Origin of the sequence: Lihuaxuella thermophila, from assembly GCF_900110165.1 — a bacterium.
GTDB classification, from domain to species: Bacteria; Bacillota; Bacilli; order Thermoactinomycetales; family Thermoactinomycetaceae; genus Lihuaxuella; species Lihuaxuella thermophila.
The window spans coordinates 1-57,671 of record NZ_FOCQ01000012.1 but is presented as its reverse complement, the minus strand read 5'-3'; the positions used below and the strand labels follow the sequence as shown (position 1 = coordinate 57,671).

Below are 57,671 nucleotides of genomic sequence, written 5' to 3'. Positions count from 1 at the left end.
ACATCCACCAGCACTTCCCCGCCCGACAAGCCGAGTGCCGTCTCGATCGAATCGGACAAACGCGTTTCGATCCCGGGTTTGATCACGAGGCGATCCACGACGACTTCAATGGTGTGTTTCTTGTTTTTCTCCAGTTTGATCTCGTCGGAAAGATCCATGATTTCCCCGTCGATCCGCACCCGCACGTAACCCTGCCGCCCGATCTCCTGCAGCAATTTCACATGCTCCCCTTTGCGTCCTTTGACAACCGGCGCCATGATCTGAATCCGCGTGCGTTCCGGCAGCTCCAGGACGCGGTCCACCATCTGCTGCACGGTTTGCGAAGTGATTTCAATCCCGTGCTCCGGGCAATAAGCGTGTCCCACTCTGGCAAACAAGAGCCGCAGATAGTCATAGATTTCCGTTACCGTGCCCACGGTGGAACGCGGGTTGCGGCTGGTCGTTTTCTGGTCGATGGAGATCGCCGGAGACAAGCCTTCAATCACATCGACATCCGGCTTATCCATCTGGCCGAGAAACTGGCGGGCATAAGCAGACAGCGACTCCACATAACGCCGCTGTCCTTCGGCATAGATCGTATCAAAGGCCAAAGACGATTTGCCCGACCCGCTTAAGCCGGTGACGACGACAAACTTGTCCCGCGGAATCGTCACATCGATATCTTTTAAGTTGTGTACGCGTGCCCCGCGAATCACTATATTTTCTTGTGCCATGAAGGTTTATGCTCCCTCCGCTTTGAGTTCGATAATCATGTCACGCAGTTCCGCCGCACGCTCAAATCTGAGTTCCTTGGCTGCCGTTTTCATTTCTTTTTCCAGCTGTTCGATCAATTTTTGCCGTTCTTTTTTGGTCAGTTTCTTCGACTCGGTCTGAATCTTGTACTCGGCGGTATCTTCTGCCACTTTGGTCGCTTCGATCACATCGTGGACCTTCTTCTTCACCGTTTGCGGAGTAATCCCGTGCTTCCGGTTATACTCCGTCTGGATCCTCCGTCTCCGCTCTGTCTCATCGATGGCTTTCCGCATCGACTCCGTGATCGTATCGGCATACATGATCACTTCGCCGTTGGCATTGCGCGCGGCCCGCCCGATGGTCTGGATCAGGGAACGTTCGGCGCGCAGGAATCCTTCTTTGTCCGCATCCAGGATGGCTACCAGTGACACTTCCGGCAAATCCAATCCTTCGCGCAAAAGGTTGATCCCGATCAGCACGTCAAATTCACCCAGGCGCAGATCGCGCAAAATTTGCATCCGTTCAATCGTCTTGATGTCCGAATGGAGATAGCGCACTTTGATTCCCAGTTCTTTCAGATAGTCGGTCAGGTCTTCGGCCATCTTCTTGGTCAGAGTGGTGACCAGGACGCGTTCGTCACGGGCGATCCGCTTGTGAATCTCGCCGATGAGGTGGTCGATCTGCCCTTCAATCGGATGAACATGGATCAACGGATCGATCAGTCCTGTCGGCCGGATAATCTGTTCGACCACATCCGGGGCTTTTTCCAGCTCATATGGCCCCGGCGTTGCCGAGACAAAGATGATCTGATTGATCTTCTCTTCAAACTCGCTGAATTTAAGCGGCCGGTTATCCTTGGCTGAAGGCAGGCGGAAACCATGTTCTACCAACACATTTTTCCTTGCCTGGTCCCCGTTATACATCCCGTGAATCTGCGGGATGGTTACATGGGACTCGTCCACGATGATCAAAAAATCATCAGGAAAATAATCCAGCAGGGTATAGGGCGGTTCTCCCGGCTTTTTGCCCACCAGATGGCGGGAATAGTTCTCGATGCCGGAACAGAATCCCATCTCCCGCATCATCTCCATATCATAACGCGTCCGTTGTTCGAGACGCTGCGCTTCCAGCAGCTTGCCCTGGCTTCTCAACTCGGCCAGCCGTTCCTCCAGCTCTGCTTCAATGCTTTTTAAGGCCCGTTCCATTACCTCCGAACGGGTGACATAGTGGGACGCCGGGAAAACGGCCACATGTTCGCGCTCGCCCAAAATCTCCCCGGTAAGCACATCAATTTCCCGGATGCGTTCAATTTCATCCCCGAAAAATTCTACCCGCACCGCTTGTTCACTGCGGGAAACAGGAAAAATCTCCAGAACATCCCCGCGGACACGAAACGTCCCGCGCGTGAAATTCATATCATTGCGCTGGTATTGGATATCTACCAGTTTGCGCAGCACTTCGTTGCGGTCGCGCTCCATCCCGACCCGCAGCGATAACACCAGGTCCCGGTATTCGACCGGCGAACCCAAACCGTAGATGCAGGAAACACTGGCAACAATAATGACATCCCTGCGCTCAAACAGGGCACTGGTTGCCGAGTGGCGCAGTTTATCGATTTCGTCATTGATCGAGGCATCTTTCTCTATATAGGTATCCGTCGAAGGGATATAGGCTTCCGGTTGATAATAGTCGTAATAGCTCACAAAATATTCTACCGCGTTATGCGGGAAAAACTCTTTCAGCTCTCCGCACAATTGCGCGGCCAAGGTCTTGTTATGAGCGATCACCAGCGTCGGCTTATTGACGCGGGCAATCGTGTGAGCCATCGTGAAGGTTTTCCCCGTACCCGTCGCCCCCAGCAAGGTTTGGCACTTTTTTCCCTGTCTGATGCCTTCTACGAGCTGTTCGATGGCACGGGGCTGGTCACCCTGTGGCTGAAATTCCGAAACCAGTTGGAATTTGCGTTCCACGGTATCACCTCGTTTCCGTCATAGGACTTATTATATCATATCGTGATTCAACAAGGGAACGTAAGTTCCTTCCTCTTCATCCGACGCCTTTCCAATAAATTCTTTAAACATCAAGTGTTCCCTTTTGCGAAAATAAAAACATGCGAGGATGAAGGTTTCGCTTTTTAGATAAAAAAGCGTGAATCCGGCCAAACAGAAAATAAATCGCAGCTGAAGCCATCTGAGTGGCCCAAATCCCGGCGAATGATGATCCAACAGCCCCGCTATCCATCAGGTGCGCACGAAAACACACAACCCGATCCCATTGATCAAAGGGATCGGGTTACTTTGATATCATTTCAGCAAGAGAATATAGTTTGTGTTTTGAATGAAAAAAACGCAACACTTATACAGTTTTTCGTCAAATCCTTCAAAAGCTGCCCGGGAACGGTTTTATCGTTAAACCAGCCGGTAAACTCTTGCTTCGTACGGTTTCAACACCATGTTTTCAATCCGCTCTTCCGGGTCTGTGTCATAATTGCTGATCAGTAATTCTTTCTTCGTATATCTTAAATTGGACGGCAGCTCAAAAACCGGGTTGCCGCTGAAGAAGTTACAAATCACCAGTAGTTTTTGCTCTCCCAGTGTTCGTGTATAGGCATAGATTTGATCATGATCTTCCAAAATCAAATCATAAGTTCCGTAAACGATGATCTCATGCTGCTTCCGCAATTGAATCAGCTTCTTATAGTAATGGAAGACAGAGTTTTTATCTTGCAGTGCTTTCTTGACATTCACTTCTTTATAATTCGGATTAACGGCGATCCATGGCGTTCCCGACGTGAAACCGGCATGCTCCGAATCATCCCACTGGACGGGCGTGCGCGCATTGTCTCTTCCTTTTTTATAAATGGAGTCCATCACTTTTTCGATCTCTTCGCCGTTTTCGAATACTTTTTCCCGATACATATTCAACGTTTCTATATCTTTGTAGTCTTCGATGGAGGGAAAGCGTACATTGGTCATGCCGATCTCTTCGCCTTGATAAATATAGGGAGTTCCTTGCAGCATATGAAGAAAGGTCGCTAACATCTTGGCGGACTCTTCCAGGTAAGTCCGATCATCACCGAACCGGGAAACCATCCGGGGCTGATCATGGTTGTTTAAATACAGGCTGTTCCAACCTTTACCCTCCAATGACTTTTGCCATTTGCTCATCACGGCTTTTAAATCTTTGAGTCTCCAGGGTTTCACGTCCCATTTTCCGCCTGGTCCGGAGTCCAGCTCCATATGTTCGAACTGAAACACCATATGGACTTCATGCCGGTCTTCACCCGTATACAGAACGGCTTCCTCGGGTGTTACCCCCGGCATCTCGCCAACCGTCATGATGTCGTATTTTGAAAAGACTTCTTTGTGCATTTCCTGCAGGAATTCATGGATCCGAGGGCCGTTCATATAATATCTGCCGCCGGGAACATATTTCCTTCCTTCCGGATTGGGGGCATCCGGCAGTCCCGGTTCCTTTGAAATAAAATTGATGACGTCCATCCGAAATCCGTCAATCCCTTTATCCAACCACCATCTCATCATATCGTATAATTCCTGCCGGAGCTTCGGGTTTTCCCAGTTCAAATCCGGTTGTTTTTTCGAGAAAAGATGAAGATAGTATTCTCCGGTTGTCTCGTCGTACTGCCAGGCTGAACCGCCAAAACAGGATTCCCAGTTATTCGGTTCTTTTCCGTTTTTCCCCGGACGCCAGATATAATAATCCCGATACGGATTATCCTTGGATTTTCGCGATTCAACAAACCAGGGGTGTTCATCGGAACTGTGATTCACAACCAGATCCATGATCAACTTCATATCCCTTTTGTGAACTTCATGCAAAAGTGCTTCCCAATCTTCCATCGTGCCAAATTCATCCATGATCGATTGATAGTCACTGATATCATACCCGTTATCGTCATTGGGCGACTCATATACAGGGGAAAGCCAAATGATATCGATCCCAAGCTCCTTCAGGTAATCCAGTTTCGAAATAATCCCCCGCAAATCCCCGATTCCGTCCCCGTTACTGTCCATAAAACTGCGCGGGTAGATTTGATACACAACGCTTTCCTTCCACCATTTCCTCTCCATTCCATTCATCTCCTGCGTATGGTCTCTCTCTTCATCAAAATCCTCTTACTTGATGGCCCCTTTTGTCACCCCGCTGATCACCCATTTCTGGGCAAACAGATACACGATGACTAAAGGTGACAGGGCTAACAAGTAGGAGGCAAAGGCTGTATTGTAATCGGTGGAAAACTGTCCCTGGAAGATATACTGCTTCAGAGGCAGCGTCGCCATTTCCGGATCGTTTAAAATGATCAACGGCAGCATAAAGTCATTCCACGCCCAAAGGCATGTGAGAATTCCGACCGTTGCATTCATTGGAGACAAGAGCGGGAAGATGACCTTCCAAAAAACTCCCCATGCGGAGGCGCCGTCCACAATGGCCGCCTCTTCCAATTCCCGCGGAATGGAACGGATGTACCCTACATAGATAAAGATGTTCAATGACAACCCGTACACGATGTACAAAACGGAAAGTCCAAACAGGTTGTTCATCCCGAGCGCTGACGTCTCCTTGACAATCGGAAGCATGATCAAAGGAAACGGAATAAACATGGCGCTGATCAAGTAGTAGTACAAGGATTTAAAGAATGTTTTGTCCATATTCCGGGCAATCGCATAGGCGACCATCGAGTTGGTCAAAATCGTGAAAACGACCGCAATAACGGTGACAAACGCACTGTTTTGAAATGCCTGGAAGAAGTTTGTCATTTCAATGGCTCTCATGAAGTTTTCCAAATGAAATTCCTTAGGAAGGCCGAGGATGGAATTTGCCAGCTCTTCCGGGCTCTTGAGTGCTACGGCAATCGCCAAATACAAAGGAAACAGAATGAGCAGGGAACCAAGTGCAATGGGAACGGTGACAGCCCAGTTGGTTTTGTTCTTCATTACATTTCCATCTCCCGTTTTTGCAGGAATTTAAGTTGAATGAACGTGAGCACGACAATGATGAACAGGAAAATCACGGCGTTCGCTGATTGATAAGCAAATTCTCCGCCTGTAAACCCTCCTTGATAAATCAATACAGCAATAGATTCTGTGGCTCTCCCCGGCCCTCCGCCTGTCATGGCGACCACATGGTCAAACACATTCATATTATTTTTCATCGCCAGTACCATATTGATGGTGAAAAACGGAGCGATCAGCGGAAATGTAATCGTCCAAAACTCTTTCCATTTCGTGGCTCCGTCCAGGCTTGCCGCTTCGTACAAATCAGATGGAATCGTCTGAAGACCGGCCAGATACAAAATGGTATTGAAGGCAACGGATTGCCAAACGGCCACGATCACAATTCCAATCCATGCCAGGTTCTCGTTTCCGAGAATATTGGATTTCAGGAATTCGATCCCCATCTTTTCTGCAACATCCGGAATCACATGCCCAAAGATATAGTTGAAAATGAAACCCACAATCAAAATGCTGAGTATATTGGGCAGGAAATAAACAGCCCGGAAAAAATTGCGGAACTTGATTTTTGCATTGAGTCCCAGAGCAATGATCAAACTCAAGGCATTTACCAGAATCGTCGTGAGAACGGCGTACTTAAAAGTAAAAATGTAGGCATTCAGCACATTTTCGTCCTTGAATATATTTACATAGTTTTTGAAACCAACGAACTCATAGGTTGGGCTGAAGCCGTTCCAGTTTGTAAGCGAATAATAGACTCCCTGGATGGCTGGAAATGTGTGAAAGGCGAAGAACAAGAGCACCGCAGGGATCGTCATTAAATAAAAGGCGGTGTTGCGTTTGCTCATTGGTTGCACTCCCCGGTTTAAAGCTTGATTGTGGTTATGGCAACGGTTGGCCGCTTCGGGAGAAATCATCTCTTATTAAGGGAGATTGGCCGGTCAGCCAATCCCCCCTCACGGTTACTTTCGTTCTTGAACTTTATTCCATTCGGTGTCCAAAGTTTTCAGGTATTCATCCATATCTTTCTTTTGCAGGAATCCTTGGACAATCTTATCCACTTTCATCGCGGACGGAATATAGTGGTCAGCAAAATCAACCAGCAACCCTTTTTGGAAGCTCTCCTTCAGGTCGGAAACACTCGGGTCATCTTGCGTGACACCTTTTACGGAAGAGAATACCTTTTGCTCATCAATGTAGAACTTTACATTTTCCGGCTTCAACAGGAAATCGATGAATTTTTTCGACTCTTCTTTATGCTGGGTGGCAGCGGACAGGGTGAGCAAGGTATCCACACCGGAGACGAGTTTGTTCTTCGCAGTGTCATTGCTTGCGGGAAATGGGAAAGTACCGATTTCTATGTTTGGATTTGCTTTTTTAATTTCCGGAATGGCCCATATTCCTTGCAGATACATCACGGACTCACCTTTGGCAAAGGCAGCGTTTCCATCGCTGTACCCTTTTCCAAAGTTGTCTTTGGTTCCGTATTCCAACAGTTTTAACTGCTTTTCAGCAACTTCCCGGTACGCCTGCCGGAATGTTGTTTTTCCTGACTCTCGGTCCTTGAAGAACTGATCCCCGGGAAGGTTGGAAGCAAGCGCATTAAACGGAATCAATGTTGTCCAGGAATCTTTATAAGTATGGTAGAACGGAATCTTTCCCGCAGCTTTGATTTTGTCCGCGACAGCGATGAATTCATCCCATGTTTTGGGAACCGTTAATCCCAGTTCCTTAAAGAGTGCCTTGTTATAAAGAACTCCGTTCGCGTTTGCGGAATATGGAATGCCGTGCACTTCCTTCAGACCCGTCAGATTTTTGATCATATCCACATAAGCGGGTTGGATGTTTTGAAGCTGGGGATCATTTGAGAAATCAGCGAAAATGCCGTTTTTAGCCAACTCCACAAAGGTGGCGTTTAAACCCGAGCCAATGACATCCGGAACGTCATTTTTCGCGATTCGCGTTTTTAAAACAGTTTCTGCATCGGGCGGGGTGGACACGACCACGTCAATCGTCGGGTTTTCCTTTTCAAATTTCTCAGCGAGCTTTTCAAAAGTTGACTTGGCTTCCGGTTTGTTTTGGAAAAATTCGATTTTTACTTTGCCCGATTCCGACGAACTGCATCCTGCCAGGAGTGATGCGGGCAGCAAAGCGGCTAACATCAGTGAAATCAGCTTTTTCATTTGAAGTCCCCTTCCTGTTTACATTTCTCTTGATTTTGATGGAGAAGTGTCAAGCTCATTTTGCTGATCTATCAAAGCAACAAGCTGTTGATAGCCTTAACGTAAACGTTTACGTTAAAACGAAAAATAAAGAGACTCAGGATAATTGCGCCACGGATTGACGTTCGATAATCGTATGGGGCATGATCCTGCTTTCCACTCTGGTACCCGTTTCAATCATGGTAAGCAGCATTTCGGCGGCCAATTTTCCCATCTCAAAAAGAGGTTGGGCAACTGTCGTGAGTGGCGGAACGGACATTTCGGCAATTTGCAGATTGTCATATCCGATGACAGATAAATGGTCCGGAACTTTGATGCCATGCTGGTAGGCGACATTGATTGCACCGGCGGCCATTTCGTCGCTGGCGGCAAAAACCGCGCTAAACTCAGCTTTAGTTTGCAATAGTTTTTCCATGGCGATCCGTCCGCTGCGGTACCCGAAATCTCCAAAGACGAGGAGGTTCTTTTGAAACGGAATTCCATAATCCCCGAGTGCTTCCCTATATCCCTCAATCCTCGGTGTACCGGCGATGGGATCCTCTTCAGTACCGCTGATCATCGCGATTTTTCGGTGACCTTTTTTTATTAAATATTCGGTTGCACTATATGCGGCCTGCTTGTCATCCACCTTTACAAATGGGAACGGATACCTGACAGATGATGTAGCGAGCAAGACAACCGGAATATTCATCATCGTTAGGGCATTGTAATACTCTTCCTTCATCACCTCACTGGTAAAAATGATTCCGTCCACCTGTTTTTCCCGTAACACCTGCAAATATTTCATTGTTCGTTTCCCATCTTCGTCCGTATTGCAGACGATTACACTGTGATCACGTTCATGGGCCGTATGCTCGATTCCGTGGAGAACTCCCGAAGAAAACATACTGGACACGCTCGGAAAAAGAACGCCAATCGTTTGCGTACGTTTGTTGATCAGCCCTCGGGCGATCGCATTGGGTTGGTATCCCATTTCCTCAATGACTTGCAATACTTTTTTCTTGGTTTTTTCTGAATAACCCGGCTGATTATTGAGCACGCGTGAAACCGTTGCCACCGATACATTTGCTTTTTTGGCTACGTCTTTGATTGTTGGACCCATCTGAATTCCTTCCCAGTTTTTAATATAACGTAAACGTTTACTATAAATATATGAATCTATGTAAACGTTGTCAATAAATTTTTCAAGGCGGAAGAATTGGCAACTATCGATCCTGTAAAACAACAAACGGTCAGACTTGTGAGAGAGAAAAAAACCTCACTCGTCTGACGCGTTATTCACCCCGCCGCTTACCGCTTATGGAAGCGGGAGACTTCTGACGCAAGGATGTTGACCGGTTCAGGAGTATGAGTTACCTGATTCAGGACCTATGGTTGTCATTGCGGTTGTGTTTCATAGATCAGCAAGAACGCGTAATCGTCTCTGGAACAGCTTGACCACTCCCCATGCCTAAAGGCAGGGGATTCTTGGGTAATCTCCCGCAACCGGGAGAAATAGACCAAGCTCAAACCGTGGGCCCCACGGCGATGAATCTTAAACTATCTAATTGAGGGAACAAAAAAAGCAAAAGATGGTCAGGCTTGCGAGAGGGGGAAAACCATCCCCTCCCTCGCCTGACGCTCGCTCTCATCCCCATAGCTGAAGCCAGGGGTTTTCTCGCTCGCAAAGATATAACGATGCCTGGTCAGCCGTCTTTCTGTCCGGTTCTTTTCCACCGAAAATCTGTTTAAGTCACTTCCCTCTGTTTTGCTTCCTGCTTACTTCTCTCCACCGGAATCGCCCCCACAATCCCCAGATGGCCGGGGTCTTCTTCGCCAAGAATCCTGTGCATCATATGGCGGTCCAATCGCTCATCCAATACTTCCAGTTTGCAGAAGGCGGCTTTGGCAGCTCTGTTTTGCAAATCTTCCATGGTGCGGATCCGAAAACCATTGAAATATTGGACAATATGTCCCGGTTTGATCCCCATCGCCGCCGCCGGAGAATCCGGGAGAACAGCCAGTACCCGCAAACCTCGTTCATCTGAAACAAAAAGAGACTCTTTTCTTCTTTCCAGCCAACGTCCCCATTGGTAGATCCATTCATGCCCGGCTACCGCAAAAAAAGCTGCCACCCACAGCACGACTTCCCGTTTTTCCGCCAGGACCATCAAACCGCACAGAAGGATGCCATAGAGAAACACAAAGGTAGAACCGAGTCTTTTTTGTTGTTTGACCGGTTTGGAGACATTCACTCTGGCAAACGAGAGGAAAACGGGAAAAAACAGCCAACTTCCATCTCCAACCGACAGCAATGGAACCGGCCAGCCCTTTTTCAGCAGAAAACCGCACACCGCTCTTCCGCTTCGATGTCTCATCTGAATCGGCAACACTCCGTGCTCCCCGTCAGCGCGGATCAAGGCCCATTCCAGCAAATGGAGCGCCCCCGCCATCCAAAGCCAATGGAGCTCGGAAAATTGGATGAGAGAGAGCCAAAGCTTGTCCCATGGTGCGGAAACAGGTATCTTTTCAAGCTGTTCCGCTGCCAAGCTTGCCAGTGAAAGAATCCCGGCTGAATAAGAGAGGCAGGCGAAGCGCAATCCCAAACACGACAAGAGCAGAGTGACCGACCAGATCCAGATCAGATCTTGACGCACCACCAGCCAATTCATCAGATCAATCACCAGCGAAAAGAGCAATCCAACCGCTGTTCCGAGTGCCCAGGTTCTCAGGACCAGTGAAGCCGGCGACTCTAAACGCTGGCCAAATCTTTTCTTTTCCATGCGGCCGAGCCAATAAGTTTGAAATAGGGGGAGAAGATAGGCGGGCACCAGCCACGGACTGAAGGCGAACGCCCATCTTTCACTTACGAAGCTGAGGGCATCGTTCCAAAACGAAAACAATCGTTTTTCCTCCCATCGAATCCGGATTTCAAGCTGAACCACTTTGTCATGCGAGGGCCTCATTTTTCTCAAACCGATTACCGGCACAATACACAAGGTATATTTTAACATTTTTGGAATATTCAATCCATATTTATTTTTGAACAGCTGACCAGCTTTGGACATAAAAAAAAAGCCCGGGCAGTACCCGGACTGTTGATGCACGCTTTTATTATTTTACGTTTTTCTTCAGCACTTGGATGGCCACTTGCAGTTGGACATCATTTTTCGGCTGTCTCAACATTTCTCCAAAGGCTTTCCGCAATTGGTCTGCGGTGGCGGTATCCAGTTGTCCGCTCGTCGGCAAATTCTTGGTTTTTTGGAACGCTTTGACCGCCAATTGGGTCTGGCTGTCAAAATATCCGTCTTTTCTTCCCGGATTAAAACCGAGGGCATCCAGAACGATTTGCATGTTTTTCACTTCAACCGAGTTGGTATCCAGTTTGAGCGGTGTTGAGGGTTGCGGCGGGATGGCATAGACATAATCCGGAAGCTTCACCGGATAGTCGGGTTTAATTCCTTTGCTTCCTCCCCGCTGGTCCACCCAATTTCCGTTGGGAGTGAGCCATTTTGCCATCGTCAGCTTGATATTGCTCCCATCCTCAAAATCTTCCGCAGACTGGACCGTTCCTTTACCAAAGGTTGTTTCCCCGACAAGAGGATATCCGGCCGCTTCTTTAAGGGCCGCGGCTAAAATCTCCGAAGCGCTGGCACTGCCTTTATCGATGAGAACCGTAATGGGGTAGGGTTTTCTTTTGTCCAGTTTGGATTGGTGCTTGGTGCGGTTCCCTTTTTTGTCTTCGGTCATCATCACCGTTTTGTTCCCCGGAACCAGCTGATCACAAATCTTTAGGACAACTGGCAGCAGTCCGCCGGGGTTGCCGCGGACATCGATGACGAGTCCTTTCATACCTTGCTGTTCGAGCTTTTTCAGCTCTTTTTCAAAGTCCTCCGCCGTATTTTCGGAGAACTGGGAGATTGTGATGCGGCCCAACTGTTCCGGCAACATTTCTGCTTCAACTGTGGCAAGTGATATTTCATCGCGAACCACGGAGATGTGAAGGATATCGCGAACCCCCGGGCGCACGATTTCCAGGTTGGCTTTGGTTCCTTTGGGGCCGCGGATCTTGCTGACCGCTTTGGTCAGATCCAATCCTTCCAGGCTTTCCCCGTTCACTTTAATCACTTGATCCTCCGGACGGAGTCCCGCTTTTTCCGCAGGGGATCCTTTGATCGGAGAGACGATGGTAAGTCTGCCGTTTTTCATCGTCACTTCCGCACCGATCCCTGTAAAAGAGGATTTCAGGTCTTCCTTGAACTGGCCGGCCTGTTTTGGATCCATGTAAGCGGAATAAGGGTCCCCGAGAGCTTCGACCATCCCCTGGATCGCGCCGTCAATCAACTGCTCGTCGCTGACGTTGTGAACGTAGTTGGATTTGATCAAACTGTAGGCTTTCTTTAATTTGCTGGCATACTGGTCAAACCCGGCTGCACCCTGGCCGGAAGTAAAATTGCCTGACTCCAGTGTTCCTTTCCCTGACAGCTGATCCAGAACGCCTCCGTCACCTACCAACAGCGCCGTTGCCAAACTGCTGAATACCATAGAGACAATCACGAAAAATGCAACTGTTCGACCGCGAAAGTTCACGTAGACACCACCTTTTGACCGACACCCGCCACACCGAATCGCGAAGATGAGACTTGTACATACCTCAATCTATGTTAAGAGTTGGAAAAATAGTCATCCATTTTGAAAATGACCGGACATCCTTACCTGAGCCAGCTTTTTGGATTGACGGCCGGAGGATTGTCCCCGTACCCGTAACGCACCTCAAAATGCAAATGAGGACCCGTGGATAAGCCGTTATTACCGATGGAGCTGATTTGCTCACCGGCATAAACCTGTTGTCCAACCCGCACTTTCACTTGATAAGGATAACTGTGCGCATAACGGGTAAACACTCTTTTACCATTTTTATTCCCATGATAGATGGTGATCAGCCATCCGTATCCGCTGGAAGACCTGCTGGAAACCACTACACCGTCTGCCGCCGCATAGATGGGGGTTCCGACCGGACCCGCATAATCGATCCCTTCATGCATTCTTCCAACGCCGGTTACCGGATGGACGCGATATCCGTACCCTGAACTTTCCCTTACCTTTGCCGGCCGGATCATCGGGCCTGTATAAGGGAAAGTCAATTTTCCGCTGCGCCACTCTTCCAGGTTGATTTCAATCAATTCATCTTCATAGTACTCTTCGGTCGCGTGGATTTTTTGCAAATTGGACTTGTCCTTCTTCATCTCTTCCATGAGTTTATTAAAAGCATCATGTGCTTTTTTGATCTCTTCCTGCTGCTTGGCGATCAATTGATCATATTTTTTCTTCTGTTCTTCAACTTCTCTCACTTTTTCCATCCGCTTTTGAAACAATGCATAATCTTGTTTGATAAAAAGACGCGCATATTCAAAGCGGGTGAGAAAATCATTGAATGAATCGGCTGCCAATACATTGGCCATATAGTTCATTTCGCCCTTTTGATAAAGAAAACGGAGCCGTTGCTTGAATACCTTATTGACTTCTTCCGCTTCATCCATTCGCTTCTTTAATTCCAATTGAACAGGCTCGACCTGTTTCTCGATCTTTTTCACTTCTTCTTGTGCTTCTCTGATCGTTTGCTCATACTTTTGCATTTCGGCATTCTTTTGGCTGATTTGGTCCAAAATATCCGCTTTCTTTTCGCGAATCTCTTTTACCTTTTCCCTGACATTCTCTGCGGATGCCCCGTGAAAAGGAAGCCCTGCAACGAGGAGAGCAGCGGCAAGGGTGCACGCGATTGCTCTGTTTTTCATGCTTGTGATGTACCCTCCCAACTTTCTCTGCCAATGACATCCATTTGAATGATCACTCTCAAGCATCTACCTACTATCCTAACATAGTGAACACAGCCTCTCCTTAAAAAAAGGCTGTTAATTCTTTCCCTTTATCATTAAAGGGAGCGGGGTTACCCATTCTGCGCCCGACTCACACAAAAGTGAGCCGATCCGGTTCCTCCAGGGGACGGCGAGCAACCAGACCGACTCTTTCGCCCAAGTCATCGTTCAAACACACTGCCTACCGGACAGAACCTACTGCAGATAAGGCATCGGGTCTACTGGATTCCCGTTTTTATGTACCTCAAAATGGAGGTGAGGACCTGTGGAACGCCCATTGTTGCCGATTGAAGCGATTCGTTGCCCTTTTCTGACCCTTTGTCCCAGACTTACCGTCACAGATGAGCGGTACATATGAGCGTAAAGGGTAGAGAGGCCGTTTCCATGGTTAATCACGATATAGTAACCATAACCGTCAGGATCCGATTTCATCAGTGAAACCGTTCCGGAGTCAGCGGCGTAAATCGGCGTACCGATATCATTGGCAATATCGATCCCTTCGTGCATGCGGCCGTTTCGCCAGCCATATGGCGAGGTCATCCGGCCATTTGCCGGCCACATCAATTCTCCTGTTCCGGTTCCGCTGTATCTCCCGCTCGCTTCTCTGACTAAGCGGTTCTTTTCTTCAATCGCTTCTCTCGTCAGTTCTTCTTGATGCTCAAGATGTTTCAGGTTTTGATTTTTCTCGCTTACACTCTTTACCAACTTCTGGTATTCGTTGCGGGCTGCTTCCAGGTAAGGCGCCTGTTTTTGCTTTTCCTTTTCAATCGCCGCTTTTTCTTTTTCGATTTTCCGTTTAATGTTTATATAGTTATCCAGGATTGCTTTTTCCTGTTTGACAATGATGCGCACGGTTTCAAACCTGGCGAGAAATTCGCTGAAAGTCTCCGCCTCCAGCAGTCTTACCGTATAATCCATCTGTCCTTCCTGATACATGCGGACAAGGATTTTCTTAAACTTGCTTTCCTGTTTTTCCAGCATTTTTTGATTCTCTGCCAGCGATTGGGTGTATTTGGCGATTTGCTGGTCATAGGAATCTACTTTTTTCTCCAAATCTTGCAGCTTTTTCTTTTGCTCGTTGAGTGCGGATCGGGCCTGATTGAGATCAGCCTTCGCTTTCGTTTTGTCTTCCTGAATCTGTTTCAGCTTCGATTCCGGATTGGACCCGGCGGCAAAGATCGATTCAACCGTCCATGTGCTGAATGCCAGACTTGCGGCCAACACTGCAACGAGGATTTTCCGTTTCACTTTGTCCGAATCTCCTCCCGTTCGGTTGGGTTTGTTCTTTTATCATCGGAAGTACGACATGGGATCGACCGGAGTTCCGCTTTTATGAACTTCAAAATGCAAGTGGGGACCGGTAGACCGGCCATTGTTGCCCACAGCGGCAATCACTTGCCCCCGCTCCACTTTTTGCCCCTTTTTCACCTTGACGGTTTGCGCGTACATATGAGCATAAAGGGTGGACAGACCGTCTCCGTGATAAATGACCACGATATAGCCATATCCGTCAGAAGGGCGGGATTCAATCACTTCTCCGGGGGCGGCTGCTTTGATCGGAGTTCCAAGACCGGCGGCAATATCAATTCCTTCATGCATCCGATAGGTATGACTGATCGGATGATACCGCTTGCCAAACGGTGACGTCAGCACTCCTCCGTCGACCGGCCAATAGAACTTTCCACCCGTATAGGCGACGATCGTTTTGCCGGACAGCTCGTCCCGGATTTCACGTTCCCTCGCTTCCCGGGCAGCTGTGGCTACCAGGGCAGCCACTTCCCGGCGCGCTTTCTCATTTTCTTCTTCCAACTCGCTCAAATCGGCATCCAGGGAAGCCAATGCACTTTCATGTTGTTTCAGCTGCGCCTCCAGCTTCCGGTACAGCTGGTCCGCTTTTGCCTTCTCCTGCTTCTGCAAGGCCAGATCGCTTTCCAATTCCTGTTGTGCGGCAAGCAGGCGCTTGCGATCGTTTTGATATCCTTCGATCACGTGGTTGTCCGCTCTGTTGAGCATGTAAATATAATCCAAACGGCCTAAAAAATCGGCAAACGAAGAGGATTGGAGCAAGGTCTCCAGATAAAACATCTTCCCTTGCAGATAGATGCTGCGGAGCCGCTGGTTAAAGATTTCCCTCCGCTGTTCGATCTGCTGTTCGATCCCTTTGATCTTCCGCTCGCCTTGCTCCGCCTTTTGCTCCAGCTCATACACCTTTTTATCGTACGCTTGCAATTTGCTTTTCAGTGCTTCGATGTTGGCCAGCGCATCCTGTTGTTCTTGTTCGGTACGCTTTTTCTTTTTTTCCAGCTGCAAAATCTGCTTGTCTCTTGCCCGGATCGCTTCTTTTTTCTGTTCAATGCCAGCGTCATTCGGTTCCGCTGAGGCGATTCCAGCGGTAGGTAACGGCAAAATCAAAGACAAAATCAACGTTACAGCCAGGACATTCCGCTTCACGAATACCCTCCTTGTATAGGGGCTTCTTAAATCTTCAGGAAGCGACGCACCGAAATCATGCTGCCCAGCATACCAATCGCCGCACCGAGAGCAAAGATGCTTAACGATACATTGATCCCGAGAGAGAGCATCGGCATCAATTTCAGGATGGCGTATTGTTCACCAGCACCAAGGCTCGTCAATGCTGCCTGGTATAACACTAATACCAATGTTGTAGGCACGATCGCCCCTACCACTCCGATAAAGGCACCTTCGATAAAGAACGGCCAGCGGATAAACCAGTTGCTTGCCCCTACCAGCCGCATAATCTCAATCTCCTGCCGGCGTGCGATAATGGTCAACTTAATGGTGTTGGAGATGAGGAACGCGGCCAGAGTTGCCAGCCCCAGACCGAAGATGAGGACAACGTTTCTCACCCAACCGGAAAAGTTTAACAGGCGGTCGGTGACAGCTTCGCCGTAATCCACCCGTTCGATTCCATTTGGAAAGTTGTCCAGCTCCTTCGCCAATTCCTCTGTCTGCTGGGGATCTTTCGGCTGTACCTCAATCACATCCGGGAACGGATTTTTATCCCCTTCCAGGCCGGCAAAAAACTCTTCCCCGTCCTCGCCCCAGGCTTCTTTCATTATTTTCAAGCCCTGTTCCTTTGGAACCAGTTTCGCTTCTTTTACTTTGGGGAGAGCTTTAATGTTTTTTAACAATTCATCCTGTTGCTGCGGCGTCAGTTGAGGGACGAGCGAGGCCCGGATCGCCACCTGCTTGTCCAGTTCATGCGTCATATAGCGGATATTGAACGCGAACACGAGAAAAATCCCGAAGATAAACAAAGTTACGGCAACGGCGCTGATGGCCGCAAAGCTCATCCAGGCGTTTCTTCTTACGCCGCGGTAAGCTTCACGAAAGTGGCGAATCATCGTATCAATCTTCATATCCGTATTCGCCCCCTTCCTCATCTCTGACGATAATGCCCTGCTCAATCGCGATGACCCGCTGACGCAGGGTGTTCACGATCTCTTTGTTGTGGGTAGCCATGACAATGGTGGTTCCCCGTTTATTGATCTCTTCCAGCAAATACATGATATCCCAGGAATTTTCCGGATCCAGGTTTCCTGTAGGCTCGTCTGCGATCAAAAAGCTCGGATTATTTACAATTGCGCGTGCAATGGCCACACGCTGCTGCTCCCCTCCGGAAAGCTGGGATGGATAAGCAAACATGCGGTCCGAGAGCCCCACCAGTTCCAGAACTTCTTCCACTCTCGGCCGAATTTTTCTTCTCGGTGTTTCAATCGCTTCTAATGCAAAGGCTACGTTGTCGTAGGCCGTCATATTCAACAGCTTGAAATCTTGGAACACAACCCCGATTTTCCGCCTGACATGGGGAATTTTCCAGTCACGCACCCGTTTTACGTTGACACCGTTGATCAGCACGACTCCGTGGGTCGGCTTTTCTTCACGGTACATTAATTTGATAAACGTACTCTTACCCGCTCCGCTGGGACCTACGATGTACACGAACTCTCCCCGGTCAATCTTCACATTGATTCCGCGAAGAGCTTCTACGCCGTTATCGTAGACCTTCCAGACATCATGCATCTCAATCACAGAATCACCTTCCAGGATTTTTATGCTGATTTCGTTCTATCTCTCTGTAGTTATACATAGTAGCAAAAAGTAAGATTATCTTCATCCCGTCCAGAAGGAAAAAGCTGATGAGATACGTCTTCTCTTAACTCCATATAAACCCTTTTCCTATTATAACATCAATCTTCTGTTTTCCTAGGTTTATATTTTTTTTAAAATCTGCACCCGGTCAAAAGAAAAAGCCCCCATGGCCGTCTGCCAGTGAGGGACATTTACGTTCAGTATACGATCGATAGCCAGGATAAGGTTTCATCCATTTTCTTCTTTTTCTCCGAAAGTGTTTTCAGGACTTGGTTTTTAGCCGTTCCACCCAGGCTTATTCTCGCTTCCACCACCTGTTCGCAGGCAATTTTATCATAGACATCTTGCTCAATCAGCTTGGAGAAACGTTGAAACTCATCCAGGGTGCAACCGGCAAGATATTTGTCCTGTTCGATACAGTACAGGACCAGCTTTCCAACCACCTCATGGGCTTCCCGAAAGGAGAGTCCTTTATTCACCAGGTAATCGGCCAAATCAGTGGCGTTGGAAAAGCCGGACTCCGCATTCTTCTTCATTTGTTCCTTGTTCACTTTCATCGTCTGCAACATGGGAGCCATGATGGAAAGGGCCCCTGTCAATGTTTTGACCGTGTCAAAGACTCCCTCTTTGTCTTCTTGCAAATCTTTATTGTAGGTAAGAGGTAAAGCCTTCAACGTGGTGAGAAGGCCGATGAGATGGCCGAATACCCTCCCGGTTTTGCCGCGGATCAGCTCGGGAATATCCGGATTTTTTTTCTGCGGCATCATGCTGCTGCCTGTGCAAAAGGCATCATCGAGCACAATATAGTTAAACTCTTCGCTTGTCCATAGAATCAGCTCTTCCGACAAACGGGAGAGATGAACCATGATCAATGAACAGATGGATAAAAACTCAACCAGATAATCGCGGTCGCTGACCGCATCCATGCTGTTGTCATAGATTCGGTCGAAGCCGAGATGTTTGGCCACCATGTGGCGGTCGGTGGGAAAGGTGGTTCCCGCGATCGCTCCCGCCCCGAGCGGGCAAGTGTTCACTCTTTTGTAACTGTCGATCAAACGTTCAATATCCCGTTCAAACATCGAAACGTATGCGAGCAGATGGTGGGCGAAACGGACGGGCTGCGCGCGCTGCAGATGTGTGTATCCGGGAAGGATGGTATCGACGTGTTGTTCCGCCTGCTCGATGAGAACCCGCTGCAGTTGGGTGAGCAGACGCACCATTTCCACTGTCTGTTTTCTGACATAGAGGTGCATATCGACAGCAACCTGGTCGTTCCTGCTGCGTCCGGTATGAAGCTTTCCGCCAACGGGCCCGATCTCCTCAATCAACAGCTTTTCGATGTTCATATGAATATCTTCATTTTCGATCGAAAACTCTATTTCCCCGGCGCGGATTTTCTGCAGAATTTTTTCCAGGCCTTCGATGATCTGATCGGCTTCACTTTGGGAAAGAACGCCGCATGCCCCCAGCATGGTGACATGCGCGATGCTCCCCTGGATATCTTCTTCCGCCAATTCCTGATCAAAGGTGATGGAGGCATTGTATTCTTCAACCAACCGGTTGGTCGGCTTGGTAAACCGCCCGCCCCAGAGTTTCATGTTGCTCCTCCTTTTCCGCATGCACTTCTGCATAAATATGCGTGGGCAATCCCCACAACTTGATAAATCCGACCGCCGCCTGGTGATCAAATGTATCGTCCGCGGTATAAGTGGCCAACTGCTCATTGTACAGGGAAAATGCCGATTCTCTTCCGGTTACGGTGGCGTGACCTTTAAACAAACGAACACGCACTTTGCCGGAAACATATTTTTGCGTTTCATCAATGAATGCATCCAGCGCTTTTTTGAGAGGAGAGAACCACAAGCCGTCATAGGTGAGCTGGGCCCATTTCTGCTCAATGACCGGCTTGAACTGGGCGATGTCGCGGGTCTGGGTCAAAAATTCCAGCTCACGGTGCGCGGTGATCAAAGTAACCGCCGCCGGGCATTCATAAACTTCTCTCGACTTGATGCCGACAAGTCGGTTCTCTACATGGTCAATCCTGCCCACTCCATGCTCACCGGCGATTTGATTCAATTTGCTGACCAGCTGGTGAAACGGCATTTCTTCACCATTGAGGTGAGTGGGAATTCCCTCCTTAAATGTCAACTCGATTTCCGTCGGGATGTCCGGCGTCTCCGCTACGGGTTTCGTCCATTCATAAGCCCCCTCCGGCGGAGCGGCCCACGGATTTTCCAGTTCTCCGCACTCACAGCTCCTTCCCCAGAGATTTTGATCAATGCTGTAGGGGTTATCCAGATCTACCGGAATGGGGATGTTGTGCTGTTTGGCATAGGCGATCTCTTCTTCACGGGACATCGCCCATTCACGGACGGGAGCCACCACCTGAAGGTCGGGCTTCAGCGCTTTGACCGACACCTCAAAACGCACCTGGTCATTCCCTTTCCCCGTGCACCCATGCGCGACCGCCACAGCCCCTTCTTCTTTGGCCACCTGAACCAAGACTTGCGAAATCAGCGGACGGGACAGGGCTGACACCAACGGATACTTGCCCTCATACATCGCGTTTGCTTTGAGCGCCGGAGCGAGAAATTGGTTGGCAAACCACTCTTTTGCATCGACGACGACCGATTTGACCGCCCCCACCCGGAGAGCCTTTTGCCTGATAAAATCCAAATCCTTTCCTTCCCCCACATCAAGGGCAACGGCGATCACATCAAAGCCGTATTTCTCACTCAACCATTTGATCGCGACAGATGTATCTAAACCACCGGAATAAGCCAGCACAATTTTTTGTTTATCCATTTTAAAACCTCCGTACTAATAAAAATTCATTCATATGAATTATTATACATATTATGCACAAAAAGTCTACCCCCGATTTAGCGGAAACCACATTTTATGCAAGCTTTTTTCAACGACCGACGGAAATCTCCGTTTCTGACCGTGAATTTGTTGCCGTAAGCGGTTATCATGTATAATGTATGAATCCGATCAGTGTCGATACCTTTTGGATGAATGAGGCGAAAGGAGCCTGTTTTTCTTGATCCGCACACTTGTCTATTCAAATGGGAAAGTGACCGAAAAAAATCTTCCCCTGTCCGATTACCAACACCTGGAGGCGGATTGGTACTGGGTCGACTTCAATGCTCCTTCCATGCAGGAAGCGGGACAACTGGAACAAATGGGCTTTCATCCCCTGGCGGTCAAGGATTGTTTCCACTTTTTACAGCGTCCCAAACTTCATTACTTTGAAGGCTATACCTTTTATGTCCTGCAAGCGCTGGACACGAAAACCCTCAAGCCCCAGGAAATCGATCTGTTTGTCGGGGAAAAATTTATCGTTACCTTCCATTATCAGAAACACGAAGCAATCGACGAATTATGGGACCGGATGAAAAAAGATACCGGTGTGCAAGCCAAGGGGCCCAAATTTATCGCATATAAAATCATGGATGAACTGGTGGACTCCTATTTCCCGATCGCTCAGGAACTGGAGGACCGCATCATCGCTCTGGAAGAGAGATCAAGAGGAAAACACCGCAGACTGCAGGCATTGTTGAATGAAGTGTTTGCCATCCGCAGCCAGCTCCTGTCTCTGTTGCATACCATCTGGCCCATGCGCGATCTGCTCTACCGCATTTTAAACTCACATCATCTGGCTCTGAAGGATGAAGAGCATCGGCTTTACAACGATATTTACTATCACCTGGAAAAGCTGAATTCCATGATCGAATCGAGCCGGGAAATGACCAATGATATCCGAGACAGCTACTTGTCCGTTTACTCGCATCGGGCCAACTCGATCATGATGACGCTCACCGTGATTACGACGATTTTTATGCCGCTCACTTTTATCGCCGGAATCTACGGGATGAATTTTGAAAACATGCCCGAACTCAAGTGGAGATACGGATACTTTATGGTGCTCACATTGATGGGATTTGTCGCGTTCATGATGGTTCGCTGGTTTCGGAAAAAAGGATGGTTTGACCGGGATTGACCGGACGAACTGGTTCTTCGGAGACGGAGAGCCGGTTTTTTTTGTTTGCCTGAAAACGGCCCAGGCCCACGGTCCGTTTTGTGTCATTTTTATGACATTCACTTCTTCTGCTGGGAAGTTTTCTGTTTTGTTATACAATCAAATCTAGTAATCATCGATTTTAGAAGAAATAGAAAAGGGATTCTCAAATGATAAAAAAGAACGGCTTCATTCTCTTCCTCACCATCCTTGCCGGACTGGCTTCCGCCTGTTCGGCTGGCAAAGACGATTTCCGGTTATCTGAACCCAAACCCCCGGCCACAGTCAAAGAGGAACCGGCAGATGCAAAGGCGACTTCGCTGCGTCACTCCGGCTCTGCCGAAAACCCCCGCCAACTGAAGGAAAGCCTGATCCAGAAGTTCGCAGGCCAAAAACCGCGCTTCTGGGGAGAAAATGCTCCCGGGGTGATCAACCGCTTGCATACCGGTGATAAAGTGATTGCCCTCACGTTCGATGCCTGCGGGGGAAAACACGGGAACGGTTACGATCAACAACTGATCCGCTATCTGATCAGCCAGCGCATACCGGCTACTTTGTTTGTCAACAGCCGCTGGATTGACGCAAATCGCGATACTTTTCTAACCTTGTCGAAAAACCCTTTGTTTGAGATTGAAAATCACGGGACGAAGCATCTGCCTTTATCCGTCTCAGGGAGATCCGTCTACGGAATCAAAGGCACCCAAAACCCCGGGGAAGTGGTGGATGAAGTCCTGCTCAATGCCCGAAAGATCGAGTCACTGACCGGAAGAAAACCGCGGTTTTTCCGCCCGGGGACTGCCTATTACGATGATGTGGCGGTCCGAATGGTGTATGAACTTGGAGAAAAGCCTGTCAACTTTGATGTCATCGGCGATGCGGGAGCCACTTACTCCAGCGAACAGGTCAAACGGGCGATGCTTGAGGCCAAACCGGGTTCCATCATCATTTTGCACTTTAACATGCCGAAAAAAGAAACAGCGGAAGGCGTCATGAAAGCCATTCCGCTGCTCAAGCAAAAAGGGTTCCGGTTTGTCAAACTGGAGGATTATCTTTAACTGCTCTGCTCGTTTCGCCGATTTTCCAACGCATCCTCCCCATTGAACCGGGGAGGATTCCCGCTCGCATTTCCTAAGGATCAATAACTGATCAGTGCAGCCATCAACAATCCGGTTGCCACGCTCAGGCGGGAGGAAAAGATCGCCACGGATACATTGCCTTTGGGGATTTCCGAAATCACGCTGAATGGCGCCAGCCAGTTGAACAGGTAAAAGACGGCCACTTGCGCCAGGATGCCGACGGCTCCCCAGATCATCAGATCGGCGATATTGACCGAGTTAAAGATCGCTGATGCGATCACGATGGCCAACCCCAGCAATTTGCCTCCGAGATCATGGGCAGCCGCCTGCGCTGCGTTGATTTTGGCCGGGTCGGTCGTATCTGCCCCATCCCGGATGAGTTGGTATTCTTTATACGGAGTCGCAAACAGAAAGACCACATATCCGAAAATAATGAGCGGAATCGTTACGCCGAGATAAGTCAAAAAGTTCAGTATTGCCTCTGATTGTGTCATCGAAGCTCTCCTTTCCGATCCCCAATGCCGACAGGTAAAAAATATGAAAGATTTCCCGTAATCTTTCTGTCGATCCTCGCCATGATCGCGGATGCTTTGCCGCCAATCAGAAAAGATCCCCACAACAGACGGCCGTGAAAGCGGCCCCGCAAGGTATCCGTCTCCACTGTCTCCAGTTCAGCCAGCTGTTGGTATACCATCGGCTGATCCCAGTAGAGAGATTGTTGATCCCGGGCCATGGTCTCCCCGCTGGCATCATATAAAGTGACGGCTCCGCCTTCCCTGCCGAAGATCGGTTTCCGGACATAAGCGGTTTTTCCGAGAAACGGATTCTCCAGATATGTAGGCAGCATGTAGGTATCAATCCATTCATGTTCTTCCAGAGTAAAAAAGGCGTTCGTTTCGTGGAGATTCCAGATCAAGGCTTGAAGCGCTTTGGTCTGGGCGATGAAAGCATCCGGCGGATTGATGAGCGCCAGCTTCTTGTTCGCCACCAAATCCAGGAGATGAGCCCCGGTGGGATAACCGTCGTCATCGGTCTCTTCGGCAAGGATTTCCAATGCATGCAAGCGGTACAACACATCGACCGGCTGGTAACTCCCCTGTTCACGATCGCGGAAATACAGACGGTCCCCTTTGACAGCCAGGGAGGAAAGGGGAATATACCGGGCATGCAGCCCGGATTCCCGCATCAAATACCGGGTGGTGCCGGCATCTTCCTCATGCCAGTCCAGCGAGCTGAAATAAACCGCGTCGGCGGAAAACCCCATCTTTTTATAACGCCCGATGATATCTTGAAAAGCCGCAAAAATATGCTCATTCATCCCGTCATTGGGATCCTGCCAGCCATAGAACCGGCAAACGTTTCCGTTCACGTAGAATGCTTCCACCACACCTGTGGGTGTATCGCTGTTAAACTCCAGCATTTTTAACCCCCGGGGAGTCCGGGCGAAATCAAACCTGCCAACCACCGTGGGGATGTCCGGATTTGCCGTCAGGCGGACAGCCAGCCGTGCCGCTTCAGGAATTCCCAGCTCGTTCAACAACTCGTCCGGCCCTTGCTGAATCACCCGGATCGTGCGGGTGAAAATTTTGCCAAGCTTTTCCGTGGCCCCGGCGATTTCCGCCCGGAAGGATTCGGAGATGGGATAGATCGACGCCAGTGCGTACTCCTGATTGTACATCGAATCCCAGGTAAAAATACCCTCTTGACGCATGGGAGCATAAATCTCTTCTCTACGCCGTTGATAACTTTGATCCACCAATCCCATCATCCTCCGGACACGCTGCCCGAATTTTTGCCGATTCCTCCCTTGTATTTTCCGCCCGAATCATCGTCACCGGAAGAGACATAACTGCTGTCGTCCTTAATGTAAGCCACTTTTTTTCCGTTGATGACCACATAATTATTCGGGTTATAAGTGCTATGATCATCATCACAATAATTGTCTGCGTCGTTATCATAACATAGCTCCAACCCGTCATCATCACAGCCGGCGGCGGGAACCGTCAGCATCGCTGCAGCAAACAGTCCGACCAGGCGTCTGCTTTTCTTTTTCTCTGACTGCGCTGTTTGCTCATTTTTATCTTTCAACTGCCATCCCCCTCAAATGGATGTGGGCTTAGCATAATACACATAGACTTTTCGATTCTCATCCACTTCCGTCGAGGTTTTCTCCCACTCCTTCCCCTGGAAATAGAGAAAATGGCTCATCAGATGAAGCAAAGCATCCCCGGGCTCATGAAAATGATAAGTATGCACTATGGGATAAAAGTCGGCATCCTCGCGAAAATGCCGCACCTCCATGCGGATTCCCCGCCAATGGGGAGCAAAAACCAATCCAGGCTCCACCACTTGTTCGTCGCGTCTCCGGACCACATAAATGATGTGATTCAATGAGTCCACGGCACACGAAGTCTTCTCAAAAACCTTGTGATCCTTCACAAAATAATCACAGGCAAAGCGAAGAGCAATCTCATCTTTGCTGATGTTGTCATAGGTGTATAACAGGGGGAATCCGTTTGCCTCATCCAATAAACGATATTCCAGTCTCGCCATCACACCCACCTTTCCGATCGAGATCACATATCATTTAGATGAGCATGAACCAAATTCCTGTCTCATAAAAACCATTCGTGATATGAATATTTTTGCTGAATCATCACATTAACTGCTGGGATTAGCTACTGCTTTTTTTTTGCTTTTCGCCCATTTTCCCGCCAGAATCACACCCAGAACCACAACGATCATCAACCCGTATTGCAGCCAGGCGTTTTCCTCAAAAAAGGGCTTCACCCATTTATCGTCAACGATCATTTTAGCGGCCGTAAACGCCAATACTCCGGAACCGATATAGATGATCACCGGATATTTCTCCATCAACTTGAGGAAAAGCGTACTTCCCCACACAATAATCGGAACGGAAATCAGCAGTCCCAAAACGACCAGCAGATAACTGTTGTGGGCCGCTCCGGCAACCGCCAGCACGTTGTCCAGCCCCATCACGGTATCAGCGATCACAATGGTACGGATCGCCGCCCACATATTATCTACCGCTTCCACCTCGTGTTCCTTTTCTTCCACTAATAACTTGTAAGCGATCCAGATCAGGATCAGCCCGCCGATGAGCAACAGACCGGGAATCTTGAGCAGCCAAACCACCGCCAATGTAGCCAGTGCACGCATGACAATCGCTCCGGCTGTCCCCCACCAAATCACTTTCTTTTGTTGCTGCTTAGGAAGGTTTCTGGCGGCAAGCCCGATCACAATGGCATTGTCACCCGCCAGGACAAGGTCGATGATCACAATGGAAACGAGCGCTGTTAAAAACTCATAGGAAAACAATTCCATTTTTCTTCCAACTCCTTTCTTGATATATCATTTGCAAAAATAAAAAGACCTTTACTTTCCAAGAAAAGTAAAGGTCTTGCTTACAACATCACCATGTTGCCAACAAAGCCGGGGTTTTTGGCCCGAAATGACGACTTTGCTGTAACAGCTACTCCCCTTTAATTGAAGGAAAAGTATTAAATTCTTCACACATCTTTATAATAAGAGAGATAAGGCATCGACGTCAATACTTTTTTCCAACAATAGTTCTTTACCCCGAAAACGGTGTGGAATGTGTGAAAAAAGAAGTTAAATCCTGCTTGTAATTATAGAGGAGTATGATGGCTCCGGCAGAATGACAGGAGCCTTTTTCATTAAACCTCTTTTCGATCTTCACAACCGTACCCCGAGGTCAGCCTTTCAACCGCCCTCCGCACGAATCCCGGACAATCAGCTTTTCCGGCAACTTCAGATGCCCGTGAGAGCGGTTGGACTGTTGAATCAATTGGAGCAGGATTTCCATCGCCTTTTTTCCGATCTCAAATTTGGGCTGGCAAATCGTTGTTAAAGCCGGCTCAATCACCGTCGCCATCGGGATATCATCGAAGCCGACAACCGCCACATCTTGCGGCACTTTTAATCCCATCTGTTTGACGGCTTTGACCGCTCCGATCGCCATCTCATCATTGGAAGCAAAAATGGCCGTCGGCGGCTCGGGCAATTGAAGCAGCCGCACGGCCTGATCATAGCCGGACGGGATGCTGAAGTCCCCTTCGACAATAAGGGAGGAATCCTGCTCGAGCCCGTGTTCCCTCAATCCCAGGACAAAGCCCTGAAGGCGGTCCCGGCTGATGATCACATGAAGCGGCCCCGCAATAAATCCAATGCGCCGGTGCCCGAGTGCCGCCAGGTGATCCACGACCCGTTTCGCGCTGATGACATTATCAATGGTCACCATGGGCAACTCCGCTCCCTGGATGTACTCACATGCCATCACCAGCGGAACTTCCTGGGCCATCTCCATAATCTTCTCCGGGGAGGTGCGCGCCGTGACCAGGATCACCCCATCGGCGGCCCGTTCTTTGATCATCTCGATAAAATCCCATTCAGCATCCACGTCGTTTTGTGTATCCCCCAGCAAAACATGGTATCCATGCTCTTTGGCGACATGTTGAATCCCGCGAATGACATCGGAAAAAAAAGGATTGGAGATATCCGGTATGACAACCACAATCGTTTTGGATTCCATTTTACGCAAATTCCGAGCCAGCAGATTCGGCTTGTAATCCAAGTCTGCCATCGCCCGAAGCACTTTCTCTCTCGTTTCCCGGCTGACATGGGCGCTGCCCGCCAGCACCCTGGAGACCGTTGCCACTGAGACGCCTGCCAATCTTGCCACATCAATCATCTTCGCCATGCTTTGGACTCCTTTGAAATCGATTACACCTATTTGAAATTTATTTTATTTCATATTTTTTGTCAACAATTCCGGAGAATGTGCGGCCAATCGATTACTTGATAAATATTTCCACACTTTTAAAAAGCCCTCTTACTTTGGGAGGCTATTTACCTGTCGGAGTCATGGTTCCGGGAGAATTGATTGAGGAAACGAGCATCCAGGAGGTGAAGCAGAACAGTTGGGATGAGGAAATCGCTCCCCGTCTGACCGACGGGGAAAAAGGAAATAGTTTTATCTGCTGTAAATCCGATGGAACGGCCCGGCATGGAATATATGCTGACACAACCTTCACCCTTTATTCTCTTCCCAGCAAAACAGCCTGCCGTACATAGCCTCCGGCCCGTTTCAGCAATTGTTCAGCCTGTCGGCGGGTCGTGCCGGTCTCGATCATGACAATGGCCACTTTCACCTGGTTATCCGCCAGTTCCAGCGTTTCTTTGGCCTGTTCATACGAAACACCCGTAATGGTGCGGATGATGCCGATCGCCCGCTCCTTCAGCTTGTGATTGCTGATGTGGACATCTACCATCAAGTTTTCGTATACTTTGCCGATTCTTATCATGGACGTCGTCGAGATCATGTTCAAAATCATTTTGTGTGCTGTTCCCGCTTTCATCCTGGTTGATCCGGCCAACACTTCAGGGCCGACGATCACTTCAATGGCATGGTCCGCCACCCGGCTGATCGCGGCGTTTTCATTACAGGACAGGGCCACGGTTTTCGCCCCGATGCTGCGCGCATATTGAAGAGCGCCGATTACATAGGGAGTTCTCCCGCTGGCGGCAATCCCGATCACCGTATCCTTGTCCGTCAAATGAATCCCTTTTAAGTCTCGCTCCCCCCATTCCGCTTTGTCCTCCGCACCTTCAACCGCTCGGATGAACGCCTTCTCCCCTCCGGCCATCAACCCCTGAACCATCTCCGGCGGCGTACTGAATGTGGGCGGGCATTCAACCGCATCGAGGACCCCCAGACGGCCGCTCGTTCCCGCGCCGATGTAAATGAGCCGTCCCCCTTGTTGGAATGAACGGGTGGCAAATTCCACGGCCACCTTTATATCGGGAAGCACTTTTTGCACAGCCAGGGCCACTTTTTGATCTTCCTCGTTGATCATTTTCAAGATATCCATGATGTCTGCCCGATCGATCTGCCTGGTCCGTTCGTTGCGCTGTTCCGTCGTTAAAGAGTTCAGGCGTTCTTCCATCCTCAAGTCCCTCCGGTTTCCCCTGATTTTGCATTCGTTTTCATTATAAATCGGCTGAAATTGAATGGATAGAATCTGAGAGGAAATAAAATTCAAACCGATCCGAGCCATTCTTTTTCATCGAGCGGGGATTTTCCAGTGTTTGAAGAATAAACAGAAGCCAGGTGCTTGTCCTTGATCAAGCGCTATGATATATTTGAATGGAACCGTTTTCTGAAACCGGTTCCATCAATGAATGAATATCGAAAAGGGATCATGATGAGAAAAAAACAGACGGAGAAAGTTACGATTACGGATGTGGCCAAAGCTGCCGGCGTATCAAAAACGACGGTTTCCCGGTATCTGAGCGGACAGTATCATGCTCTGTCAGACCGTACCCGAACCCGGATCAAAGCAGCGATTGAACAGCTGAACTATCGTCCGAACCAGTTGGCGAGAGGATTAAAAGGAGATCGGAGCTATCTCATCGGCATGATCGTCGCGGACATCACCAATCCCTATTCAACCGCTGTGCTCAGGGGAGCAGAAGATGTCTGCAAGAGAAAAGGTTATAGCCTGATGGTCTGCAACACGGATAACGATCCCGCAAAGGAGCGCGAATACATTTTCACGCTGCAGTCCCATCGCATCGATGGGCTGTTGATCAACACAACCGGCCAAAATAACGGATTTTTGCGCGAGCTGGCCAATGATCGCACACCCGTGGTTCTGGTGGACCGGAAAATGCCCGAGCTGGGTTTTGATACCATCGGTCTGGACAATGAGCAGGCAACCTCCGAGCTGGTCCATTTTATCCTGAACCAGGGCTATAAGCGGATCGCTTACATCACGGAACCCTTAGCCGGGGTCAGTTCCCGGCAGGAGCGCGCCGCTGCCTTTGCAAGGGAATTGACCCGGCTAGGAATTCCTGCCGATGATTTGTATGAAGTGGACCTTCACTCGCCAGAATCATTGATGGAAAAGCTGGATCACTTTTTAACCGATACGGAAGGGGACAAACGGGCGATCATCGCAGCCAACGGTGTCGTGATGCTTAAATTGATCTCCGCTTTGCAATTAAAGGGAGTGCAAATTCCTGGGGATGTGGCTGTGGCCGGGTTTGATGATCCCGAATGGGCACCCTTGATCGGTTCGGGGATTACCACGGTTGCCCAGCCTACCTATCAAATCGGAGTTACTGCGATGGAACGCATTTTCAACCGCCTGGAAGGGGACACCTCCCCCGCTCAAAATATCCATTTTGCCGGAAAGTTAATCGTCCGGGGATCTACGCCCGCGGTTGATTAATTCTCTCGGGCCAACCTTTTTTACACTGTAATGGTAACGGTTCCAGTTATATGATCCAAAATCAGTCCTCACTAAAGGAAAATCCCCCTGACAATCGTTGATTATTTATGGAACCGTTCCCATTATCTCAATTGGATATTATATCGACTTCAACGGGCATTCAACTGACGGATGATGGTTACTGTCTCCAATTTTCACAACCAACGGATACCGGGAAATTTACCCTTGATAAGGGGGTGAAATTTGTCACGATCAAGGCTGGCTCTTTCAATCGAGTGGATCACCAAACTCCGACTGAGCGGTTGTGAAGGAATTGGATCAGGCATATGGCCGTGATGTCGCCCGGTGAACAGGCCGGCCTGCCCGGGTGGGAATCGCTAACATCTTGATCAATCCAACATTTCACGGGAAAAAGGGGCGAGTGATATGGAAAAGCGCGCATTGGCTAAAAGCCGTTGGTTCAGGTTGATTCCCGTTGTCTTTATCACATACAGCCTGGCATATCTGGATCGGGCTAATTACGGATTCGGCGCGGCGGCAGGGATGGCCAAAGATTTAAACATCACCGAAAGCGTCTCCTCTCTCATCGGCGCGTTGTTTTTCCTCGGCTATTTCTTCTTTCAAATTCCCGGCGCTCATTATGCGGAAAAAAGAAGCGCCAAGAAATTGATCTTCTGGTCCTTGATCCTGTGGGGACTGCTTGCTTCGGCTACCGGTATGCTGTCCAATGTGACCGGACTTTTTGCTGTCCGTTTTTTCCTGGGTGTTGTCGAGAGCGTGGTCATGCCGGCGATGCTTGTTTTTCTCAGCCACTGGTTTACCAAAGAAGAACGTTCCCGTGCCAACACGTTTTTGATCCTCGGCAACCCGGTCACCGTTCTCTGGATGTCTGTCGTTTCGGGTTATTTGGTGGATGCGTTTAACTGGCGCTGGATGTTTATCATTGAAGGGCTGCCGGCCGTGATTTGGGCCTTCTTCTGGTGGAAGCTGGTCGAGGATCAGCCAAAGGATGCCAAGTGGTTGACCAATCAGGAGAAACAAGATCTCGCTCATGCGCTCGAACGGGAACAGCAAGGCATGAAACCGGTCAAAAACTACTGGGAAGCGTTTAAAACCGGCAAAGTGATTCTGCTTTCACTCCAATATTTCTTCTGGAGTATCGGTGTGTACGGTTTTGTTTTATGGCTCCCGTCCATTCTGAAGTCCGCCTCCAACTTCGGCATTGTGGCGGCCGGGTGGCTTTCTTCCGTTCCGTACCTCCTGGCAGTTGTCTGGATGCTGCTGGTATCCTATTATTCAGACCGTACGTTGAAGCGGAAAAGTTTCGTCTGGCCGTTCCTGTTGGTCGGTGCGGTTGCCTTCTATGGTTCTTACGCACTCGGCGACTCCAATTTCTGGTTCTCTTACACTCTGCTCGTCATCGCAGGCGGAGCGATGTATGCGCCCTACGGCCCCTTCTTTGCCATTGTTCCGGAGATTTTGCCACGCAATGTCGCCGGTGGAGCCATGGCACTCATCAACAGTATGGGAGCACTGGGTTCCTTCGCCGGCTCGTATATCGTCGGCTATCTGAACGCAGCCACCGGCGGCCCGGGCATTTCTTATATCTTTATGGCTGGGTCACTCGTCATCTCGGTCCTGTTAACGATCGCTGTCCAAACGCATAAAACAGAGAAACCGCTCCTGAAATCCGGGGTGAATGCCTGATGAAAATCCAATTGGCCCTTGATCGGATGACCATGGAAGAAGCCATCCAAATCACCGGGCAAGTTCAACCGTTTGTGGATTGGATTGAGGTGGGAACGTCCCTCATCAAGGAATTCGGCATGGACAGCGTAAGAGCTTTGCGCTCCCGCTTTCCGGACAAATGTCTCGTCGCGGACGTGAAAACCTTTGATAATGCGGCTTACGAATTTGACATGTGCTTTTCGGCCGGTGCCGATGTCGCCACCGTCATGGGGGCTGCCCCGCTGGTCACCATAGAAACTTGTATCGAGGTTGCCGCAAAGCACGGAAAACAGGTCATGATCGACCTTCTTCATACCCCCGAGGCACAATTGCAAGCTCTGGCAACCTATGAAGAGGTAGTTTTTTGCGTTCACGTGAGCAAAGATGAGCAGGAAAAGAGAGACAGACAACAGTCAGCGGATCAGCTTCCGCACATGCTGAAGAGGTTTGACGGGAGGAAGAAGAAGCTGGCGCTGGCAGGCGGCATCAACCTGGATTCCCTGCCGTCGCTGATCCGGGCCCGGCCGGACATCCTCATCATCGGGACGGCCATCACCCGGGCAACCGATCCCGCGGATGCCGCACGCACCATTCAAGAATTCTTGAATTCGTCACAGAAAGGAGAAAACAGCCATGCATGAGATTGCAACGATACTCGGTGAGATGCAAACGGTGCTCCAACAGGTAAACAGAACCCACATCGAACAGGCGGTATCCGTTCTTGCCTCCGGAAAGCGCATCTTTGTCACCGGCGAGGGGCGTTCCGGATTCATGGCTAGATCCTTTGCGATGCGCCTGATGCATTTAGGTGCGAAAGTGTATGTCGTCGGCGAGACCATTACACCGTCTATGGAAAAGGGAGATGTGCTGGTCGCTGTTTCCGGTTCCGGCACAACCAAAAGTGTCCTGCTGGTCACTCAAAAAGCCCGTGAACTGGGCTGTCCGGTTCTGACTGTAACCACCAACCCGGAATCGGAACTGGCTCAAGCCGCAACCCATCTGTTGCACATCCCGGCTGCAACCAAATACCGCCGGGAGGGAGAACAGCCGAGTGTCCAGCCGCTGGGTTCCTTGTTTGATCAATGTACCCACATTCTGTTTGATGCCATTTGCCTGTGCTACGCGAATCTTCACCGCGTGGATCATCAGGATGCGCTGGCCAAGCACTCCAATCTGGAATAGGGGCAACTCCCGATCCGTTTATGCAGGACCTGGACATTTTCGGTCTGTATCCTTTAAAAAAACCTCGATTCGATCGGAAGAGAGTCCAGGATTTGAATATCCGGTGATTGAAAAAATGACTTGAGTTCCCCTGGGCGGGTGTCTCAAGTCATTTCTTCTTCCTTCCGTTCATTCACCATCATGCTTTCATCTCGGTTTCCTCCTCTTTCTCATTGATGATGGCGAGGATTTGATGATCCTCCCATCTCCCGTTGATCTTCACATTTTTCTTTGCGATCCCCTCTTGATGAAATCCTGCCTTTTCCAATACTTTGATGGATGCCAGGTTATGTGGCATCACCCCCGCTTCAATCCGGTGAAGCCTCAGCACATCGAACGCATAAGACACCACCAGACGGACAGCCTCTGTCATATACCCTTTTCCATTATGATCCTGGTCGAGAGCATATCCGATCCAGCCGCTTTGCAGTGCCCCCCGTACCACTTCGGAAAGTGTAATATTTCCGATCAGTTCCCCGGTTTCCAGCAGATAGATGCCAAAGGAGTAAAGCCTGTCCAGATTTTTTAACTCATTGTTCTTCCTGATTCGATCCCGTTGACCCTCCAATGTATAAAAATCATCGTCCCGCAAAGCTGTATACCTTTGAAAAAAGTCCCGGTTTTTCAATTCCAAACGCAACAAAGCTTCCGCATCAGACAGTTCGAGAAATTTCAGAAAAACGTTTTGGCCCCGCAATTTCATCCGGTTTCCTCCCCTTCCATTACAAAAAAAACACCACAGGCATTCCCTGCAGTGTACACAGAACCATATGTCAACCACAGGGAAAGCGACCTGTGGCCTTTGATCCCGGTTATGCTCCTGCGATCATTCCAATCAAAGGTTTCCCAAGCCGCTCCTCTATCGGATTTTAGGCAGACTTCTCCCCTGGTTAGAATGATCAAAGAAAACGGCAGTCGAGTACCCGATCCCGCTGGACAAAGACGACAACGATCTTTTCTTCATGTGGGTACCCTCCTTTCATCGTTTTCTATGAATAGCGTACCAAACTTACATTCCGGCCGGCAACTGTCCGTTCGTGGTGAAACTGCTGAAACGGAGATGAACAACACACTCCGCATCCATCGAATATAGACACTTCTTTAGATCCTCTGATTTCATTGTTTATTTTTGGATCGTTTAATGTACTCCTCTCCCCATGCGCACATCTGATCCAACACCGGCTTCAACGACCATCCAAACTCATTCAGCTCATAAACCACTTTTGGCGGAACCTGATTATAAACAATTCGGTTGATGACGCCATCCTCTTCCAATTCGCGCAACTGTTGAGTCAGCATTTTTTGTGTGATGTTCGGCATCGCTTTTTTCAGTTCGCTCGTTCGCATCGGCCCATGGGTTAAATGGCAGAGAATCACCGTTTTCCATTTTCCCCCGATCACTTCCAGGGTCGCTTCGACAGGAATGTTATACGTTTTTTCGGTTTTTTTCATTTCGATCACCTTTTCGATCCGCTCAATTCCCTTTTGGTATCTATAGTACTCATCGGTTCCTATATCACTGATAAGTAACAATATCACTAAAAAGTACGTACTTCCTATGCATAAATGTATGTTACATAATAAGTCACGTGGTTGTCGATATCTATTTCTTCCAGATCAAAGAGGAGACTCAACGATTGGTAATCGTCTTTTCCAATTCCAATTTATCCAATCGAAATAAATGGTATTTTGATTCAAGGAGGTTTCTTATGTCTATACACACGTTAGATCGCGCTCAAAGCAAAAGTATGCAAGGGCACAGCTTCCTTGCCCTGCTCGCTTTAGCCATTAGTGCTTTTGCCATTGGAACGACGGAATTTATCAGTGTCGGATTACTGCCATCCATTTCACAGGATTTGCATGTTCCGGTGACGACAGCCGGACTCACCGTTTCCCTGTATGCCCTGGGAGTGGCTTTCGGGGCACCGGTTTTAACTTCCCTTACTTCATCGATGTCCAGAAAAACACTCCTGATCTGGATCATGATTGTCTTTGTGATTGGAAATAGTATCGCAGCCACAGCTGTCAACTTCGGGATGTTGCTCGTTGCCCGGGTCATTTCGGCTCTTTCTCACGGTGTCTTTATGTCCATTGGTTCGACCATCGCGGCTGATCTGGTTCCGGAGGACCGTCGGGCCAGTGCCATTGCCTTTATGTTTACCGGTCTCACTGTTGCGACGGTGACCGGTGTTCCATTTGGAACGTTTATCGGCCAAACATTCAGCTGGAGAATTTCCTTTGCGGGAATTGCTGCGATTGGCCTGATATCTTTAATTGCCAACGCGATTCTCATTCCCTCCCGTCTCCGTCCGGGAACATCGGCAACATTTGCAGATCAACGGAAACTGATCACAAACGGCCGCTTACTCCTGGTCTTTATCATCACGGCTTTAGGCTATGGCGGAACCTTTGTGGTCTTCACGTATCTTTCCCCATTGCTGCAGAAGATTACGGGAATTCAGGCAAGCACGGTCAGCATCATTCTGCTTGTCTACGGAATCGCCATCGCCATCGGAAACATTATCGGGGGCAAATTATCCAACCGCAATCCCATCAAATCCCTGTTCTATATGTTTGTCATCCAGGCGATCGTCTTATTGATCTTAACTTTTACAGCTCCCTTTAAAGCAGCGGGACTCATGACGATCATGTTGATGGGACTTTTCGCTTTCATGAACGTTCCGGGACTTCAACTTTATGTTGTCCAGCTGGCTGAGAGATACGTCCCTTCGGCCGTAGACGTAGCCTCTGCCATCAATATCGCTGCATTTAATGCCGGAATTGCGATCGGTTCCGGCCTGGGAGGAGTAGTCACGGATTCCCTCGGGCTCATCCATACTGCATGGGTTGGCGCCTCGATGGTTGCAGGGGCCGTCATCTTAACCGGATGGAGCATGGGTTTGGAACAAAAAGAACACAATTGATTCAAATGAGGAGAAAGAGATGATGACCCTGAGTATCTCTGCGTTGAAGAAAATGATTCCGCAAAATCGCATGACCTTTGGCGTTGAGCTTCCGCTGGATACGGACTGGTCTCCGGAAGGGCTCAAGCAAGCGAAACAGGAAGGGCGTCCCTTTGGTGTCCCCAATATGGAGCGCCATGCCGAGTATGCCCGATTGGCGGATCAACTTGGTTTTAGATCGATGTGGATCCGGGATGTCCCCTTATTTGATCCGTATGGCTTCGGCGATGCCGCCCAACTGTTTGACCCCTTCGCTTATCTGGGGTATCTGGCCGCCATCACTCAGGATATCATCCTGGCCACAGGGGCCATTGTCCTTCCGTTGCGCCATCCTTATCACGTGGCCAAAGCAGCCGCCACCATAGACCAGCTTTCCGGCGGGCGGTTCGTGATGGGGATCGCAACGGGCGATCGGCCGGTGGAGTTTCCGATCTTTGGAGTGGAAGCCGAAAAGAAAGGGGAAATTTTCCGGCAAAGTGTTCACTTGATCAAAGAAGCCTGGAAGAAAGATGAGATGTTAATGGACAACCGGCTGGATCTGCTTCCCAAACCCGTGCAAGAGAGCATTCCACTCGTCATGGCCGGCCGGGGAACGCAAACACTGGACTGGATCGTTCAACATCTGGATGCCTGGTTCAATTATCCGAGAGGAATCGAGTCAACCGAACGCCAGATGGCTGAGTGGAAAAAGGCACATGAACGGCAGGGATTGACAGAGATCAAGCCGTATATTTCAGCCTTTCATCTGGATCTTCATGAACATCCGGATCACCCCGCAACGCCGTTTAAGTTCGGAGCGACGATTGGAAGAAATGAACTGGTTCGCCATTTGAAAAGACTTGAGCAGATCGGGGTTACTCATATGGCTTTTCATTTTCGCCACTCTCAGCGCCCGATTCCGGAGGTGTTGCACGAGCTGGCTGAGTATGTTCTGCCGGAGTTTCGAACCTGCGACTAAAAATGAGGGAGAGATCATTCATGGAAAAGAGACAATTAGGAAACAGCGAACTTTACACGTCTGTCATTGGATTTGGTGCCTGGGCCGCCGGAAGATCGGGCTGGGGAAATGTTGAAGAGCGGGATATCGTAGAAGCGATCCGGACTGCGTATGATCATGGAGTCAATTTCTTTGACACCGCACCTTTCTACGGGTATGGAGAGTCTGAACGCATCCTCGGAAAAACACTCAAATCCGTGCGCGACAAGGTCATCATCGCCACGAAGTTCGGGATTGTCTGGAATGATCAAGGGGGCTTTGTGATGGATGTCAGCAGAAAAAACATCCTGCGCGAAATTGACGCAAGCTTGAAAAACCTGGACACGGACTATATTGATTTATATCAAGTTCACTGGCCGGATCACAAAACCCCGATCCAGGAAACCATGGAAACTCTGAACGAGCTCGTTCAAAGCGGAAAAGTCCGTTATATTGGCGTATCCAACTTTTCTGTGGAACAAATGGAGGAAGCACGCAAGTACGCCCATGTTGTCTCTCTCCAATCTCCATATAATCTGCTCCAGCGCGGGGTGGAAAAAGCCGAGTATCCTTACGCGGAGCGGGTTGGAATGGGATTTATTCCTTACAGCCCGCTCGCGCAGGGACTGCTTACCGGGAAGTTCAACAAAACAAGCCACATTCCCGAAAATGACGTTCGCCGCCTGTTCAATCCGCTCTTTAAAGAAGGCGAATTCGAAGAAAACTTGAAAAAGGTGGAAAGAATCCGGACCATCGCCGACCGTTACCAGAGGCCGATGGCCCAAGTGGCGGTGAACTGGCTGCTGGCAAAACCAGCCGTAGCCACGGTCATTACCGGTGCAAAAAACAAAGAGCAAGTGATGCAAAATGTCAGATCCGCAGAATGGAAATTGTCTTCCGAAGATGTGACCGCATTGGACTCATGGACCGTCTAAAACGAGAACCGATTGAAAGTACAAGGACTCATTTAGCTCCAACAACCTCAGTCCGGTTCCCTCTCCGGGCTGAGGTTGTTTCATGTGGTCCCATCGCCTCCCTATATTTTTCGTCTCCGCCGTTTCCGCGGTTCCGGAGATGGCGGTACAACATCGGGATTTGCCTTTGTGGTCCCCGGAGTGACGTCCTGTTCCCCTCCTGCGGCCACCGCTGTCGGTTCGGTTCGCCTCGCCGGCTGTTTCTCTTTGGTGGCATTCAGGCTTCGTTTCAGCGCTTCCATCAGATCCACCACATTATTTGCCCGCGGTGCGGCCTCCGGTTGTTCCACCTCCTGATTTTGGATTTTGGCCTCGATCAGTTCTTTGAGTGCCTCTTCATAGTTGCTCTTGTAATCGTCGCGGAAAACCCCGCTGATTTCCTCAATCAGTTTGGCAGCCATGTCGATCTCCGCCTCGCCAACCTCAATGCCGGCCACTTCTTCAATTCCGGGGACTCCCTCAATCGCCCGGATCTCCGCCGGATAATGGATCATGTTCATGACCAGGCAGTTCTTATGCAAACGGATGACAGACAAATGCTCGCTGGTGCGAAAGGCCACTTTGGCGACCGCGACCTTTCCGGTCCGATCCATTGCCTGCGACAAAAGTTTGTACGGTTTGCCGCCGTATTCGCCGGGGCCCAGATAATAAGCTTTTTCATAGTAGATGGGATCGATGCTGTCTTTATCGGTGAAATGAAGAATCTCAATCGTCTTGAGCGTGGGCAGGGGAAGTTCTTTCAGGTCGTCGTCCGTGATGATGATATAGTTTCCGGGAGCGTACTCGTAACCGCGGATGATCTCGGTGTGTTCCACCTCGCGGTTGCAGACGGGACACCATTTTTTGTACTGGATCGGGTGTTTGCACTCTTCATGCAGACTGCGAAAACTTGTTTTATGATCGTCTGTTGCTTTGTACATGCTGACCGGGATGTTCACCAATCCGAAACTGATACTCCCTTTCCACATGGATCGCATCGGGTATGCTCCTTTGTGCTTTTTTCTTTATCGTTACCCAACGCCGGAATTGTCACTCATGGTTTCAAGAGAACCCCGGATAAATCGGCCGGCATGCGGCAACAATATCCAGAGCGTTAAGTTCATGTTTCGGAAGGTGCTCTGTCAACGTGCTGGAAAAATTGGAGAAATTGAATGAACAGGCGAAAGGAACCATTTTTGAGGACTTTGTGAGAGAGCAAGTGGATATCTACCGGAAACAGAAGCAAAAAGAACTCAAAAAAAGAAACATCCACAACAAATGGATTGATCAGGCCGATGCGCTGTTTCATTTATTTATGGAAATCTGTACGGACTACCAAGCGCAACTCGAACCTTTCGTCGCCAAGGCGGAGCTGACCGACAGGCGGGAGGAAGACGGGGTTGTCCTGTTCACGGTCACCAATTTTACAGATCAAACCTTTTCCTTGCACTGCGCCGATCTCCACACACTCGATGATTATGAAAAGCTGGAGGACGACGCGTTTGTCGAGACGCTGGATGAAGAGAAAGAAGAAGGCGGAGTCGAGTTTTATTTCAGTCGGGACGAAGCGGTGAAAACAGTGAAACACTCCGACATCTTCCCGAGAAAGAATCCGTCAGCGGCGTTCAAAAAAGTGGTGGACCCTCTGATCCTCGAACTGTTTAAAAAGTCCTTTGACATTGAATCCCTGTTGGCAAAGCGAGATAGTTGAAAGGCAGAAGTGGATGTAATAAGGGCGTGGCGTACGGAATACCTTCTTTTTTGAGCTTATTAAGGAGAAATCAGGGTGTATTCAAGAAAACCATGAATACGCCCTGACTTTTTTGCTTTCAATCGCTGCTGCTCATTGAGTGCGGGATCCATGGTCATTTTCGATGATGATTGATTTTACCGACAAACATAGATTGTGGCCGCTTTTGATATAATGGAGACAATGATGGTGCTTAACCGCTGTAAAAACATCCTTTTGCGCCACTTTTTATTGTATACTTGAGTTGATCAAATATTGGCCTGTAAAGGCTATGTCATTTTTTTAGGAGGTTTTGTTCGTTGGAAGGTGTCATAGAAATCACCTTTAATCTATTTTTGGTGATTTTTCTGGTATTGTTAAACGGCTTTTTTGTGGCCGCTGAATTTGCGATTGTAAAAGTACGGACCACACGAATTGCTCAACTGGAACATCGTCGCGGGAAAGTCGCTCAAAAAGTGCTGGCCAACCTGGATGCCTACCTGTCTGCCACTCAGCTCGGAATTACGTTGGCTTCCTTAGGTTTGGGCTGGATTGGAGAACCGGCCATTGCACATATGCTGGCACCGGCTCTTACTTACCTGGGGCTACCGGAATGGCTCATTCACACCGTAGCTTTTGCCATCGCCTTTTCCATCATTACCTTTTTGCATATTGTTCTCGGTGAAATGGCTCCTAAATCCCTTGCCATCCGTCAAGCAGAATCCACGACGCTCTGGACAGCGGCTCCATTAGACTGGTTCTACCGTTTGTTTAAGCCGTTTATCTATATTTTGAACGGAGCCGCGAATTTGATATTAAAATGGTTTGGAATCGGATTGAATGATACCCAGCAAGCCCATACGGAAGAGGAAATCCGCATGCTCATTGCCCAGAGCCATAAAAGCGGAGTGATCGACCAAACCGAGCTCGCCTTGTTTGATAACATTTTCGAATTTACGGACCGGGTTGCACGGGAAGTGATGATCCCGCGAGTCAACATGAAATGTGTTTATCGAGATAAATCGCTTGATGAAAACCTGAAGATCATGAAGGGAACGCATCATACCCGTTTCCCCTTATGCGGCGATGATAAGGATGACATCCTGGGAATTGTACATATCCGGGACGTTTATGAGCATCTCTCTGAAGGAAAAACCCCTTCTTTGACCGAGTTGGCGCGTCCCGCCGTTCTGGTTCCGGAAACGATGGAACTGAAAGACATTTTACGCAATCTGCAAAAAAACCGGGCGGGAATGGCCATCGTTGTCGACGAGTTTGGGGGGACTTCCGGCCTTGTTACCACAGAGGATATCATTGAAGAAATCGTTGGGGAAATCCAGGATGAATTTGATAACGAAAAACCGTTCTTTGTCCAGAATGGAAATGAAACGTCCATTGACTCTCACCTGCTCATTGAAGAAGTGAACGAATACTTCCAAATCGAGATCGATGACCCTGACAATGATACCATTGGCGGCTGGCTTTTCTCTCAATTGGAAAAAGTTCCGGAAGTCGGTGACCAGGTTGCTTTTGATGGTTTGATCTTTCTTGTACAGGAAGTGGAAAATCGAAGAGTCACACGAATATTGGTCAAACCCGGGAAAACAGAGCAAGCAGAAATGGAGGAAAAAGCAGAGGAAACCATCGGTTAGACAGGCTGTTCCGGAACCATTCTTCCCGAATCATATAGACACAAAAAACCGCTCTGGCATAAACAGAGCGGTTTTTATGTTTTCATTCTTTCCCCACCATCAAAATCCGCCATCCTATCTTTAAGTACAGGTTGTGTGAAGCGGTCATGGATGTCTTCATTTTTCTTGGTGAAGCTTATTGCCCTTTTCCATTTTGATTTCCGGGACACTTTGCCTTTGGTTTTTGTGATATTTGCTCACCGTGATGGTTCCCAGGGCAATCAGTGCCACCGGGATCTGTTTGTAAGGGGTGTGGCGCAACAGCCGGTACTTCTGCTCCTGGTTGTCAATGGTGTGTTGCCTGCGGTAGCGGACCACCCCTTTTTCATCCCGCCGGCATCCGGGACTTGGGCAGATATGCGTCTCTCCCTGTCCGGGTTTCCGCTCCTGAAGATGGCGGCGTCTGATCAGCCTGCCGCAATCCTTGCACTCAATGCGGCTCAGGTACAGGACTTCAATGCCGACTCTGGTCATGTCCATCCCCGTCCGGTTCCGGCAGAGCCTTCCCAACGGCTAAGGTGGGAAGCGCCTGTTTCCACCCCGCCTGAATTTGGGCCAGCACCTCATGGGTTTGCTCCAATTGATGGGCGAGCAGCAGGCGGCAGAAGGTCTTCTGCCCCTCCGCCTTCTCCTTGAGCTCTTCCGCGTGTTGGCGCAATAAACGGCAGACCAGCTGTTTGGTCTCCCGGTCCAGCTTCAACCGAATCTCCCTTTCTTCCATACCTGACATGCCTCCCTGGTCAAATGCGGATTTTCATCCTGCTTTCAAACGGTCACCTGTGATACAATCAACAGACCGACTCATTTCTCTGCACCCCGCGGATGTCGCCTGTGGGGTGCACGTTGTTCAGGACTCCCATTCTGCGGTAAAAACCCCTTTCCACTGACCGGGTGCCAGGCCGTATTCCGAAAGAATTTCTTTAATTCTCTTTAGATCTTTATATACTTTCGGCTTCTTCGCCCCCGGCGGCAGCACATACAGGACTTGTCCATCCATCCACAACTTGACTTCATTCATCCCCAACCACCTCCTTGGTTCATCGCTCTGATTTCATTGTATATTTTTTAAAATCAATTTCAAATTTCAACATTTTTTGCATATTTCCGTTTAACTATTATAATAGGGGGAAAATACAAACAATTCACCTTTCAAACAAGATTTTTCCAAGAATCCTGCTGTGATTCAACGGGAAAAAACGGAACTTCGGAGCGGGACGGAACTTTATTTTTTTATTTAAATAAGTGGGAGGGAATCAGGATGGACCGCAAAAAAATCGGCATGCTGCTCAGGAAAAAAAGAAAAGAATCGGGGTTGCGGCAGAAGGATCTGGCCGACCGGCAGATTTCACCCGCCACCATCAGCTCGATTGAGCGGGGGATCGAAAACGTTCACCCGGATAAAATCGAATATCTGGCAGGCAAGCTGGGGGTGGATTTGGAAGACTCCCCCGCCCTCTGCAACCGAGAGCAACAGCAGGAAGAACTGTTTTTATTGCGCTTGCGGTCGATTGAGCACGATATCGACCTGAACCATCCAAACCGGGGTTTGGCCAGGCTCCGGGAGATCGACCTGAAAGGATACGAACAACATGCTTATTACATTCACTATTTGAAGGCCAAGGCGTATTTCCGTAAAGATAACCGGAAAAAGGCGAAAAGCCATTTTGTCCAAGCTATCGACTTGATCGACAAGACCAATCTTTTCGAGACCAACATTAAAGCTAATAGTTACAACGATTTAGCTCGCATTTCCTACTATGAGAATAATATGAAAGGAGCTCTCGAGTACACCGAACAAGGATTAAAATCTTTTGTGGAAGGCGGTGACAGAGAAGTCAGCCAGCACTATTTGCAAATGACAAAGGCCATTTGCTTAGAAAAGCTGGACAGGCTTGATGAGGCCAAAAAGTCGATCGAACTGTTAATGGAACAGCAAAATTCCATTAAAAGCATCGACGTAATTTTGAATATGTACGAGACTTATGCCAGCATTCTGAAAAAACAGCAGCAGTTTAATGAAGCGATCCGGTATGCGATGGAGGGAATAGAAATTGCGAAAATAAATAAAAAACACGACCGCTTGCTGGATTTATGGACGATACTGGCCAGCATTTACCACAAATTAAAAGAATTTGAGAAAGCAGAGATTTGCTTTTTCACTGCTTTAGATTTAAAAGATGAGGTCACCAAACTCAAAAAAGAAAACTTGCTTATCGATACGTACGCCGAACAAGGCACCATGTATCTGACACAAGGGAAATATGACCTAGCCAAAAAAGCACTGGAAGAAGCGGTCAGAATCGGAGACAAAACCAAAGACGCACGCCGCACGATCCGGGCACTCGTCTCCCTGGGCGACTTCTATTTGCAGCAACATATGCCCCGCGAAGCCGTTCTCCATCTGGAAAAAGCGTTAAAGCTGACGGAAAAGCATGGATTTGAGATTCAGGAGCTGGACGTTTTATTCCGGCTGTGCCAGTGCTACAAAGAGACAGACCTTATCAAGTTTAACCGAAGTATTGAAAGAAAGTTTGAACTTGAAGTACAATTACAGAGAAAAGGGGTGTTGAATTATGATGCGATTTCACAATGACCCGCCAGGCGATTAATTTTGCACAAAACGGCCTGTTTTCTGAGGAGTGTTGAATTATGATCCGATTTCACAATGACCCGCCAGGCAGTTAATTTTGCACAAAGCCGCCTTTTTCGAGGCGGTATTTATTTTTTGGGCCACTTTTCTCTGATTGAATGATTGATCTTGGGCACTCCAGTTACATCGAGCTGATGGTGTGATAAATCATTGTAAAGGGAAATGAATTGAATGGATGGAAAGGGGAATTCACTTTTAAGAGGGGGAACCCGGGGGTTGAAATTTTCAAAGAGTGTACTGTTTTATCTGGTGTATCTGGTTTTGGGATCCGTCCTGTTACACTATGGGGGAATGGGAATAAAAACATTAGAACAACTGTCATTCCACAGTTTTGACCGCACCTATTATATTTTAGCTTTCACAGGATTTTATTTTCTTGCGGGCATGTTTGTTGGATTGCCTTCGCTCCTGCAAAAAAGGAAGCAATACGGGACGTGGACCATGAACAGGCCAATGTTCCGGACCCTTTTCCTGCTGCCTTTTCTCCTTTTGTTGTATGTGACCTCGCTGCATTTGGGGTGGACGCGTTTACCTCCGTTTCTCATATTTCTTCTTCATGATCCCTTTCCCACCGTGCTGCCCCTTTTCTGCGGAGCAATGTTGCTGCAATCCTTTGAAAAGAAGACTTCTTCATTTCAAGACGGACATGAAAGCTCATTACAATAAGCAAAGAGCCTGGTCATAAATAAGGCCCGGGGATCGGATCATGATTCTCCGGGCCTTTGCAGCTTCATCCTTCACCTTTTCTACGTCTTACCGGAAGGGCGGTTGCGCATTTTCCTAGTGCTTCATCCTCTTATCGGGGATAAATGTCCAGATTGTCGAAATGTACCTTGGCTGACTGCGGCTGTCCCCCGACGGTAAGAACGATCTCCAATGGAGTATTTGCGTCTGCGGGGGTGACAAACTCTGTGCTGAGCTTCTGCCACTTCTGGTTCGTCACGATCACTTCCGCCAATATCTCCTGCGTGGAGGCGTTACGGATCACCGCTTTTCCGCCCGACGCATTCCCGGTAAGTTTGCCGTCCAGCGTCAAGCGGTACGCCGTTGACGGCTTCCATCCCGTCCACTGCTGCACCGCCGCAGGCAGGGAATGGCCGGCGGGGTGAATTGTCAGTCCGTACCGTCCGTCTTTGGCGTTGTGTTCGTCGAGAGCTACGCGTCCTCCGTCTTCATGAATCGTCCAATGGGCCGGATGGGGTTTTCCGCTCCCGTCATCCGTTTCAAAGTCTGAGTTGATGACGGATTCGGGATCCCACTTCATAATCGCTGACAGGACCAACAGGTGAAGGGGATGGGAGAGGCTGGCTTTCTTGTACATTTGCGAAGTGATTTTCCAGACGGTCATGTCGAACTGGGACAGTTCGATCCAGTTCATCAGGTAAGTGCTGTAAACGTCGCCGCCGGTGCCGTCGAGATATCTGCTGACTTTCGGGTCTTCCAGCGATCCGTTCCACATATAACCGGTGAACCGGTTCGTGATTTTCCTCATGTCATCGCCGGTGAACATGATTCGGTTCCAGTAATATTCCAGGAAAGCGCCGACTTCGACATTGCCGTGACTCGTATCTTCCCAGTAGCTCCCCGGACGTGACCAATACCGCCAAATGTAACTGTCTCCCTCAGTCTGCAAGGCGCCTTTCAGATAGTTGCCGATCTTGGTGTAACGGTCGCGGTAGAACGGATCTTTGGTCAGGTTGAACATGAGAACGTACAGATGGGCCATACTGGCGTTATAATTGTAGGCCGGTTCGATGCCTGCGCTGTTCTCGCCGGACGTGTCCATCCGCGGGAACCGGTAATAACCAAGGTCGTCCGACACGTTTACCCAGCAGTTGCTGAGATAGGTGCTACGCTCCCATCGGGGAATGATGTTTTCGTCGAGAAACCGGACATACGCATCTGCCTTCTTGCCATACTTCGCCCGCAGTTCCGGCGTCTGTTTCACAAGATGCGCAAACTCCGCGAGCGGGATGCCGGCCATCCCGTCATGGACAATGTACGGGAACCAGCCCGACACCTTGACTTCATCGAAATGCGCGAAGCCGTCAGCTTGATCGGACTGCAATGTCAACTGCACTTCGATCTCGTGGCCTGCTTCCGCCGGGGTGAAGAAGTTCGTGCTGGAATAATAAAAAGAGGTCCAATTCACGGAGGCTTGGTGCAGGACTTCTCCCGAGGTCAGGTCGACGACCTTTACGACAGCGGACGTATTCTCGTGATTCGTCCGGGTGTAGAGCCGGACATTGTACTGCGTGGCGGGCACGTATTCGTCCAGTTTCTGCACGATGACGGGAGCCTGGCCGCCGCCCGACTTCAGCACTAGCCCGGAAGCGCCACGGTACACCGCTTCCGCTGATCGGTAGGCGTCGGCAGCCGTCCCCTGTTTTCGGGTCCAGCCCGCCGGCAGGGTGCTATCCGCCGGATCGGCTGTTTCAAAGCCGATATTGGTCAATTCTACCGGGGAATAACCCCAGGTCGCCCATCCCAGAAATCCGTCGTGATCGATATCATCGGCGTTGGCGATCATCGTATCCGCCTGGCGAACCAGCTTGTCCAGCCAAGCGTTGTCTCTCGTCACGCGGTACATGTTGATGAGGCTCCTGAGCTGGTAGCTTGCCCCCCATCCGAGATCGCTCGAATGCTTGCTCTCGTGGTACGGGTAGATGTTCTTTTCCAGTTGGATGTACTTGTCGTACCAGATGTTGGAGGATAATGCCGTTCCGGTTCCTTCATCCGCGGCCCATGCAGGTACAGAAGGGACCAAAGCGACCAACAGCCCCAGCAGCACTAAAAACAAACGCATTCGCACCATGATCCAGCCTCCTGTTTCCATGGCCTTTTACGATACGATACCTGTATCGTAATTGTATTATTTTTTAAACCCCAATTTTACTATATTTTTTGAATAATCTTGCGTCAAGGACCATTTATTGTCCAAAATTTGTTCCATTGTCATGCGTCGGAGATCACCGAATCAAACAGGAAAAGGCATTACTTGGTTTGAAGTAATGCCTTTAAAAAAGGGGATTGGGCTTTCATTTCCCAGTTTTTATTTCTTTTCCATCACAGCAAAGTAATTTTCTTCATCATCTGCAAAGTTAAATACTCTGCCGGATGGCATATTTACAATCTTTCCGACTTTGACCTGTTTGTTGGATAAGTCGCTGTATAATTGATCGAGATTTTCCGTAAAAAACATTAAAGAAGGTGTTCCGAGGTTTAATCCGGGCTGCATTTTAGCGACCATTTCCTTATTGTGCAGAACGATGCTTGTTTGTGCCCCCTTTGATGGGGCAATTTCAATCCATCTCATTCCCTGACCGTTATCCTCTTCGGAAATCACGGTAAATCCCAATTTTTCCGTCCAGAAATTGACTGCCTCATCCTGGTTATTTACATACAGCATAATTTGACCTACTTGGCTGATCATAATTTTTCCCGCCCCTTTATATAAGTAAATACCTGCCCGATGCTCATGATCCTTTCCGACCGGGGATTCGAGCAACTGTTCGTTAACCTGTTGCCGGAGCCTCTCATCCAACTTGAAGCTCGTTAGCGCAAAACACCAACTTCCCCTTTTGACCGAATCTTCTTAATACTCGATGCCCGCACGGACTTCCAATAAAGAGTTATTGAAGGGATTGCAGATGCTCGGCGAGACGATCCCAAGTCTCAGTAATTCCCTGCACCACCCCCATATCCAATACGGTTTTCAGCGTATCGGCGGAAGCGTATTGAGCCCGGCAGACGAGCTTCGTCTTGCCTTCGTGCTCCATAAAAGACATCGTTACCTTGCACGAGGGCATCTCCTCCGACACATTGCCTTCGGCATCAGAGAAGTAGTCAACATAGACAATTTTCTCCGGCTCAACGATTTCCTGATATACCGCTTTGCCCCAGGATTCGGTTCCGTAAAAATCCCCTTGATTCTGATCGACGCACTTCATACAGAAATGCCAGATTCCACCCGGACGAAAATCCACGTTGCAAACGGTAAGTGTCCAGCCGCGGGGACCCCACCAGTTCTTCAGATGCTCAGCCTCGGAGAACGCTCTGAATACCAGCTCGCGCGGCGCATCAAAAACACGCTCCAGAATGAGCTCCTGACCCTCCACCTTGGAAATCATTTTGTTTGACATTGAAATTCCTCCTGAGAATTTGTTTTCAGTTTTGTTTGTTCTCCTCGGACTGCAGCTGCTGAAGATAATTCTCCAGATTGTCGAAGCGTTCCTCCCAAACACTGCGATAGCTTTCTAGCCAGGCGTCCAGTGCTTGGAACGGCTCCAGTCGGAGCTTGTAGATTCGCCGGTTAGCCATCGGTTGCACCTCAACCAGCCCGGCTTCCAACAGGACACGCAAATGTTTCGAGGCTTGAGGCTGGCGGAGTTGAAGCCGATCGGCGATCTCCCCTACCGTGAGAGGGCCGTCACGCAAAAGCTCAACAATGTGTAGTCGGTTGGGCTCGCCAAGTGCAGTAAAAGTTGCTGTGATTTTGAAGCCCATATAACCTTTCTCCTTTCATTCTAAATATAACCCGCACAGAATATTCCTGTCAAGGAATATTATTGACTTTTTTAAAACCGATCTTTCTCTCACCTTTGGATGTGAAGAAGAAAAAAACGTAAATGTAGCGGGTATTCATCTGACATCATGAAACAAGAAAAAAGCATTACGTGATCGTAATGCTTTTTGGGAAAAATGACGTTATTTCGTTAACAGTCCGCAAGTGTGAATGATGTATCGTCAACCGTTGACCGGTTTGTGTGCGATCACGCAAACAGCCGTCCCGCCTTTAAACTGCCGGTATTCACGACGGATCTGCACAAATCCGGCCTGCGCAAGCTCACTGGTCAGACGGTCGGCAAAAGCGGACGGGTCCTCGACATTCTTGCCGATCTGCTGGTAGGTGGTAGCCACCCTGCCCCCGGGTCCCAGCCACTGGAACAACTTTTTCAACACCAGCGGACGATCCGGCCAGAACTGGGCGGAGTTAACGGAATAAATTTTGTCAAAGGGAACTTCAAATCCCGGCCATTCTTCGATTTTTCCGGATAGCAGACGAACTTTCCCTTCAGAAATGGCCCGCCGGTTGCGCTTTTCGGCCTGGCTCCGCATGGTTTCCGAGGCATCCAGTCCCACGACTTCCCCTTCCTGAACCAGCGAGACCGCTTTCTCGATGCCCACTCCGGGGCCATAGCCGACTTCCAGCACCCGGTCGCCGGGTTGAATGTCCAGAAGGGCCAGCGTCCATTCATTGCGCTCACCCGTGGTCATGGACATCATTTTCCCTGCCACCCTTCCCCAGAAACCGCTGGGCTGACGGAACTGCTCAAAGAAATCTTTTAAAAACGGCATTCGTCTTCTCCTCCATTCCCATCTTCCAACTCTTTGTTTCCTTTCGTAATTTGCCAGGCTCCCCGAAGAAATGACCTGCTCTTTTCTCAGGAAGGCAAAGGATTCAAGAGGCAGCTTGGCCTTTTGAACCGGACGGTCTGTTTCTAATCGACCAACCGGTTCCGGTGAGCGTAGATGGCCGCCTGGGTCCGATCGGCTACCCCCAATATCAACAGAATCTGGGTAATATGGGCTTTGACTGTCTTCACTGTGATGTATAATTCATCCGCAATCTGCTGGTTGTTTTTCCCTTTGGCAATCTGTTTCAGGACCTCCATCTCCCGGGGGGTTAAATGGTGATGGGGTTTCGGTTCTTTTGAACGGCGCAATCCGGACAACACTTTCCCTGTAATCGATTCTTCAAGGATCGATTGTCCTTTCACTGCGGCGCGGATGGCCGCAACAATCCGGTCCGGCTCCGATGTTTTCAACAAATAACTGAATGCACCTGCCTCAATCGCTTGATGCACTTTCTCCTCATCCTGAAAGCTGGTCAATACAATAATTTTTATCCGGTGGTTTTTGTTCACAATCTCTCGTGTTGCCGCGATTCCATCCACCCCGTCCATGACTAAATCCATCAAAATCACATCCGGTGTGAGCTGTTGGCTCAGTTCTACCGCTTCCCGTCCATTTGCCGCTTCTCCCACGATCTCAATCTCCGGTTCCTGTTCCAGATAAGCCGCCAGTCCCAAGCGAATCATCGAGTGATCATCGACAATCAATACACGAATCATGATTCGATCTGCCCCTTCTGTTCGATGATCGGCACTTTGATCTCGATCTGCGTTCCTTTCCCCGGCAAGGAGATCAGCTTGAGAACGCCTCCCATTTCATGGGTCCGCTCTTCGATGGATCGCAATCCATATGAGGTGTTTTTCATCCTTTCTACATCAAACCCCTTTCCATTGTCCATGAGTCTTAAAGATAATTGTTGGTCTCTGTATTTCAGATAGACCCGGAGCTTACTTGCTTCCGCATGGCGAAGGACATTGGACAGACCTTCCTGCACGATCCGAAATAAATGGTCCTCCATCCCTTTGGACAACGCAGGTAACGGGTCAATCTCCCAGTCAATATCCATCCATCTTTTGGCTGAATATTCCCGAAACAACTTTTCCAATCCTTCCGTCAACGTTTGCCCTTCTAAGGAAACAGGACGCAAATGGAGTAACAGGGCACGCATCTCTTTTTGTGTATCCAGGGCCATTTTCTTCATCATGGAGATTCGCGCTCTCTCCTTTTCCGGCAGTTGCCCGTTCCGTTCCATTGCCGCCAGCATCATCGACAACGCAAACAATTGCTGACTGACTGCGTCATGGAGTTCCCTGGCCAGACGCTGCCGTTCTTCGAAGATGGCCTCCCTCTTCGCTTGATTCTTCCACTCTGCTTTTTCCGAACTTAACTGTTGTAAAGAGACGACTTGTTTTTTTAGATGAACCGCCAGCTGACGCAGATATACGCCGATCTGCCCGATCTCATCATTGCCCAAAGCCGGAAACGGTTCATGGAACCGGCCTTGTTTCAATGTATTTATCAGATGAATCAGCGATGTTAAGCGCTTTTTCAAGCCATATCCATAACTCAGCCCAACCATGACTCCGGCAGCAACCGCACTGCCCACGATCCAGATAAATACCGGCAGATTCAGCCACTCCATTGCCAAGAGAACACGCATGGTCAATGGATAAGCGTGAAACATCATGAACAGGACCAAAAGCGTAACAACGGCAGCCACCAGAACGGCCACTTGGACCATTAACCCGATCACGCTTGTTTTTCGCTCTTTTTTCATAGATATCTCACATCAACATCGCCAAACAGAAATGAGAGGCAGATTTTTACTTTTCTTGACGACCGGGGGTATGCTTCGGTTTGAACATGGGTACGGACTGTTTTTTCAACTTTTTCTCCAAACAGTTTTACCTGACCGAACACGACCGATGTGGATACGGAAACTTCCAAATCAGATGGAACATAGATATTTACATCGCCCATCAATCCGCTCACCACAATGGTATTTTCCCCTTCCCAGAGAATCGCCTGGGACAGGTCGATCTGGATTTCGCCTGCCACCCATGCCCAAATGGCATCTTTCATTTCAAATGGTTGATGCAGCAGTGAATGGCTGGCATACAGTGCGGGACAGATCCGGCTGATCTGTAAATGAGTTCCAGAGTCTCCCTTCTCTCCCCGAAGACACCGGTACCCCAACCAGAGTAACAGCAACGCCAGACAGAGCCGAAACAGGACCGGAAAGTAAAAAAACAGGGCGCAAAGTAAAATGAACCCTCCCATCCGAACTTGACGGCCCATAAAAAACAGGAGAGCGATGGGGAGAAACAGAGTAAACACCAGAAAGAGCGCATCTTCAATGATCAGGTAAAGGCAGAGATTGATACTGATCACAATGGCGATGACCGCCAGCTGCTGTTTGAATGAAAGGTGCACATTTCGCCCTCCTTACGAGCATCAATGAATGCGAATATTTCCTTTATTTGTTTGGTGATGGAGTTGAACGGTTCCTTTTTTATAAGCACCTTGGATCTGCTTGCTTGTTTTGCTTCCCTGAATGGGATAATCGCACTCGGCCGTTCCCTGGTTGGTAACCGCATGGATTCGAAAAGGTATCTCCTCTGTCAAATCAATCCAGGTATCCCCTTTTTCGACTTCCGTCGTAACTGCGTCTTGTACATGTTCCAATTGCGCGCGCAGATTTCCTGTCCCCAGCTTCACCTTTAATGCCCCTGAAAAGCGGGCGATGTTTACATCCCCTGTTCCGACAGTCATGGATGCCTGATCGGAACGAAATTCCTGCAGCCGGACATTTCCGGTGCGATGTTGATAGTCAAAAGAATGGACTTGCAGGTTTTGAATATCGCTGTTTCCGTCTTGCAAGGTCACGTTCAGGCCCGTGAGCGTCCATTTTCTTGGCTTGCTTCCTGAGATCTGAATATTTCCGTAACCTTCCAGCGTTACATCTTTGTTGTACTGCCGGGGAACATAGAGATCCAGCCTGGATTTCCCCGTATGAAACAACCAGTACATCCATTTTTCCCTCAATGATATTTGCAGCTGATTCTGCTTCCGGGACATTTGCAAAGAGATCAATTCACTTTCCTCTCCTTGAAGGACCGCCTTCACATCCCTGCGGTCTTCCGGGATCATTTTGACATCCACAGGCGAATCAATCCGAATCTCCTGTACATGGTCGATGGATGATGTTTTTGCGTGCGTCCCCGAAAACAACCAGGGTCCGATCCCCAAACCGGCCATGGTCGTGATCAATAGAAGACCCCCACAAACCAAAAACAAGATTCCCATCGTTCGTCTCATATCCGGTTCTTCCCCTTCAATCGGTATTGAACTGTTTCATTTCGAAAGATAATGAAAGAAAATCGGAATCCAATTCATCATCAATGCCAGCCCGCCGACCAAAAAAAGCAGGCCCCATCCTTTTTTACCGGTCGTTTTTCCTTTTATGAGCAGGCTTCCTCCCGCATAGATCAGACCGATGGACAAGAGGTAAAACAAAAAGCCGAATGCATCACTTCCTCCCTCATTCCCCAAAAAAGCCCATGCACCAAAGATTATCAATACTGCTCCAATCATGAGCTGGATCGTCAGTTTCACGGCCATCCCTTCCTTTCTTTTATTTAAGGATAAGTTATCAAAAACGCTATGGATTGAATACGTCCTTAAGTTTGGCTTTCCATTCGACTTTGGTCCAATCTTTTTTCTTCACCAAAGTCCAGCCATAAAAGCTACCTTTGTCCGTAGAAGGGACGATCTTCCATTTTGTACAGTGAGGATGAAGAAAAAATAACAGAAAATTGGGAGGCATGCGGAATGAAAAAGAAATTCACCCATTTTGTACTCATCGCGATCATCACACTGGTCGGTATTGAAATAGGGGGAGGCATTTACGAATTGATGGTCTTTGCCCCGAAATGGAGTGCTTCACCCCCTGCATCTTTTGCCCTGTTGCAAGGAGATCTGGGTCTGGAGCCGGGAATTTTTTGGGCTCCCCACCACTTCGCCGCTCAGGGGATGATTCTGCTCGCCCTGATCTTGTGCTGGAAAGACCGGAAACGAAGGAATCTCATATGGGGGATCATCGGCTTATACATGATCTTACGAATTCCTACGTTCCTGTATTTCATTCCTGAATTGGGCGTTTTCTCCACCACGCCGCCGGAAGGAACGTTCTCCCCCGATTTAGCAGAACGTGCCCGGATGTGGATCCTGTACAGCTGGGGCAGGCTGGGAGTCATCGCAGGGATCTATGTATTGGCATGGATGGCACTCCGGGCAGCGAAAGAAAAAAATGTAACCAATGGTGCGCATTGATCTCAGTGAATCACCTTCACCGTACAGAAAAAACCCCTCCAACAGGTATGGAGGGGTTTTTTTGTGGAAAGCGTCATTTTCGCTGTCTTGGAGGAGGATCGAGAAGCGAACCGAAAAAAACATCCAATGGCTTACGTGCCCGGCCGAATCTTGTGTGAAACGGCTGTTACACAAATATTCTTCCTTCTCCCACCTTCACGCAGGAACCGCCGATTTTCACTTCTTCGTACACATCTCCCGATTTTTTGATCGTAATATCAATGAAACTGGGACGGCCCATTTCGATCCCCTGTTCACTGCGGATAGTATAGATCCCGTTTTCATTCGGGGTGAGAAGGGAATGTTCGATCAGATAAGCACCCAGAGGGCCGCTCGCATTTCCGGTGGCGGGGTCTTCCGCGATTCCCATGGCGGGTGCGAACATGCGCCCATGCACCGTTGAACCGGGGTGGACCGTTTCCAGTGTGAAGGCAAAAATATGCTGCGTGTCGGGATGACCGGCAAACGATTGTTTCCAGACATCGTTGCGGAATTTGATCCGTTTCATCGCATCCAGCGTCCGGACGGGAATATACAGGAACGGCACGCCGGATGAAACCGTCTGGACGGGCAAACCCTCTGCCAGGTCGTCGGCGGAAAGGGAAAGCAGATCGGCGGCTTTCTGCCGATCGGCATACACATCGCCGAATGCGGGAATCGGCTGTTTCATTTCCGCCCTCGTAATCTTGCCTTGCTCTTTATGAACGATCACGTGAATGTCGCCCACTTCTTCTTCCAATATCCACTCATTGGCGCCTTCCGCCGTCTCGATCCAATTTTCAGATGCCAGTAAAAATGCGGTTCCCACTGTGGGATGGCCCGCGACGGGCAATTCGATCTGCGGTGTGAAAATGCGTATTTTTTTCTTTTTCGCCTGGTCGCCGGGCGGAAAAATAAAAACCGTTTCGGACAAATTCAATTCATTGGCGATTTTTTGCATCAGCCCGGAATCCAATGACTTCTTTTCTTCAAATACAGCCAGGGGATTCCCGCCGAACCTTTGATTGGTGAACACATCGAGCAAAATATATTTCAAGCTCGCCATATCCATTCTCCTTTCATATGAGGAAGGCTCAATTCCAGATTAACGCCATTCTTAGCATTAGTAAAATGAATTGTTATAATAATAAACATGAATAAAACGAATCAAAGGAAATGAGGGAGGAACGGATGACATTCACCCAAATGGAGGTCTTCCTGAAAATCGTGCAAACAGGGAGCTTCACCAAAGCCGGGGAAGAAATCGGATTATCGCAATCCGCCGTCAGCCATGCGATTGCCGGCCTTGAATCCGAATTGGGGTTTCGCTTGATCCAGCGCAACCGTTCGGGCATCCGGATCACCCCGGACGGGAAACGAATCCTTCCCTATATCCACCAGATTTTCCGGTTGAAAGAACAAATAAAGCAAGAAGCGGCCAGCATCACCGGACTCCAAACCGGCACGGTGCGGGTGGGCACCTTTCCCAGTGTCTCCGCAAAGTGGCTGCCTTCGATCCTGAAACAGTATCAAAGCCAATACCCGTCCATTGAAGTGGAATTGCGCGAAGGGGGATATGAGGAGGTGGAAAAATGGATCCGCACCGGCGCCGTCGATCTCGGTTTTATCCCTTTCCCCATGAAGGAAACGGAGGTTCACACGGAAAGATTGAAAAACGATCGGCTGGTTCTTCTTCTGCCCCAAGGACATCCGCTTCACCGTCATCCTTCCCCTTCCATCGAACAGCTTGCGGAAGTCCCGTTTATCATGCCAAAAAAAGGATGCGATATCCATATTTACAGGTTGTTCAACGAAAAAAATTTAAAACCGCGCATCCGTTTTGAAATCGAAGATGATCACACCATTGTGGCGATGGTGCAAGCGGGGCTGGGTGCCAGCATTTTGCCGGAAATGACTCTGCCAAACGAACTGGAACACGTTCACTTTGTGTTGCTGGGTGAAGAAATCTACCGAACGATCGGCATCGCCGCCCCTTCATCGGACAGCCTCTCCCCAGCGGCGAAGAAGTTTTGGGAAACCGCAGTCGCTTGGGTGAAGGGAGAAGTAGATAGCAACCATGCATCTCATTGATCGGGTAGCACATGGGGATCGTTGCGATCAAGAGGAAACCTGGTTCAGGATGGGGATGAGGTAGTTGGAGTGTTCAATCTGCCACATCTGATGGAGACCGATGAAAAAAACCTTAAGAAATGATCATCACTTCTTAAGGTTTTTTCCTTCCGGCCATTATTCGTAGGTCAGGGTGTGATTGGTGAGTAAGTTAGGAAACCACCATATGAATGTCTCTTTAATAGAATGGTACTTAAACGATCTCAATCATTCACTTCTCCTGACGTAACTGTTTTCTAACTTCCATTAAAATTGTGCCCAGCATATTTTTCCCGGTCCCATCGAGACCACAACCCCAATAATAATCGTTGGTCGTTTTTTCTATAATTTCTTCATCTCCTGTCGCTAACAAAATTTGTTGAATCTCGGGATTAGACTTGAATTTATGTAGAACAGCCCGCCTCATCACATCATCTTTAACTTCTTCCCAATCGGGTCGTATCGGAACCTTTCTCGATCTTCCAAGTTTTGCAGCGGTCATCGGGGAAACTGTAGTTCGGATCTTCTCCGCATACTCCGGAGCTGTCGTAACAAATTTTTGCGCTTGAAAATAGTGTTCACTGGTCGGCCAACGCTTTCCATCTAATTCAAATGGGTGAGGAGAAAAATTCGAAAAGCATCCGTATTCTTCATTTGTCCGGTAAAAATAGATCGCCATTTCAGACCTCTCCTCAATTTCTATTGTTATCCAATCGGATTGTAAAATATTTATATAGTCTTAACTTCATTCTCAAGTCCACTCAAGAATTTAACTTGATTATATTTTCTCGTTGATCCCTTTGTTAAGCTTGTTCGACTCATGTTAGAAGGTTTAAATAAGACCAGACTTTTGAAAAGGTCGTAGAGGCTTTCGACTGTAATTTTGGGGTTCAAATTCATGTTACCCGATCTAAAAGATAAAAACCATTTTTTAGATGCATTCGATAACCTTGTTTATTCACGTGAAAGGAAGTTTTGCTGATCCATCTATCCATAGAACTTACGGTCGTAATTTTTAAATATATCTTCTGCAAAGTTTTTGTAATCAGTGTAGCTCTTTAGTTGAGGATAATCAAACTTATGCTTTCCCCATTTCTTTCCTACTTACGAGGATATTTTGCCCTTCGAAGGGTGGGCAAGTCAGTCGGGTCTCGTTGCCCACTTATGGTACAAGTCGTTTAGGTTGCTCAGCGTAAGTTTCCTTTTGCTAGGCGTGATTCATCGATTTCGAAAAAAAAGACTGCTGACTCTCTAGTTTGTCAGCAGCCACAATAATCTTTTTTCTGATCTTACTTTAATACAAGTGTAAATTCTCCATTTAGTTCATTCTCTGCTTGTTTCATAACTTCTACAACTTTTGATGCATAATGGACTTCATTTAGCTTTTCATTCCATCGAACTGTCCATTTTCTCCTGCCCAAAAAAAATAACCCCTTTCGTCCCCCTTCATTATAACTTAGAGCTTGTCTGGGGTCTTATGGGGTCAGTATAAGATTTATACTGACCCCATAAGACCCCAGACAAGCTCTAAGTTATTATAGAATAGGGTTGAAAGGGGTTTTTCTTATGCCTAGAAGAAAGTGGTCTGCTGAAGAAAAGATGTTCATTGTGCTTGAAGGA

Annotated in this window: 56 protein-coding genes (1 of these 56 running past the window's edge); 15 read left to right on the top strand and 41 right to left on the bottom strand. The window is 48.8% G+C overall.

From position 1 onward, the window contains the following. The 16 genes from uvrA to BMW55_RS13460 form a co-directional block, all read right to left on the bottom strand. Positions 1-713 carry the 5' end (the start) of an excinuclease ABC subunit UvrA gene (gene uvrA / locus BMW55_RS13540; RefSeq protein ID WP_089970243.1) on the bottom strand. Its footprint begins 2,167 nt before the window's first position, so only the first 713 of its 2,880 coding nucleotides appear in the window; it begins with the start codon at positions 711-713; the stop codon falls past the left edge of the window. A 6-nt stretch (positions 714-719) separates the two neighbouring features. Beyond that, positions 720-2,702: an excinuclease ABC subunit UvrB gene (gene uvrB / locus BMW55_RS13535; protein WP_089970240.1), complete on the bottom strand. Its 1,983-nt coding sequence runs from the start codon at positions 2,700-2,702 to the stop codon at positions 720-722. Between the two features lie 438 nt (positions 2,703-3,140). Continuing rightward, positions 3,141-4,823, bottom strand: coding sequence for a glycoside hydrolase family 13 protein (locus BMW55_RS13525; protein ID WP_089970234.1), 1,683 nt, complete (start codon positions 4,821-4,823; stop codon positions 3,141-3,143). A 45-nt stretch (positions 4,824-4,868) separates the two neighbouring features. Further along, entirely contained in the window at positions 4,869-5,687 is an 819-nt protein-coding gene (locus tag BMW55_RS13520; RefSeq protein ID WP_089970231.1) for a carbohydrate ABC transporter permease, read from the bottom strand. Next, positions 5,687-6,553 carry a carbohydrate ABC transporter permease gene (locus tag BMW55_RS13515; RefSeq protein WP_089970502.1) on the bottom strand — a complete coding sequence of 289 codons (867 nt, stop codon included), beginning with the start codon at positions 6,551-6,553 and terminating at the stop codon, positions 5,687-5,689. Before BMW55_RS13515 ends, BMW55_RS13520 begins: the two co-directional genes overlap by 1 nt. A gap of 114 nt (positions 6,554-6,667) precedes the next feature. Then, on the bottom strand, positions 6,668-7,888 hold the full coding sequence (locus BMW55_RS13510) for an ABC transporter substrate-binding protein (protein WP_089970228.1): 1,221 nt from the start codon (positions 7,886-7,888) through the stop codon (positions 6,668-6,670). 136 nt (positions 7,889-8,024) lie between these two features. Further along, positions 8,025-9,029 (bottom strand): LacI family DNA-binding transcriptional regulator, encoded by a 1,005-nt coding sequence (locus tag BMW55_RS13505; RefSeq protein WP_089970225.1) that lies wholly within the window; start codon positions 9,027-9,029, stop codon positions 8,025-8,027. Positions 9,030-9,654: 625 nt separating this feature from the next. Beyond that, on the bottom strand, positions 9,655-10,809 hold the full coding sequence (locus BMW55_RS13500) for a PDZ domain-containing protein (RefSeq protein WP_139179501.1): 1,155 nt from the start codon (positions 10,807-10,809) through the stop codon (positions 9,655-9,657). 211 nt (positions 10,810-11,020) lie between these two features. Continuing rightward, a complete protein-coding gene (locus tag BMW55_RS13495; protein WP_342027762.1) occupies positions 11,021-12,496 on the bottom strand; it encodes a S41 family peptidase in 1,476 nt (491 codons plus the stop codon). A 122-nt stretch (positions 12,497-12,618) separates the two neighbouring features. Then, positions 12,619-13,701: a peptidoglycan DD-metalloendopeptidase family protein gene (locus tag BMW55_RS13490; protein ID WP_170839932.1), complete on the bottom strand. Its 1,083-nt coding sequence runs from the start codon at positions 13,699-13,701 to the stop codon at positions 12,619-12,621. A gap of 276 nt (positions 13,702-13,977) precedes the next feature. Further along, positions 13,978-15,030 (bottom strand): murein hydrolase activator EnvC family protein, encoded by a 1,053-nt coding sequence (locus tag BMW55_RS13485; RefSeq protein WP_139179500.1) that lies wholly within the window; start codon positions 15,028-15,030, stop codon positions 13,978-13,980. A gap of 42 nt (positions 15,031-15,072) precedes the next feature. Beyond that, entirely contained in the window at positions 15,073-16,233 is a 1,161-nt protein-coding gene (locus tag BMW55_RS13480; protein WP_089970219.1) for a murein hydrolase activator EnvC family protein, read from the bottom strand. 26 nt (positions 16,234-16,259) lie between these two features. Next, positions 16,260-17,162: a permease-like cell division protein FtsX gene (ftsX, locus tag BMW55_RS13475; RefSeq protein ID WP_170839931.1), complete on the bottom strand. Its 903-nt coding sequence runs from the start codon at positions 17,160-17,162 to the stop codon at positions 16,260-16,262. Beyond that, positions 17,152-17,835, bottom strand: coding sequence for a cell division ATP-binding protein FtsE (gene ftsE, locus BMW55_RS13470; protein WP_089970214.1), 684 nt, complete (start codon positions 17,833-17,835; stop codon positions 17,152-17,154). The genes ftsX and ftsE overlap by 11 nt, the downstream gene beginning before the upstream one ends. Positions 17,836-18,092: 257 nt before the next feature. After that, complete coding sequence (gene argH / locus BMW55_RS13465) at positions 18,093-19,493, bottom strand: argininosuccinate lyase (protein WP_089970211.1); 1,401 nt, start codon at positions 19,491-19,493, stop codon at positions 18,093-18,095. Next, positions 19,444-20,700, bottom strand: coding sequence for an argininosuccinate synthase (locus BMW55_RS13460; protein ID WP_089970207.1), 1,257 nt, complete (start codon positions 20,698-20,700; stop codon positions 19,444-19,446). Before BMW55_RS13460 ends, argH begins: the two co-directional genes overlap by 50 nt. Before the next feature lie 238 nt (positions 20,701-20,938). On the opposite strand from BMW55_RS13460, the gene corA reads away from it, so the two are divergent. Together corA and BMW55_RS13450 are read left to right on the top strand one after the other, a co-directional pair. Next, positions 20,939-21,898: a magnesium/cobalt transporter CorA gene (corA, locus tag BMW55_RS13455; protein ID WP_089970203.1), complete on the top strand. Its 960-nt coding sequence runs from the start codon at positions 20,939-20,941 to the stop codon at positions 21,896-21,898. Positions 21,899-22,086: 188 nt separating this feature from the next. After that, positions 22,087-22,971 carry a polysaccharide deacetylase family protein gene (locus BMW55_RS13450; protein ID WP_089970200.1) on the top strand — a complete coding sequence of 295 codons (885 nt, stop codon included), beginning with the start codon at positions 22,087-22,089 and terminating at the stop codon, positions 22,969-22,971. A gap of 80 nt (positions 22,972-23,051) precedes the next feature. Here BMW55_RS13450 and BMW55_RS13445 read toward each other — a convergent pair whose 3' ends face one another. From BMW55_RS13445 to murQ, 7 genes are all read right to left on the bottom strand, one after another. Then, positions 23,052-23,486 carry a DUF350 domain-containing protein gene (locus BMW55_RS13445; protein ID WP_089970196.1) on the bottom strand — a complete coding sequence of 145 codons (435 nt, stop codon included), beginning with the start codon at positions 23,484-23,486 and terminating at the stop codon, positions 23,052-23,054. Next, the gene (locus BMW55_RS13440) at positions 23,483-24,757 is read right to left on the bottom strand and encodes a glutathionylspermidine synthase family protein (RefSeq protein ID WP_089970493.1); all 1,275 of its coding nucleotides are present in this window, start codon (positions 24,755-24,757) and stop codon (positions 23,483-23,485) included. Before BMW55_RS13440 ends, BMW55_RS13445 begins: the two co-directional genes overlap by 4 nt. Then, a complete protein-coding gene (locus BMW55_RS13435) occupies positions 24,757-25,080 on the bottom strand; it encodes a hypothetical protein (protein WP_089970192.1) in 324 nt (107 codons plus the stop codon). Before BMW55_RS13435 ends, BMW55_RS13440 begins: the two co-directional genes overlap by 1 nt. Before the next feature lie 12 nt (positions 25,081-25,092). Next, entirely contained in the window at positions 25,093-25,545 is a 453-nt protein-coding gene (locus BMW55_RS13430) for a hypothetical protein (protein ID WP_089970188.1), read from the bottom strand. Positions 25,546-25,653: 108 nt separating this feature from the next. Continuing rightward, positions 25,654-26,337, bottom strand: coding sequence for a TerC family protein (locus BMW55_RS13425; protein ID WP_089970186.1), 684 nt, complete (start codon positions 26,335-26,337; stop codon positions 25,654-25,656). Positions 26,338-26,728: 391 nt separating this feature from the next. Continuing rightward, on the bottom strand, positions 26,729-27,733 hold the full coding sequence (locus tag BMW55_RS13420) for a LacI family DNA-binding transcriptional regulator (protein WP_089970182.1): 1,005 nt from the start codon (positions 27,731-27,733) through the stop codon (positions 26,729-26,731). Positions 27,734-28,070: 337 nt separating this feature from the next. Beyond that, positions 28,071-28,979 carry an N-acetylmuramic acid 6-phosphate etherase gene (gene murQ, locus BMW55_RS13410; protein ID WP_089970490.1) on the bottom strand — a complete coding sequence of 303 codons (909 nt, stop codon included), beginning with the start codon at positions 28,977-28,979 and terminating at the stop codon, positions 28,071-28,073. Positions 28,980-29,237: 258 nt separating this feature from the next. On the opposite strand from murQ, the gene BMW55_RS13405 reads away from it, so the two are divergent. From BMW55_RS13405 to hxlB, 4 genes are all read left to right on the top strand, one after another. Continuing rightward, positions 29,238-30,266: a LacI family DNA-binding transcriptional regulator gene (locus BMW55_RS13405; protein WP_089970487.1), complete on the top strand. Its 1,029-nt coding sequence runs from the start codon at positions 29,238-29,240 to the stop codon at positions 30,264-30,266. A 426-nt stretch (positions 30,267-30,692) separates the two neighbouring features. Then, positions 30,693-31,973 (top strand): MFS transporter, encoded by a 1,281-nt coding sequence (locus BMW55_RS13400; protein WP_089970176.1) that lies wholly within the window; start codon positions 30,693-30,695, stop codon positions 31,971-31,973. Continuing rightward, positions 31,973-32,635: a 3-hexulose-6-phosphate synthase gene (hxlA, locus tag BMW55_RS13395; RefSeq protein ID WP_089970172.1), complete on the top strand. Its 663-nt coding sequence runs from the start codon at positions 31,973-31,975 to the stop codon at positions 32,633-32,635. Before BMW55_RS13400 ends, hxlA begins: the two co-directional genes overlap by 1 nt. After that, positions 32,628-33,176, top strand: coding sequence for a 6-phospho-3-hexuloisomerase (gene hxlB / locus BMW55_RS13390; protein ID WP_089970169.1), 549 nt, complete (start codon positions 32,628-32,630; stop codon positions 33,174-33,176). The genes hxlA and hxlB overlap by 8 nt, the downstream gene beginning before the upstream one ends. A gap of 178 nt (positions 33,177-33,354) precedes the next feature. Here the strand turns inward: hxlB and BMW55_RS13385 are convergent, their stop codons facing one another. Both BMW55_RS13385 and BMW55_RS13380 read right to left on the bottom strand, forming a co-directional pair. Beyond that, on the bottom strand, positions 33,355-33,918 hold the full coding sequence (locus BMW55_RS13385) for a GNAT family N-acetyltransferase (protein WP_089970166.1): 564 nt from the start codon (positions 33,916-33,918) through the stop codon (positions 33,355-33,357). Positions 33,919-34,331: 413 nt separating this feature from the next. Beyond that, a complete protein-coding gene (locus tag BMW55_RS13380; protein ID WP_089970484.1) occupies positions 34,332-34,667 on the bottom strand; it encodes a winged helix-turn-helix transcriptional regulator in 336 nt (111 codons plus the stop codon). 296 nt (positions 34,668-34,963) lie between these two features. Between BMW55_RS13380 and BMW55_RS13375 the strand changes: the two genes are divergently transcribed. The 3 genes from BMW55_RS13375 to BMW55_RS13365 are packed head-to-tail and all read left to right on the top strand — an operon-like array spanning position 34,964 to position 38,089. Beyond that, positions 34,964-36,139, top strand: coding sequence for an MFS transporter (locus tag BMW55_RS13375; RefSeq protein WP_425283864.1), 1,176 nt, complete (start codon positions 34,964-34,966; stop codon positions 36,137-36,139). A 22-nt stretch (positions 36,140-36,161) separates the two neighbouring features. Beyond that, entirely contained in the window at positions 36,162-37,136 is a 975-nt protein-coding gene (locus tag BMW55_RS13370; protein ID WP_089970160.1) for an LLM class oxidoreductase, read from the top strand. 20 nt (positions 37,137-37,156) lie between these two features. After that, the gene (locus BMW55_RS13365) at positions 37,157-38,089 is read left to right on the top strand and encodes an aldo/keto reductase (RefSeq protein ID WP_089970157.1); all 933 of its coding nucleotides are present in this window, start codon (positions 37,157-37,159) and stop codon (positions 38,087-38,089) included. 101 nt (positions 38,090-38,190) lie between these two features. Here BMW55_RS13365 and ku read toward each other — a convergent pair whose 3' ends face one another. Beyond that, complete coding sequence (ku, locus tag BMW55_RS13360) at positions 38,191-39,105, bottom strand: non-homologous end joining protein Ku (protein ID WP_089970153.1); 915 nt, start codon at positions 39,103-39,105, stop codon at positions 38,191-38,193. Positions 39,106-39,254: 149 nt separating this feature from the next. On the opposite strand from ku, the gene BMW55_RS13355 reads away from it, so the two are divergent. Next, positions 39,255-39,818, top strand: a complete 564-nt coding sequence (locus tag BMW55_RS13355) for a hypothetical protein (RefSeq protein WP_089970150.1) — start codon at positions 39,255-39,257, stop codon at positions 39,816-39,818. A gap of 338 nt (positions 39,819-40,156) precedes the next feature. Continuing rightward, positions 40,157-41,488: a hemolysin family protein gene (locus tag BMW55_RS13350; protein WP_089970147.1), complete on the top strand. Its 1,332-nt coding sequence runs from the start codon at positions 40,157-40,159 to the stop codon at positions 41,486-41,488. 156 nt (positions 41,489-41,644) lie between these two features. On the opposite strand, the gene BMW55_RS13345 is transcribed toward BMW55_RS13350, so the two are convergent. The 3 genes from BMW55_RS13345 to BMW55_RS19470 all read right to left on the bottom strand — a co-directional run bounded on the left by BMW55_RS13345 (position 41,645) and on the right by BMW55_RS19470 (position 42,545). Then, positions 41,645-42,001, bottom strand: coding sequence for a hypothetical protein (locus tag BMW55_RS13345; protein ID WP_089970145.1), 357 nt, complete (start codon positions 41,999-42,001; stop codon positions 41,645-41,647). Continuing rightward, complete coding sequence (locus tag BMW55_RS13340; RefSeq protein ID WP_089970143.1) at positions 41,982-42,248, bottom strand: hypothetical protein; 267 nt, start codon at positions 42,246-42,248, stop codon at positions 41,982-41,984. Before BMW55_RS13340 ends, BMW55_RS13345 begins: the two co-directional genes overlap by 20 nt. 126 nt (positions 42,249-42,374) lie before the next feature. After that, complete coding sequence (locus BMW55_RS19470; RefSeq protein ID WP_170839930.1) at positions 42,375-42,545, bottom strand: hypothetical protein; 171 nt, start codon at positions 42,543-42,545, stop codon at positions 42,375-42,377. Positions 42,546-42,785: 240 nt separating this feature from the next. Between BMW55_RS19470 and BMW55_RS13335 the strand changes: the two genes are divergently transcribed. Continuing rightward, positions 42,786-44,120 carry a helix-turn-helix transcriptional regulator gene (locus BMW55_RS13335; RefSeq protein WP_089970141.1) on the top strand — a complete coding sequence of 445 codons (1,335 nt, stop codon included), beginning with the start codon at positions 42,786-42,788 and terminating at the stop codon, positions 44,118-44,120. 348 nt (positions 44,121-44,468) lie between these two features. After that, positions 44,469-44,843, top strand: coding sequence for a hypothetical protein (locus BMW55_RS13330; RefSeq protein WP_139179498.1), 375 nt, complete (start codon positions 44,469-44,471; stop codon positions 44,841-44,843). 130 nt (positions 44,844-44,973) lie between these two features. Here BMW55_RS13330 and BMW55_RS13325 read toward each other — a convergent pair whose 3' ends face one another. From BMW55_RS13325 to BMW55_RS13280, 10 genes are all read right to left on the bottom strand, one after another. Next, positions 44,974-46,992 (bottom strand): carbohydrate binding domain-containing protein, encoded by a 2,019-nt coding sequence (locus tag BMW55_RS13325; RefSeq protein ID WP_089970136.1) that lies wholly within the window; start codon positions 46,990-46,992, stop codon positions 44,974-44,976. A 237-nt stretch (positions 46,993-47,229) separates the two neighbouring features. Further along, positions 47,230-47,610, bottom strand: coding sequence for a VOC family protein (locus BMW55_RS13320; protein ID WP_089970481.1), 381 nt, complete (start codon positions 47,608-47,610; stop codon positions 47,230-47,232). A 199-nt stretch (positions 47,611-47,809) separates the two neighbouring features. Continuing rightward, positions 47,810-48,319: an SRPBCC domain-containing protein gene (locus BMW55_RS13315; RefSeq protein ID WP_089970135.1), complete on the bottom strand. Its 510-nt coding sequence runs from the start codon at positions 48,317-48,319 to the stop codon at positions 47,810-47,812. Positions 48,320-48,344: 25 nt separating this feature from the next. After that, the gene (locus tag BMW55_RS13310; RefSeq protein ID WP_089970132.1) at positions 48,345-48,683 is read right to left on the bottom strand and encodes an ArsR/SmtB family transcription factor; all 339 of its coding nucleotides are present in this window, start codon (positions 48,681-48,683) and stop codon (positions 48,345-48,347) included. Between the two features lie 240 nt (positions 48,684-48,923). After that, positions 48,924-49,535, bottom strand: coding sequence for a class I SAM-dependent methyltransferase (locus BMW55_RS13305; protein ID WP_089970130.1), 612 nt, complete (start codon positions 49,533-49,535; stop codon positions 48,924-48,926). A gap of 143 nt (positions 49,536-49,678) precedes the next feature. Next, complete coding sequence (locus tag BMW55_RS13300) at positions 49,679-50,311, bottom strand: response regulator (protein WP_089970128.1); 633 nt, start codon at positions 50,309-50,311, stop codon at positions 49,679-49,681. Next, positions 50,308-51,369: a sensor histidine kinase gene (locus BMW55_RS13295; RefSeq protein ID WP_089970125.1), complete on the bottom strand. Its 1,062-nt coding sequence runs from the start codon at positions 51,367-51,369 to the stop codon at positions 50,308-50,310. Before BMW55_RS13295 ends, BMW55_RS13300 begins: the two co-directional genes overlap by 4 nt. Then, positions 51,366-52,025: a cell wall-active antibiotics response protein LiaF gene (gene liaF, locus BMW55_RS13290; RefSeq protein WP_089970123.1), complete on the bottom strand. Its 660-nt coding sequence runs from the start codon at positions 52,023-52,025 to the stop codon at positions 51,366-51,368. The genes BMW55_RS13295 and liaF overlap by 4 nt, the downstream gene beginning before the upstream one ends. A 21-nt stretch (positions 52,026-52,046) precedes the next feature. Next, the gene (locus BMW55_RS13285) at positions 52,047-52,910 is read right to left on the bottom strand and encodes a DUF4097 family beta strand repeat-containing protein (RefSeq protein ID WP_089970120.1); all 864 of its coding nucleotides are present in this window, start codon (positions 52,908-52,910) and stop codon (positions 52,047-52,049) included. A 36-nt stretch (positions 52,911-52,946) separates the two neighbouring features. After that, entirely contained in the window at positions 52,947-53,207 is a 261-nt protein-coding gene (locus BMW55_RS13280; protein ID WP_089970119.1) for a hypothetical protein, read from the bottom strand. Positions 53,208-53,423: 216 nt separating this feature from the next. Between BMW55_RS13280 and BMW55_RS13275 the strand changes: the two genes are divergently transcribed. After that, a complete protein-coding gene (locus tag BMW55_RS13275) occupies positions 53,424-53,924 on the top strand; it encodes a hypothetical protein (RefSeq protein WP_089970116.1) in 501 nt (166 codons plus the stop codon). A gap of 166 nt (positions 53,925-54,090) precedes the next feature. Here the strand turns inward: BMW55_RS13275 and BMW55_RS13270 are convergent, their stop codons facing one another. Beyond that, positions 54,091-55,008 (bottom strand): PhzF family phenazine biosynthesis protein, encoded by a 918-nt coding sequence (locus BMW55_RS13270; protein ID WP_089970113.1) that lies wholly within the window; start codon positions 55,006-55,008, stop codon positions 54,091-54,093. 125 nt (positions 55,009-55,133) lie between these two features. Here BMW55_RS13270 and BMW55_RS13265 point away from each other — a divergent pair, with 125 nt between their 5' ends. Next, positions 55,134-56,033, top strand: coding sequence for a LysR family transcriptional regulator (locus tag BMW55_RS13265; protein WP_170839929.1), 900 nt, complete (start codon positions 55,134-55,136; stop codon positions 56,031-56,033). 250 nt (positions 56,034-56,283) lie between these two features. Here the strand turns inward: BMW55_RS13265 and BMW55_RS13260 are convergent, their stop codons facing one another. Further along, positions 56,284-56,730: a riboflavin biosynthesis intermediates N-glycosidase gene (locus tag BMW55_RS13260; RefSeq protein WP_089970107.1), complete on the bottom strand. Its 447-nt coding sequence runs from the start codon at positions 56,728-56,730 to the stop codon at positions 56,284-56,286. Between the last annotated feature and the right edge of the window lie 941 nt (positions 56,731-57,671).

What these genes read in the sequence shown, in the direction of transcription:
- BMW55_RS13525 (WP_089970234.1), bottom strand. Translation starts at nt 4,823, where the DNA reads ATGGAGAGGAAATGGTGGAAGGAAAGCGTTGTGTATCAAATCTACCCG.
- BMW55_RS13520 (WP_089970231.1), bottom strand. Translation starts at nt 5,687, where the DNA reads ATGAAGAACAAAACCAACTGGGCTGTCACCGTTCCCATTGCACTTGGT.
- BMW55_RS13515 (WP_089970502.1), bottom strand. Translation starts at nt 6,553, where the DNA reads ATGAGCAAACGCAACACCGCCTTTTATTTAATGACGATCCCTGCGGTG.
- BMW55_RS13510 (WP_089970228.1), bottom strand. Translation starts at nt 7,888, where the DNA reads ATGAAAAAGCTGATTTCACTGATGTTAGCCGCTTTGCTGCCCGCATCA.
- BMW55_RS13505 (WP_089970225.1), bottom strand. Translation starts at nt 9,029, where the DNA reads ATGGGTCCAACAATCAAAGACGTAGCCAAAAAAGCAAATGTATCGGTG.
- BMW55_RS13490 (WP_170839932.1), bottom strand. Translation starts at nt 13,701, where the DNA reads ATGAAAAACAGAGCAATCGCGTGCACCCTTGCCGCTGCTCTCCTCGTT.
- ftsX (WP_170839931.1), bottom strand. Translation starts at nt 17,162, where the DNA reads ATGAAGATTGATACGATGATTCGCCACTTTCGTGAAGCTTACCGCGGC.
- argH (WP_089970211.1), bottom strand. Translation starts at nt 19,493, where the DNA reads ATGAAACTCTGGGGCGGGCGGTTTACCAAGCCGACCAACCGGTTGGTT.
- BMW55_RS13460 (WP_089970207.1), bottom strand. Translation starts at nt 20,700, where the DNA reads ATGGATAAACAAAAAATTGTGCTGGCTTATTCCGGTGGTTTAGATACA.
- BMW55_RS13450 (WP_089970200.1), top strand. Translation starts at nt 22,087, where the DNA reads ATGATAAAAAAGAACGGCTTCATTCTCTTCCTCACCATCCTTGCCGGA.
- BMW55_RS13445 (WP_089970196.1), bottom strand. Translation starts at nt 23,486, where the DNA reads ATGACACAATCAGAGGCAATACTGAACTTTTTGACTTATCTCGGCGTA.
- BMW55_RS13440 (WP_089970493.1), bottom strand. Translation starts at nt 24,757, where the DNA reads ATGGGATTGGTGGATCAAAGTTATCAACGGCGTAGAGAAGAGATTTAT.
- BMW55_RS13430 (WP_089970188.1), bottom strand. Translation starts at nt 25,545, where the DNA reads ATGGCGAGACTGGAATATCGTTTATTGGATGAGGCAAACGGATTCCCC.
- BMW55_RS13425 (WP_089970186.1), bottom strand. Translation starts at nt 26,337, where the DNA reads ATGGAATTGTTTTCCTATGAGTTTTTAACAGCGCTCGTTTCCATTGTG.
- BMW55_RS13420 (WP_089970182.1), bottom strand. Translation starts at nt 27,733, where the DNA reads ATGGCGAAGATGATTGATGTGGCAAGATTGGCAGGCGTCTCAGTGGCA.
- murQ (WP_089970490.1), bottom strand. Translation starts at nt 28,979, where the DNA reads ATGGAAGAACGCCTGAACTCTTTAACGACGGAACAGCGCAACGAACGG.
- BMW55_RS13405 (WP_089970487.1), top strand. Translation starts at nt 29,238, where the DNA reads ATGAGAAAAAAACAGACGGAGAAAGTTACGATTACGGATGTGGCCAAA.
- BMW55_RS13400 (WP_089970176.1), top strand. Translation starts at nt 30,693, where the DNA reads ATGGAAAAGCGCGCATTGGCTAAAAGCCGTTGGTTCAGGTTGATTCCC.
- hxlA (WP_089970172.1), top strand. Translation starts at nt 31,973, where the DNA reads ATGAAAATCCAATTGGCCCTTGATCGGATGACCATGGAAGAAGCCATC.
- hxlB (WP_089970169.1), top strand. Translation starts at nt 32,628, where the DNA reads ATGCATGAGATTGCAACGATACTCGGTGAGATGCAAACGGTGCTCCAA.
- BMW55_RS13385 (WP_089970166.1), bottom strand. Translation starts at nt 33,918, where the DNA reads ATGAAATTGCGGGGCCAAAACGTTTTTCTGAAATTTCTCGAACTGTCT.
- BMW55_RS13380 (WP_089970484.1), bottom strand. Translation starts at nt 34,667, where the DNA reads ATGAAAAAAACCGAAAAAACGTATAACATTCCTGTCGAAGCGACCCTG.
- BMW55_RS13375 (WP_425283864.1), top strand. Translation starts at nt 34,964, where the DNA reads ATGCAAGGGCACAGCTTCCTTGCCCTGCTCGCTTTAGCCATTAGTGCT.
- BMW55_RS13370 (WP_089970160.1), top strand. Translation starts at nt 36,162, where the DNA reads ATGACCCTGAGTATCTCTGCGTTGAAGAAAATGATTCCGCAAAATCGC.
- BMW55_RS13365 (WP_089970157.1), top strand. Translation starts at nt 37,157, where the DNA reads ATGGAAAAGAGACAATTAGGAAACAGCGAACTTTACACGTCTGTCATT.
- ku (WP_089970153.1), bottom strand. Translation starts at nt 39,105, where the DNA reads ATGCGATCCATGTGGAAAGGGAGTATCAGTTTCGGATTGGTGAACATC.
- BMW55_RS13345 (WP_089970145.1), bottom strand. Translation starts at nt 42,001, where the DNA reads ATGACCAGAGTCGGCATTGAAGTCCTGTACCTGAGCCGCATTGAGTGC.
- BMW55_RS13340 (WP_089970143.1), bottom strand. Translation starts at nt 42,248, where the DNA reads ATGGAAGAAAGGGAGATTCGGTTGAAGCTGGACCGGGAGACCAAACAG.
- BMW55_RS19470 (WP_170839930.1), bottom strand. Translation starts at nt 42,545, where the DNA reads ATGAATGAAGTCAAGTTGTGGATGGATGGACAAGTCCTGTATGTGCTG.
- BMW55_RS13335 (WP_089970141.1), top strand. Translation starts at nt 42,786, where the DNA reads ATGGACCGCAAAAAAATCGGCATGCTGCTCAGGAAAAAAAGAAAAGAA.
- BMW55_RS13330 (WP_139179498.1), top strand. Translation starts at nt 44,469, where the DNA reads ATGGGAATAAAAACATTAGAACAACTGTCATTCCACAGTTTTGACCGC.
- BMW55_RS13325 (WP_089970136.1), bottom strand. Translation starts at nt 46,992, where the DNA reads ATGGTGCGAATGCGTTTGTTTTTAGTGCTGCTGGGGCTGTTGGTCGCT.
- BMW55_RS13320 (WP_089970481.1), bottom strand. Translation starts at nt 47,610, where the DNA reads ATGATCAGCCAAGTAGGTCAAATTATGCTGTATGTAAATAACCAGGAT.
- BMW55_RS13315 (WP_089970135.1), bottom strand. Translation starts at nt 48,319, where the DNA reads ATGTCAAACAAAATGATTTCCAAGGTGGAGGGTCAGGAGCTCATTCTG.
- BMW55_RS13310 (WP_089970132.1), bottom strand. Translation starts at nt 48,683, where the DNA reads ATGGGCTTCAAAATCACAGCAACTTTTACTGCACTTGGCGAGCCCAAC.
- BMW55_RS13305 (WP_089970130.1), bottom strand. Translation starts at nt 49,535, where the DNA reads ATGCCGTTTTTAAAAGATTTCTTTGAGCAGTTCCGTCAGCCCAGCGGT.
- BMW55_RS13300 (WP_089970128.1), bottom strand. Translation starts at nt 50,311, where the DNA reads ATGATTCGTGTATTGATTGTCGATGATCACTCGATGATTCGCTTGGGA.
- BMW55_RS13295 (WP_089970125.1), bottom strand. Translation starts at nt 51,369, where the DNA reads ATGAAAAAAGAGCGAAAAACAAGCGTGATCGGGTTAATGGTCCAAGTG.
- BMW55_RS13285 (WP_089970120.1), bottom strand. Translation starts at nt 52,910, where the DNA reads ATGAGACGAACGATGGGAATCTTGTTTTTGGTTTGTGGGGGTCTTCTA.
- BMW55_RS13275 (WP_089970116.1), top strand. Translation starts at nt 53,424, where the DNA reads ATGAAAAAGAAATTCACCCATTTTGTACTCATCGCGATCATCACACTG.
- BMW55_RS13270 (WP_089970113.1), bottom strand. Translation starts at nt 55,008, where the DNA reads ATGGCGAGCTTGAAATATATTTTGCTCGATGTGTTCACCAATCAAAGG.
- BMW55_RS13265 (WP_170839929.1), top strand. Translation starts at nt 55,134, where the DNA reads ATGACATTCACCCAAATGGAGGTCTTCCTGAAAATCGTGCAAACAGGG.
- BMW55_RS13260 (WP_089970107.1), bottom strand. Translation starts at nt 56,730, where the DNA reads ATGGCGATCTATTTTTACCGGACAAATGAAGAATACGGATGCTTTTCG.